Here is a 55,195-nt window from a genome sequence, read left to right on the forward strand (position 1 = left end):
ACGATCAACCGGCCGATACGAATTCGCCATACCCAATACTCGAACGCCCACCCGGTGACCCACACCACCGCCACACCCATTTCTCAACAGGCTCTGCAGATCGCCAGCCAGCGAGCAACCCGCCAGCGGAGCCACGAGCCACGAGCCACGAGCCACCGACCAAACCCGCCAGCCGGCCAGGGCGGTGGCGGCGGGCATCTTCATGGCGAACAACCCGCCAGTGGTCGAACAACCTGCCAGTGGTCGCCCACGCCAGCCCCGAATCGGCATCACGACCACCCGCCCAGGCGAAATCCACCACCCACCGGGGCGAAACCCCACCCCGAGGGCCCGCGGCGGACCGACGGACAGGAAGTAGTCGCCGCACACACCACCCCGGCAGGCACTCCACGCCTGGGATCTCCGCGACGACCCCAGTACTTCCAGTTGTTCCGTACACCCCACCCCGAAAACATCGCCCCGACCCGGCTCAGACCTCTCCGCGGGTTATCGCGTACCTCAGGTGTCTTCGAGGAGGCGGCGGCGCTGGGCGTGGATGCCGGCCTGGAAGCGGGTGCGGGCGCCGAGGGTCTCCATCAGTTCGGCGACGCGACGGCCGACGGTCCGGCTGCTGAGCGCGAGCTGCCGGGCGATGGCGTCGTCCTTGAACCCGGCCGCGAGCAGCGTCATCAGGCGGGCGTCCAGCGGATCCATCCTGGCCGGTACGACGGGAACCGCCTGGTCCCAGAGCAGGGAGAACATCTCGATCAGCGCGTCCAGCAACGCACACGGGTGGACGACGAGCGCGCTGTCGACGAGCTGATCCACGGACAGCGGGAGCAGCGCGACCTTGCGGTCGAACACGGCGAGCTTCATCGGCAGCTGCGGATGCACCCGCGACGTCTCGCCCGCATCAGCCGCGCTGTAGGCCTCGTCGACTCCGCCGGGGACGTCCAGCGAGTCGGGGGAGTAGATGCCCTGAACGGTGACGCCCTCACGGAGCAGCCCGCGCACCGTGGGGTCGGACTGCCCGGGCCTTGACGCGTACGGCGGGCGGTCCAGCACCAGGAGCTGTTCCTGCGTGCCGTTGAGGAGCTGCGCGAACCGGGCGGCGATCGCCTCCTGCCCGACGATCACCTCGACCAGGTTCTCGGGGCGGTGCTGCTCCTGCGCCCGCAGTTCCGACAACATCACCCGCGCCTCCGCGCGAACCCGGTCGAGCTCGGCCCGGCGTACGGCGACCAGCGCGTCGACGGCCACGTCCGGCCGGGTCGGCAGCAACCGGATCGGCTGGTCCGCCGTGGTGGTCAGCAGGCCGAGTTGCTCGAGTCGCTCGACGGTCCCGGCCAGGTCGTCGAGGTCGCGGTCGAGGCGTTTGGCCAGGTCGGTGAGACAGCAGCCGGGGGCTGCCAGCAGGACCCGGTACGCCTCCTCGTCCGAGGGCGTCACTCCGAGGGATTCGAGCATGCAGCCTCCTGACCTGTTCCCGACATGTCCGGCATCCGTCACGCTATCTCGTGGCTCGGACAGCCCTGGATTCGATACCACTGCACACTGACCCCGCCCAGAGTTCGTGCCCTCCTCAGTGCCACTGTCGTCTTCGTCCTGTCGGCTGCTCCTGCCCAGGCGGTCCCGATGCCTGACGGCAGAACGCCGGCAGCGCAGTACGGCACCGAGAGCAGCGTCACGCTGCTGACCGGCGACAAGGTGACGTTGGGTGCTCCGGACGCCAAGGGCGACCCTGCGGTCCGGATCAAGCCGCGGACGCCGGGCACTGGCGCGTTCTCGGTACGCCGGGACGCGGGCCGGGTGAGCGTGATCCCAAGGACGTCGAGCCGCTGGTCCCGTCGGTGCTGGACCCCGCGCTGTTCGACGTGACCAGCCTGGTCGAAATGGGGTACTGCGACGCGCACCGGGCGGATCTCCCGGTCATCGTGCGGCAAGACGCCCGGTCAGTGGATCCGGGCGCGGTCCGGATCGAGCGCGAGTTGCCCAGCCTCGAGGCGAGCGCGGGGGTGCTGCCGAAGGACCGCGCGGCCGCACTCGGTGAACGACTTTCGGGACGACAGGCGGTCACCGGTAGATTCTGGCTCGATCGGCGGCTGAGCGCGACCGCTTTATCCGGGGCCACGGAAGCACCGCGGGACGCCTATCTCGATCAGGTGAGGGCGCCGGCCGCGTGGGAGCGCGGGCTGGACGGGCGCGGGGTGAAGGTCGCGGTGCTCGCCGGGGTATCGCGCCGGAGGCCGACCTGATCTCGGGCAAGGTGCTGGCCGGCGACGGTTTCGGTCAGGCGCCCTGGTGATCGCGGGGATGGAGTGGGCGCCGCGCAGGATGCCGACCTGGTCAACCTCAGGCTCAGCTCGCCGCCCGCTGACGGCGACGACCTCGTCTCTGAGGCGCTCGACAGGCTTTCCGCGACGACCGGCACGCTGCTCGTCGCGGCTGCCGGTAACCGCGGCAACCTCGGTGCGAACCCCGTACACGACCGGCAGCCGGGCGTTGCCGCCTCGGAGCTCACCGTCGGCGCGGGCAAGCAGGCGATCTTCTCCAGCGAGGGCCCGACCCGGGGGCACCTATCGCCTCAAGCCCGATCTGTCGGCGCCAGGCGTCAACCTCCTTGGTGCGCGAGCAGGAGCCCGCGAGGACGATCGAACAACACGCCCGCGCATCAGCAACCACCTACAGCCAGTACGTCGCCAACGGGCACACCACAACGCCTGCCTGACCCCGGCCTCTCCGGTCTTGGGCTGGCTCATCACACCCGCGACTGCCGGCCGACCCACGGGGTTGTATCTGATGCGGAGCGCTGACACTTTGTGGCGACTTGGCGCGGGTGGGGCGGGTGCGAAAGACCGCTTCGATGTGTGCTGAGTACGCCGAGAGTGACCAGTTCCGTGGTGCCCGCATCCGGTCGAGTGAGCTGGCCGGGCTCGAGATCCGCGATTGCGAGGTCAGCGGTCTGAAGATCGTCGATTGCTACGGGAGCGACGTGTCCCTGGGCGGCGACTTCGAGCGTGTTGTCGTCAACGACGTCGACGTGACTGCCTACGTCGAGGCCGAGCTCGACCGGCAGTACCCCACGCGGGCACTCGCGCGTGACGCCGTGTCCCCTGGCGACTACCGGGCTGTTTGGGATGCCATCGAGAGGATGTGGCAGGCGACGCTCGACCGCGCCCGGCTGTTGCCCGAGGCAAAGTTGCACGAGCAGGTCGACGGTGAGTGGTCGTACGTCGAGACCCAACGGCACCTGCTGCACGGTGGCGATGCCTGGCTCGGCAATGCCGTGCTCGAGGAGGAAGCGCCGTATCACCCGTTGGGCTTTCCCACCGGCGGGATGCCGCCGGAGGTGTCGGCGAAGCTCGGCCTCACTCTCGACGCCACCCCGACGCTCGACGAGGTGCTGGCGCCGCGGCTCGCCCGCATGGCCACGATGCGGCGTGTCGTCGACGGGCTCACCGAGGCAGAGCTCGATCGGGTCTGTGGTCGCAAGCCGGCGGACTCGTATCCCGACCAGGAGTACGTCGTGCGCCGCTGTCTCAAGGTGGTGTTCAAGGAAGAGGCCGAGCATCACCGTTATGCGGTGCGCGACCTCGCCGAGCTCGAGGCCGGTGCCTGAACCGGGTGAGGACGAGCGGTGTCCCAGGCTGTCTGGGCCTTGACAGCGCCCGGCGCGGCCGTAGCGTCGACTACTAGGTCAGCCAACAGGCTGGACCAAGGAGGGGGCATCATGAAACGAGCGGCAGGAATTGCGGCAGTTTTGGTGGTTGGAGGGGCGCTGGTGGGGGCGGCGCCGGCGGTGGCCGGCAGCCCGGCGCAGCATGCGGTCGAGGATGTGACCGGCGATCAGATCGTGTGTGAGTCGGCGACGTACACGATCACATCGGGCACGCTCAAGATCACGATCCACGAGGGCGCAAGTGCCTCGGGCAACTCGAACGTCACCGGAACGCTCACACCGCAAGCCGTTGTCGCCACCGACACGGCAGGCAACGTCTACAGCGTCCGCGGCGCGTTCTGGTTCGGAGGAGCATTCAACGCGCAACAAGACACGATGGTGTTCACCGACACCGGCAAGCTGCAGATTGTGAGCCGGGGCTCCGGGACCGTGGACAGCGTGAACGTGACGTCCCACGTCACGATCGTCAACGGCAACACCATCACGGAGTTCGAGGCCGACTTCGGCACCTGCGAGGAACCCGAGTAGTCCCGCCGAAACTGGTCCAGCGGTCAGCCAGCTCGAGGCCGACGGCCACGGTCACAATCCACTTCATCTGGTGATCCGGGTCCCCGTTTCGGGCACACGTGCCACGCCATACCGACCAGCATGCGATTGGCTCGGTATGGCGTGGCGATCCGGTGCTGATCGTTGCCTACAGCACCCAGTGGCCGCGTCCTGGCGCGGTAGCGCCTGCTCGGACCGGTACCTGAGCGCGCCACGACGGCGGGCGGAGGTCTGATTCCGCCCGCCGTCGTCACTAGTTGATCAGTTCCCGCGCGGCGCGATCCTACGGCCGCGGTCGCGGTCGTCGATCATCAGTTGACCGCACGGCTCGATGGTCTGGCCTCGGCCTCAATCGGCTCGACACCCTGGCCATGTAGACGTCGTCCCGCGAGATGTGTCACGGGCCTGTCAGGTGGACCGGAGGCAGATCGTCGCCGGTCAGCGTCAGGTCAAACGCGGCGGACAAGATGACGACATTCTGGTTGCCGGTACACGTGAGCGTGGAGATCGGCGCGATCGTCAACGAGCCGGTTGTCTGCCCGTTGCGCACGGGGAAGGTCCCGGTCGCGTTGACGTTGATCGTCTCGGTCTTGGGTACCCCGTTCACGGGGTTGCCGCTCTTGGTGAAGCATTGCGACGTTGTGTCGACGGTGCCGGTGAGGTTGAAGTCGACAGTCGTCACGGTGTTCCCGAGTCCGGCTGCCTTCCACTCGACGACAAGACTGTTGCCCTCCACGGTGGCCGTCGGGCCCTTGACGTAGTGCGGGCTGTCCGCCATCGCCGTCGACGCCCCCACCGCCGCCATGGTCAAAGCGGCGAAGAGTGTAGCCACCAGTGTGATCAGCTTCTTGCGCATGATTGCCCCTCAAAACTTCGAGATTCCTACTCGTGTTGCTGCACGAGATGTCAGCCAACAGCCCCGCTGATGACCGAATCCCCTCCCCCAGGAACATGAGTCGCTCGGGCGGTGCTCTACCCCGACCGCGCCCAAACCGAAGCACTCGCATCCACAGCGCTCAAGGGACGCGCCATCGCTTCTGTCGAACTGGGTCAGTGCTAGAGCCGATCGGGGTGCAGGCCGTGGGGGTCCGCGCGGCTGAGGGTGACCGAACCGTTGCGCCTCGGCAACGCGGCCGACTGCGATGCCCGCGGCTGCAGGTAACGGTGCGCGTTCCGGGGCTACTCCGGGTGCACGGTAGCCAGCCCGGACAGTCCGGTCACCGCAGCGTGCCCCCACGTTCACCGCCCCCACAGCGCCTAACCCGCTCAACGCCGCTCCTTACTCTACGCCTGGGTGCCCACCCTGAACACGAAGAGCCGAGGCGCGGAGTTGCTGACCGCGTTGTCGTCTGGCGGGGCATGAGCTGACGCGCCCGGTCCACAGTCGGTTGATGGCATGGGCGTGTTCTCCGCTCCGCTGCGCCCGCGCCACCACGTGTCGTGTTCGCGACATGTCCGGACTACGTCACCCTGGACCGTGGCCGGATTCCGTTGAATTGGGTACGACTGGACCACCGGGCGCGCGCGGACCGGACAGGGGACGCCCGGTCAAGCCTCGACGCGCGCGCCCGCCCCAGCTCTCTTCCCGGGTCCGTGCCGCAGGTAGAGCCGCCAGATCTGTCGCTGCAGGAGCAGGGTGATCACACCGGCGATCGTCATCCCGACCACGTTGATCCCGAGTTGCGCGGCCGATCCGGTGATCTGCTCCGGCGCCCAGAGCGCGATCGACAGGGCGAGATCGCCGGCGGCCGGGACCGTGGTGACCGAGATGAACACACCGACCAGCGCGTTCGAGCGACCGGCCGTCTGCGACAGGACACCGGCGCAGCCCGCCAGTACCGCGACGACGGCCGACCAGCGGTCGGGCCGCCAGATGAAGCCGGTCAACGGACGGGCAGCAGTCACGTCCCCCGTGTCGATCCAGCCGACCGCCCGGGCGAGCAGGGCGGCGAGAACCGTCAGGGCGATCGCCAGCAGAAAACCCTTGAACAGCAAGGCGATCGCCCGCACGCTCAGGTGGCCGGTCTTCAGCGCGATGCCGACCGCGAGCGCGGCGACCACGCCGAACTCCGGACCGACCACCATCGCGCCGACCACCAGGATGGCGGAATCGGTGATGACGGCAACGGCCGCGATCATCGTTGCGAGGGTGAGAAAGGCGTAGTACGACCACGAGCCGGCCGTCTCGCTGTACGCCTGGTCGACCACCGCGTCCCAGATCACCGCGTCGTCCGGTGCGCCCGGAGCGGCCTTCTCGGTGGCCCTGGCGTTGCGGGACGGAGCCGCGCCGACCTCGGTCACCGCGACGGAGCCCTCGTCGTACAGTCCTTGCTTCTTCAACCAGGACAGGATGTCCGAGGTCGCCTCGCGGGTGACGTCGCACTCGATCACGTCGCCCACCGGGCGGTGCGCGGCGCCCGGCAGCATCACGACGCTGGTCACCCGATCGTCGGCGACGAGCGTGTCCAGGACGCGGGTGGTGCGATCCGGTGGGACGATGAGACGTAGATGCATCACCCGGACATGCTGTCAGCCTTCTTCGGCAGGGGCACGCCGCAGGCCCGGGCCGGTGCTCCACGACTGTCATCGACTTGCTGGTTCGACGATCCAGGGAGGCAGGATGAGCGACATCGCGGCCAGGACCACCGAAGACCGTCCTGAGCTGAAACGGGTGATGGGCCCGGGACTGCTGCTGCTCTTCGTGGTCGGCGACATCCTCGGCACCGGCGTCTACGCGCTGACCGGCAAGGTGGCAGGCGAGGTCGGTGGCGCCGTCTGGCTGCCGTTCCTGTGCGCCTTCATCGTGGCGATGCTGACGGCAACGAGTTACCTCGAGCTGGTGACGAAGTACCCGAAGGCCGGTGGCGCCGCGGTCTACACGCACAAGGCGTTCGGCATCCACTTCCTCACCTTCCTGCTCACCTTCGCGGTGATGTGCTCGGGCCTGACGTCGGCCTCCAGCGCCTCCAAGGCGTTCGCGGCGAACTTCTTCTCGGCGGTGAAGCTCGACCCCGACCGCGGCTCGGTGCTGATGATCACCGCACTGGCGTTCATGGCGTTGATTGCCCTGGTCAACCTTCGGGGCGTCGGCGAGAGCGTCAAGGCGAACGTCGTACTGACCCTGGTCGAGCTGTCCGGTCTGCTGATCGTGATCGCGATCGGGGCCTGGGCGCTGTCCAACGGCGACGGCGACACCGCGCGGCTGACCGAGTTCAACACCCCGGACGGCGAGTCGCCGTTCGGCGCCGTCACCGCGGCGACCGCGCTCGCGTTCTTCGCGATGGTCGGCTTCGAGGACTCCGTCAACATGGCCGAGGAGACGAAGGACCCGGTCAAGATCTTCCCGAAGATCATGCTGACCGGCCTCACCATCACCGGCGTCATCTACGTGCTGGTCGCGATCTCGGCCGTCGCGCTCGTCTCGCCGGAGGAGCTCAACAAGGGCGCCACCCCGCTGCTGAAGGTGGTCGAGGCCGGCGCGCCGGACTTCCCGCTGCAGATCTTCGCCTGGATCACGATGTTCGCGGTGGCGAACTCGGCGCTGATCAACATGCTGATGGCCAGCCGTCTGCTGTACGGCATGTCGCACGAGAAGGTGCTGCCGGGTCCGCTCGGCCGCGTGCTGCACAAGCGCCGTACTCCGTGGGTCGCGATCGTGTTCACCACGCTGCTGGCGTTCTTCCTGATCGGGTACGCCGACCTCACCGCCCTGGGTGGTACGACGGCCCTCCTGCTGCTGTGCGTGTTCGCGATCGTCAACGTCGCGGTGCTCGTGCTGCGCCGCGACAAGGTGGAGCACAAGCACTTCCACGCGCCGACCGCGTTGCCGATCCTGGGCTGCATCCTCTGCGTCTACCTGGCCAGCCCGCTGTCCGGCCGGGCCTCGGCCGACTACGAGATCGCCGGCTGGCTGATGGTGATCGGTGTCGGTCTCTGGGCGATCACCTGGCTGCTGAACAAGTACGTCTTCAAGCGCAAGTCCGACTTCGACCCGAGCCACCTCGACCAGAGCGGCCCGGTCAACTGATCTTCGTGGGACGGGTCGTCGCCGTCCGGCGGAGCGGGAGCTGGGCGGCGAGGACGACGGTGCCGAGGGCAACCAGTCCGAGGGCTACGGCGATCCAGCCGAGCGCGCGGTAGCCGGCGCCCGCGTCGATGGCGAGACCGCCGAGCCAGGGACCGATGGTGATGCCGACGTTGAACGACGAGAAGTTGACCGCGGTCGCCAGCGTCGGCGCCTCCTCGGCCAGGCTGAACACCCGGGCGTTCAGCGCCGGGTTGGTGGCGAACCCGAAGCCGCCGAGCAGGAAGATCGCGCCGATGGCGACCACCGGCTCCGACGCCCAGATCGCCAGCACGGCCGAGAGCGCGACCACCCCGGTGATCCCGGCCGACAACGTCCGGAACGGGGTGGCGTCGGCATTCCGCCCGCCGATGGTGATCCCGATCAGCGAGCCCACGCCGTACAGGGCGAGGACGGCGGGGACCGCGCCGGACGGGAGACCGGTCGTCACGGTGAGCAGGGGAGCGAGGTAGCTGAAGATGACCAGGATCGCGGCGGTGACCAGGGCGGTGGTGCAGTACGACAACCACAGCCGGGGTTTCCACATCGCGCGGAGCTCGGAGACCATCCGGGGCGCGGTGCCGGGATCAGGACGACCGGGCGGGATCGTGGCGAGCACTCCCGCCATCGCCAGGACCGACATCAACGCGACTGCCCAGAACGCCGCCTGCCAGCCGAGGTGCTGACCGATCACCGTGCCCGCAGGAAGGCCGACGATGGTCGCGATGGTCAGGCCGCCGGCGACCACGCTCATCGCCCGGGCGCGGCTGTTCACCGGCACCAGCCCGACCGCCGTGACTGCGGCCACCGCCCAGAACCCCGCGTACACGAAGGCGCCGACGACGCGGGTGGCGAGCAGTACCGCGTAGTCCTGCGTAAGCGCGCCTGCGACGTGGGTGAGCGCGAAGATCGCCAGGAACACGAGCAGCGAGGTACGGCGGGGCCAGCGCAGGGTGACCACGGCCAGGATCGGAGCGCCGAGCAGCATGCCCACCGCGAAGGCGGAGATCAGCAGTCCGGCGGCGGGGATCGACACGTCCAGGTCCGTCGCGAGCTCGGGCAGCAGGCCCGCGAGCATCAGTTCGGACGTGCCCTGGGCGAAGATGGCGAGCCCGAGGACGTAGACCGCAATCGGCAACGCGAATCCCCCCTCCGGAATTGCGGTGTGTGGGCCGGGCGGTGTTCGCGACCGGCCTCCCAGTCTGTCGGACGCAGGCCCGACACGCACGGCCACAGTGGGATCACTCACCGCTGCTGCAGCTATTGACATCGGACCGGCCGCTTGACACACCGCCGGGAAACGCCGATCGGCCGGGGTCGTTTGGCCGGATCGGGCATGGTTGAGGCATGAGTTCCTCGACTCCCGCGCGGCGCGGCAGCAGCGTCGTGGATGGCGCGAAGATCAGCAGCGGAGTGAAGCTGCTGATCCTGCTCGTCGGGCTGATGTGGGTGAGCGAAGTCGTCGACACCGCGCTGAACGGCGAACTCGATCAGTACGGGATCATCGCCCGGCAGCCGGACGGCCTGTTCGGCATCGTCACCGCGCCGTTCCTGCACATGGGCTTCGGGCACCTCATCTCGAACACGCTGCCGCTGGTCACGCTGGGCCTGCTGATCGCGGTCAGCGGGGCGAAGCGGCTGGCCGCCGTGACGGCCATCATCGTCACCCTCGGAGGCTTCGGCACCTGGCTGATCTCGCCGCCGAACACGATCACGATCGGCGCCAGCGGGCTGGTCTTCGGGTACGCCGCCTATCTGATCGCGCGCGGCATCTTCAACCGCCGGATCAGCCAGGTGCTGATCGGCGTGGTCGTCGTGCTGGTCTGGGGGAGCGCCCTGCTCAGCGGCCTGCTCCCGCAGGACGGCATCTCCTGGCAGGGCCACCTCTTCGGCGGCATCGCCGGCATCTTCGCCGCCTGGGTTCTCGCCGACGACCGCCCGAAACACACCGCCGCACGACACGTCTGAGCCCCCGCTCGAGCTGCACCCGCCTCGTGCCCGCAGGGAATTGTGTATCGGGTTTGACTGGCTTGACTTGGTGTTGTTCGCTTGCGCGGTGCCGACTCTGCGGATCGAACAGCCGAGTGACGACGCCAGCCTCGAACAGTGGCGCCACGTCCACAACACGATCATCCCGACGGACCCGCTGTCCCTCGACGAGGTCCGCGAACGCGTCCGGCGCAACCGGCTCGCCGTCGCCTACGCCGGCGACGAGCTGGTCGGCTGCTCGACCGTGCGCCCGCCGAACGACGAGACGACCGCGGCGACGGTGATCGTCCGCATTCTCCCGGCCCACCGCCGCCAGGGCCTCGGCGAGCAGTTCTACGAGCACGAGCTGGCCGAGGCGAGGAAGCTCGACGCCGACGGGATCGAGACCATCATCCTCGCGTCCAACACCGACGGACTCCGGTTCGCCGAGTCGCACGGCTTCGTCGAGTTCGAGCGCTACGTCCTGCCGGGAGACACCATCCCGTTCATCACGCTGCGTCTCACCTGACCCAGGTCAGCCAAGCGTCGAAGGATCTGTGTTCGCCCCACAGATGACCGCGACGACCCGCTCGCCGTCCGCCGGCTGGTAGGCGCCGCTCAGCAACGCCGCGTAGCTCACCGCCGCGCCATGTTCGACCGCCAGGTGATACTCGTGCCACAACTCGTTGCGCGCAGCAACGATGGCGTCCTCGTCGACGAGCACAGACTGCACGGAGTGGGCCTTGACTGCCCCGAACGCGAGCTCTCCCAACCTGCGAGCCCCCAGCGAGTCAGCCGCCAGACCACCCACCTGTACGTCGACCCGTTCGCCGGCCGCCAGCGTCCGGGCGAGGGTGGGAGCCAGTTCGGGCTCGACCGCCACCACCTGGGCGCGGTCGCCGATCGCGGTGGCGATCCCGGCGATCAGCCCCCTCCTCCCACCGCGACGAGCACCGTGTCGAAGTCGTCGTCCAGGTCCTCGAGCAGTTCCAGCCCGATCGTTCCCTGCCCGGCCACGACCTCCGGCTGGTCGAAGGCGTGCACCAGCAAGGCACCGGACTCCTCGCACGCCACCACCGCGGCCTCGTACGCCTCGGCGTACTCGTTGCCGACCTGCACCACGTCCGCGTCGAGCGTCCGCAGCCGGGTCACCTTCGGGGCGGGCGCGTTCACCGGTACGAAGATCCGCGCCGGTACGCCGAGTTCGCGCGCGGCATAGGCGGCCGCGAGCCCGGCGTTGCCACCCGACGCGGCGACGACGCCCGGGCCCGTGAGCAGGCCCTGCTCCTTGGCCGAGAGCAGCCGGTTGAACGCGCCGCGCGGCTTGAACGACCCGACGTGCTGAAGGAGTTCCAGCTTGAGCGTCAGCGTCGGCGAAACCTGCAGCACCGGCGTACGCCGTACCCGACCGGCGATCCGCGCGGCGGCGCGCTGCACATCCTCACGAGTCACAGTCATGGCTCAACCCTGCCACGCCCCTTACAGCCGCCATCCACCGGTGGCTCAGGACGAGTGGCGGTTCAGACCACGGGCGGCTCGCGTCGTGGGCTGTTGCGGGGCTGCTGGATGGGTAAGACTGCCGGTGGTTTCATCGCGAGACGGAGGCATGCAGATGGGTGCGTACGACGAGACCTACCGCCGCAGCCTGGCGGATCCCGAGGGCTTCTGGCTGGAGGCGGCCGGCGCGATCTCCTGGACGCGACCACCGACCCGTGCGCTGGACGACTCGGCCGCGCCGCTCTACCGGTGGTTCCCGGACGGCGAGCTCAATACGTCGTACAACGCGCTCGACCGGCACGTCGAGGCCGGCAACGGCGACCGTACCGCGCTGATCTACGACTCGCCGGTCACCGGGACGACTCGCAGCTACACCTACCGCGCACTGCGGGACCAGGTCGCGCTCTTCGCGGGCGCGCTCAAGGAGCTGGGAGTCGGCAAGGGTGATCGGGTGATCGTGTACCTGCCGATGGTGCCCGAGGCCGTCATCACGATGCTCGCCTGCGCCCGGCTCGGGGCGATCCACTCGGTCGTGTTCGGCGGGTTCGCGCCGAAGGAACTGGCGGCCCGGATCGACGACGCGACGCCGAAGGTGATCGTGGCGGCGTCCTGTGGGATCGAGCCGACGCGGGTGGTCGAGTACAAGCCGATCATCGACGCCGCCCTCGAGCTCGCCACCCATCAGCCGGAGCGCACCGTGCTGCTGCAGCGCGAGATCGCGCCCGGGAAACTCGGAGAGCGCGATCTCGACTGGGAAACCGCGATCTCCGGGGTGACGCCGGTCGAGCCGGAGCCCGTCGCCGCCACCGATCCGCTATACATCCTCTACACCTCCGGCACGACCGGGAAGCCGAAGGGAGTCGTCCGCGACAACGGTGGTCACGCGGTCGCGCTGGCTTGGACGATGGGCGCGGTCTATGGCATCGGCCCGGGTGCCGTCTGGTGGACCGCCTCCGACGTCGGCTGGGTCGTCGGTCACTCCTACATCGTGTACGCGCCCCTGCTCGTCGGTGCGACCACGGTCCTCTACGAAGGAAAGCCGGTCGGTACTCCGGACGCCGGCGCGTTCTGGCGGGTGATCTCGCAGCACGGCGTGAAAGCGCTCTTCACCGCTCCGACCGCATTCCGCGCGATCAAGAAGGTCGATCCCGACGGCGGCGAAATCGCGAAGTACGACCTCGGCCGGTTCCAGACGCTCTTCCTGGCCGGGGAACGGCTCGACCCGGAGACCTACCACTGGGCGCACGACAAGCTCGGCGTTCCGGTCGTCGACCACTGGTGGCAGACGGAGACCGGCTGGCCGATCGTCGCCAACCCGCGCGGGCTCGAGCCGCTGCCGGTGAAGCCCGGGTCGGCGACGGTGCCGCTGCCGGGTTGGGACGTGCAGATCCTCGACGCCGGGGGCGTTCAGCAGGCCGCGGGGGAGGAGGGGGCGATCGCGATCAGGCTGCCGCTCCCGCCGGGTGCGCTGCCGACGCTGTGGGGCGACGATGCGCGCTACATCGACAACTACCTGAGCCGGTACGACGGGTACTACCTGACGGGTGACTCCGGCTACATCGATGCCGACGGCTATGTCTTCGTGATGGGGCGGACCGACGACGTCATCAACGTCGCCGGTCACCGCCTGTCCACCGGGAGCATGGAAGCCGTGCTCGCCGCCCATCCCGCGGTCGCGGAGTGCGCCGTGATCGGGGTCCACGACGCACTCAAGGGACAGTTGCCGCGCGGACTCGTCGTACTCAAGGCCGGTGTCACCATCGACCCGGAGACCTTGCGGGACGAACTGGTCGCCGCCGTACGCCGAGACATCGGCCCGGTCGCCGCCTTCCGTGAGGTCTCGGTCGTCGAGGCCCTGCCGAAGACCAGGTCGGGCAAGATCCTCCGCAAGACCATGCGCGGTATCGCCGACGGCCGCGACGAGCCCGTTCCCTCCACCATCGAGGACGCGACCGTGCTCGAGGCCCTACGCCCGATCCTCCGGCACTCCGGCGACTAGGACCGCGTAGGTCATCGACATGAGGGCGGAACCTGTTCGATCAGACGAACGGCTGGAACGGCGTACCGGCAGCGGGTGATCACGTCTTCGTCGTCACCCACGAGGCGCCGACGAACTGGGAGTATGCGGACACCGCACCGTTCACGTTCGTCACCGACGGGGTCGAAGCCGCGATCAAGCAGGCGGCGCCATGGAACCCGGCGACAACGTGACGCTCGGCAACCCGTCCCGCGTGGCCCAAGGCAACCGTGTCACGCACCTGCTTTCTACGACGTCGAACACTGATCATGGACACCACGAACCTGCAGGACGCCAGACCATCAGGGAGATGACCGTGCGCACCTTGCTCGTCGGACTCCGCGTCACCGACCTGGATCGCTCTCGCAGGTTCTACCAGGCACTCGGCTACACCGTCGTCGGAACCGTTCCCGACACCCCGTTCGGCTCTCTGACCATGCTCCAGTTGCCGGACGACCCGTTCGTCACCGTCGAGCTCGCGCACGATCCTGCCCGGCCGGTCACCGAGACCGGCGGCCTCAACCACCTCGCCATCCAGACGGACGACCTGCACGCCACCATCGCCACCCTGGCCGCCCACGGCATCCAGACCGATCCGGCGCGGCCGACCGCCGGTCCCGATGACCCGCTGGTCACCATGGTGCGCGACCCCGACGGCTACCTGATCGAGCTCGTCCAGTGGCCGGAAGGACACGCCGACGGAATGACCGCCGAGGACTTCAGGAGCGGGTGACCGTTGGCTGCCGATCCCGGTGCCCAGGGGGACGCCGGGGCCCGGACCCTCACGGTCGGGCGGGCGGTGACCTAGGCTCGGGAGCATGCGAGTCGTGATTGCTGGTGGACATGGACAGATCGCCCTGCGGCTGACGAAGATCCTGGCCGCTGACGGGCATGAGGTGGTCGGGCTGGTGCGGAACCCCGAGCACGAGGCCGACATTGCCGCGGCGGGTGGCGAGGCCGCAGTACTGGATCTCGAGAAGGCCGACCTCGACCCGGTCGTCGCGGTGCTGTCCGGTGCCGACGTCGCGATCTTCTCCGCGGGTGCGGGCCCGGGCAGCGGGGTCGAGCGCAAGGAGACGGTCGACAAGGGCGCCGCGGTGCTGCTGGCGGATGCGGCCGAGCGGGCCGGAGTACGGCGGCACCTGCAGGTCAGCTCGATGGGCGCGGACAACTTCGGTGAGCTTGACCCGAACGACCAGTTCACGATCTACCTGCGGGCGAAGAAGGCGGCCGAGGACGATCTGCGGTCCCGGGACCTGGACTGGACGGTCGTGCGGCCGGGTGGGCTCACCAACGACCCGGGCACCGGCAAGGTGCTGCTCGACGACAAGACCGGGTACGGCCGGATCAGCCGTGACGACGTGGCGCTCGTGCTGGCCGGACTCTGCTCCAATCCCGCCTCGATCGGCCGCACGCTGGAACTGATCGCCGGCGACACCCCGGTCGACGAGGCCCTGAACAACCTCGCAAGCTGATCTACTGAAGCTGACCCTTTACGTTGCCGACGGCAACAGATTGAGATGGACATGGGCGACGACTCTCTCCGCCAGGTGCAGTTCGAGCGCACGGCCAACAACAAGTACGAGGTGCGCAACGTGCGCGGCGGCAGCATCTCGGTGGGATCCGGCAGTGACACCGACTTCACCCCGGTGGAGCTGTTCCTGGCCTCGATCGGCGTCTGCTCGGCGATCGACGTGGACACGGTGACCAGCCGCCGGGCCGAGCCGACCGAGTTCCGCGCGGTGGTCCGCGGCGACAAGCTCCGCGACCCTGAGCAGGGCAACCGGATGGAGGACCTCGTGGTCGAGTTCACCATCCGCTTCCCCGAGGGCGAGGACGGCGACAAGGCGCGTGAGGCGCTGCCGCGGGCGCTGAAGATGTCGCACGACCGGCTCTGCACGGTCAGCCGCACGGTGGAGATCGGTACGCCGGTCACCGCCCGGCTGGTCGACGAGACGGAGTGAGCATGCAGTTCCTGCTGCTGATCTGTGCCGACGTCTCACTCGTCCCCGACGACGCGTTCGCGAGGGGCTGCGAGGGCTGGACCGAGGAGATGCTCGAGCGCGGAGTCCTCAAGGACGGCGGCACCGGGCTGCACGCACACGCGAGTGCCCGGACCGTCCGGGTCCGGCCGACGGAGGAAGGCGATGAGGTGTCGATCACCGACGGCCCGTTCGCCGAGACCAAGGAACTGATCGGCGGCACCTGCATCCTCGAGTGCGCCACCCTGGACGAAGCCGTTGCCCACGCCGCCCGCCACCCCTCAGCCCGCTACGGCGCGATCGAAGTCCGCCCCATCTGGGACCCCACCACCCCGCCGCCCTGGAGCTGACCCAGCCCCACCACCACCGGCCTGAAGATCAGCGGCGCCATCGTCGACGAGGTGGTGCTTTTCATCGCACCTAAGCGGATGGGGTGAGGAACTCTCGGACTCCTCGGAGGTGGGTCTTGAGGAGGTGCTGGGTTTTCGTGCTGTCTAGGCGGATGTCCGAGGGGTTCGATCCGGCGGGGAGCTTCGTCGGGGCGAGTCCTTCGTGTACTGCGATCAACTGGCCGAGTTCGTGGCGGCTGACCGCGTCTGCTCCACCGACATGCGCGATGCCGGTGTGACCCGACTCGAGTAGTTCGAGCAATGCGTTGGCGAGGTCGGTGACGTGGATTGGGCACCGGATGTTGTCGGTGTAGAGCGCCCCCGGCCCACCCTCGACGAGCGCCCGCACCAGTCGCTCGATCCGCCCGCCACCCACGATGAGCGAAGTACGGGCGATCACCGCGCTCGGATCGACCGCCCGGACCGCGGTCTCGGCCGCCGCCTTCGCAGCGCCGTACGGCGTGATCGGATCCGGGACCGCCTCCTCGTCGTACGGGCTGTCCTTCCCGGAGAACAACGCGTCACTCGACACATGCACCAGCCGGATCCCACGCGCCGCGATCGCCACGTTCGCAGCCCCGTCGGCCGTCGTCACCCAGTCGGACTGCAGATACGCGGTATGGATGATCGCGTCCGGCCGAACCTCCCGGACAGCAGCCTCCACCTCATCCCGCCGCCGCACATCAACCCGCACTCCACCCTCCACCGGCACACTGTTGTAACAAGCAACAACCTCATGCCGCGCAACCCGCCGGATCTCCCGCCCCAACTCCCCGGACCCACCCGTCACCAGAATCCTCATCTGCTGCTCACCTCCTGGAATCGGGCCCGAAGCTCCGGAGCCGATTCGCCGAGCACGTACGAGGCGAGGACCAACTCCAGGAGGACGCCGTCGTACTCGTCGTCGGCCTTCTTGTAGCGGCAGGCCTCGGCTGACCAACTGCGCTCAGGCAATGCCGGCAACGGGTGCGGGGCAACGATCGGGAGAAGCGGGTGGGTGAACGAGGACCGGGTGACACGCTGGCGGGCATGCATGAGGTGATCCTAGGGCGGGTGGTGTCAGGGGCGGAGGATGTGGCGGGTCAGGTGCCAGCTGGGGGTTCGGGTGGAGCGGCGGACTTCGGGGGCGGTGCGGATCTTGCGTGGGGACGTCCAGGACTGGGACGGCTTGTGAAGGGTCCAGCCGGCGCCGATGGTGATCGCCGCGTGCTGGACCAGGCGGTTGTCGTCACGCCAGACGAGGACAGTGCCCGGTACGTCGTCCCGCCCGCCGCGGGTGGTGTTGTCGGCCAGCCACTGGTCGAAGGGCTCCCGCTGCATCCAGGTGTCAGCCGCTCCTCCGACACCCGCGGCCGCCATCACCGTGCCGAAGCAGTTCGGCCCGCTGCCGTCGGGAAACGTGCCGGCCAGTTCGCGAGCGCGCGGTAGGAGCGGTGCCGCCGACGCCCAAACAGACTCCGGTACGTCGCGGTGGTGGCTCGGGCCGAGGGCTTCGCTCACGATGCGAGGCAATACATCGGCGGCCGTGTCCCGCAGCAGCGACTTCCACCAGACGAAGCGATGCCCGTCGGCCTGCAGGCGGATCTCCGGCCCGAATACATCGCGCCACGCCCTGACGGTCGGCACACTCCCACGCTCATGGACCACCTGCGCTCTCACCAGGCCGGCCCGGGTCTTGCGCGGCAGCTCCATGAAGGTCGACTCGTCCAGCCAGACGGACCTCAGCCGCCCGTCGACGCCGTACGAGTGATAGGTGTCCCGCTGCTGACGGTCAGGCTCGGTGTCATCCTGCGCCAGACCCCACAGAGCGATCTGCTTGGCGGTCAGGTAGAACGGCTGCCGATCCGGCGCGAGCCACTCGATCCACTGGTGAAGGAGTGCGCGGGAGACCTCGATCCCGAGGACCTCCATCAGAGCTCCGGCGGTGGCGCCTGCGGTCCGCGGTACGGCTGGGTCTCGCTGTAGACGAGGTTCGTCGTGGTACTGCCGAACTCGGTCAGCTCGTTCACCAAGTGCTCCAGATGCGCCATCGACCCGGCCGCGACCTTCAACGTGTAGCAGTCGTCGCCCGTGGTCCGCAGGCACTCGAGGATCTCGAACCGCTCTTCCAGCAGTTTGTGCAGAGGGCCGTGCTTGTTCCCCGGATACTTCAGCCGTACGACGGCCAGCACGGGGAATCCCACCTTCGTCAGGTCCACGTCCGCGCGATAGCCGCTGATCACGCCGATCGACTCCAGCCGCTTCACCCGCTCGGTGGTCGCCGAGGGGCTGAGGTTCACCCGGCGGCCGAGCTCGGTCAGCGAGATCCGCCCGTCCTGTTGGACCTCGACCAGGATGGCCCAGTCGGTCGGATCGAGAGTCTCGGTCATTCGGCCAAGATACCGGGGAATCCACGGCCGAACACCCGCTTTTCGGCGAGGAGTCTCTTCAACCAGGACGTTCCGGCTGGATAGCCTGATTGGCGTGGAAATCGGTGTGAACGTCCCCAACTTCGGCCCCGGAACCAACCCCGGCCGGCTCCGCGACTGGGCCCGCACGGTGGAAGGACTCGGCTACGACCTGCTGATGGTGTCCGACCACGTCGCGGTGACACCTGACGTGGCGGAGCAGTACCCGGCGCCCTTCTACGAGCCCTTCACCACGTTGAGCTGGCTCGCCGGAGTCACCGGCACCATTCGCCTCGGGACCACCGTGCTCATCGCGCCGTACCGGCACCCGCTGCTGGTGGCCCGGATGGCCGCCAACCTCAATCAGCTCAGCGGCGGCCGGCTCGTGCTGGGGATGGGCGTCGGTTGGGCGCGGCAGGAGTTCGAGGCGCTCGGCATCGATTTCACCCGCCGGGGGAAGCTCACCGACGAGCTTCTCCGCGACATCCGGAAGGCGTGGGAGAACGACGAGGACTACCGCAGCGGCGACATCCCGATCTGGGTCGGAGGACGCGGCGACGCCGGACTCCGTCGTACGGTCCGGTATGGCGACGCGTGGCATCCGTTGCGCGAGCGGGTCGACTGGATGCGCGGGGCACTCGATCGGCTGAAGGCCCTCGCGGACGAGGAAGGCCGGCCGGTACCGGGATTCGCGCCACGGATCCTGCTGCGCCTGACGGACGAGCCGGTCGCTGACGACATACGAGTCGCTGGTGAAGGCTCGATCGATCAGGTGATGGGAGATCTCGACGAACTCCGCCTGCTCGGTGCCGAGGCCGTCGTACTGGATCCGTTCGTCGGCGACCCGGCGGAGACCGAAGGTCCCGAACACGCATGGCAGGCGCTCGCGACCGTCGCGGCCGCCTGGAAAGACCTGCACTGAACCAAGACGGGAACATCAATGATGGGAGCAGCAGTGACAGCACGGGACGACCTCCTGCGCCGGGCGATCGAGCTCGCGGCAACGGCTCGAAAGTCCGGCAACCCGCCCTTCGGCTCGCTACTCGCCGGGCCTGACGGCACGGTGATCGCCGAGGACCACAACACCTCGATCACGGACAATGACATCAGCGCCCATCCCGAGCTCAAACTCGCCAAGTGGGCCGCGGCCAACCTGGACCCGGAGACGGCAGCCGGCACGACCATGTACACCAGTTGCCAGCCGTGCGGCATGTGCGCCGGCGCGATCGAACGCTCCGGCCTGGGCCACGTCGTCTACGCCCTGTCCGGCGACCAACTGAACGCCCTCAAACCCGGCGGCCCGTTCCCCGCGGTCCCACAGGAAGGCCCGAACCTGTACGACGAGGCCCGCGTCCCGGTGGACGGCTACTACAACTGACCTCTCTCACCCGGTGGACCCCAGGGCGGGTGAACTCGCCCGGGGACCCGTGGGCTGGCAAGGTATGCCGCGAGCCGGGTGAGAGGAGGACCGCTGGTGCCAGACGTGTTCGCCGGGCGGTTCGAGCTGATCGACCCGATCGGTTCCGGCGGGACCGGTATCGTCTGGCGCGCGTGGGACCGCCGCCTGGAACGCCTCTGCGCCGCGAAGGTACTGCGCCAGCGCCACGCCGGCGCTCTCCTTCGTTTCGTCCGCGAGCAAGGGCTGCGACTCGAACACCCGAACGTGCTGAGCCCGTACGGCTGGGCGGCGGACGACGACCAGGCGCTCCTCGCGATGGACCTCGTCGGCGGCGGCTCGGTGAGCAGCCTAGTGGCCGACTTCGGCGCCCTTCCCGAGCGCTACGCGGCCGAACTGCTCGCCCAGCTCCTCCGCGCCCTCGAACAGGTCCACGCGGCGGGCCTCGTCCACCGTGACGTGAAGCCCGCGAACCTGCTGCTCGAGACCACCGGCACCGGCATCCCCGTACTCCGCCTCAGCGACTTCGGCATCGCGCTGTCCCTCGGAGAGCCACGCCTCACCCAGCACGGCGCCGTGGTGGGCACCCGTGGCTACGTAGCTCCCGAGGCCTTCTCAGGCGAACCACCGTCAACCAAGCAAGACCTCTACGCCGCCGGAGTCACCGCCTGGCAACTCCTCACCGGCGAGGAACCCCCAGCCGCCGGCCCACTACCTTCGCGCCCGAACACGACCGGCACCGTCTGGGCTCTCGTCGAGTCCCTGATCCACTCCGAACCCGCCCGGCGCTCGGACTCAGCCAAAGCCGCCCTCGAATCCCTGGCGCCCGTCCTCTCCACCGCGCTTCAAATCCCAGCCCACACCGCAGACGGCGAACTGATCGAAGTCTTCAACCAACTCCCACCCCTCCCCACGCCCTACACCAACCTGCCCACATCCCCGGCGACACCACCCGCGGCGCCGAATGAGGTGCCGCTCGAGGCTCCCTCAGCCCTGGCGCGCGGAGGTGAGCAGGCGGCGCGAGCGGCGGGTTCCTTGGTTCGGCCGGGCGCGGGGCGACCGGCCGAGAGCTGGCCTACTGCAGCTTCGTCGGCCGAGCTGCCGACTGCTCCTGTCGCGCACGGGGCTCCCGGGGATCCAGCCGGTCAGCAACCGGCCGGGACGAAGCGGCCTGAGCAGGAGCACACTGCAGGAGCACCGGCGGATCGTCTGACGCCCCTGCGTGCGGCCGCGGGCGTGTCGCCGGCGGCAGGGAGGCCGGTGCGGCGGCGTCTGGTGCTGGGTGGTGTCGGGCTCGTGGGGTTGGTTGCGGCTGGGGTTGTTGGGGTGTTGTTGCTTGATGGAGGTGAAGAAGGCGGGGGATCGCAGCCGACGGTGTCGCCAAGCGTGTCGCCTAGTGGGACGCCGTCCTCGGTGCCGACCGGGCCTGTCACGCGCGCTCCGAATGCGCAGCTCGAGGTGGGGGATCCGTGCGGTTGGCAAGAAGCCGGGGCGGTGGAATCGACTGCTGACGGCACCCGGGTCGAGTGCCGTCAGCAAGGTTCGTCCTACCTGTGGATCAAGGCCTAGGACCAGCCCTGACCCGGCCCGTTCTGCCCCGGGCCATTCGCCGCAGGTCCGTTGTAACCAGGTCCGTTGTAGCCGGACCCGTTCTGGCCGGGACCGCCGTACCCGGGTCCGTTAGCCGGCTGCAGGGCTGACGACTTGCGGCTGCGGATGATCAGGGCCGCGGCGACGATCGCGAGAGCGAGCACCAGGACCGCCCCGCCGACGATCCACGGCAGCGACGAGGAGGACTCGTCCGCAACCGGCTGGACCTTGTCGTCGCCACCTTGGCCGCCGGCCTCGTTCGTGGTCGAACCCGACGGCGTCGGTTCCGACGAGGCACTGGGCGTCGGTATGGAAGGCGTCTCGCCCGTCGACGCGCCGTACTCCGGTCCGGCCACCTTGTCGCCCGCGACTGCCACGTCGATCGTCACCGGTACTCCGCCTGCCGGGGCGTCGCCGCTGGCGACACCGAGCTTGGCGATGATGTAGTACCAGCCGTCGACGCTGGCCTTGCGGAAGTCGGAGTTGTTCGCGTTCCGGTTCAGGTAGACCGCCCGCGGCGTCGCGATCGGCTTCCCGCTGGAAGGCAGGATCTGCGTCGTCCCCGTGTAGGCGGTGGTGTCGAACTTGATCTCCGCCCGCACCGGGCTGAACAGTCCGGTCCGGATGTTCGTGGTCGCGCCGTCCGGCCGCCCGGCGAAGGTGACTCGGTACGCAAGACCCTGACCCCAGTCCAGCTTCACCCGGTAGAACAGTTCCTCGCCGTAGTAGATCGTCTCGCCGTACCGGCCGGAGCCGTCGAGCGTGGTCGCCTCGTTGAAGGAACCGCCACCGCGAACGGGTCGTACCGCACCCGCAGGCGGCTGCGCGAACGTCACCAGACTCGTCTGAGTCTGCTCACCCGTGCTGCCGGTCACCGGCGGCTCGACCCGCAACTGCAGCTCTACCGGCACTCGGTCCGCCCCGCCGCCACGCGCATCACGAGTCACCCGGAAGGTGTACTTGCCGGGAACGCTGCAGCCCTTCGGCTTCGATGAGCCGGCCACTGTCCCGTTCCAGCTCAGCACCGTGGTCAGCGAACCACCGTCTTTCGCGCGGGTGTTGAGCTCGCGCTGCGACTCGTAGCAGTCCGCGCCGTCGGGACCGGTGATCTTGAGGTCGACCACCTCGATATCGCGCGGGTTGCCCCGCGGGAAGACCGCCGTGGCTGCGAAGTACGCCGTGTCGCCCGTCTTCAGCTCGGCCGAGTAGAACCGCTCCTCCTCGGCGTTGAGGGTGTCGAGGTACTGCCCGGGCGTCATCGTCGGCGCCGTGAACGGGTCCGCAGTACCGGTGATCGGCTTGCCGGTCGGCTCGTAGTGCCGCAGCGCGCGCTCCGTCACCCGGCCCAGTACTCCGAGCAAGGAGTCCGCGTCGGAGGCGTCGTGATAGGTGCCGCCGGTGTTCTGTGCGATGCAGGCGAGCTGGGCGCGAGCCTTCGCGTCGACGCGGAATCCGATCGCGTGGACGTGGAGGTCGACGCCTTGCTTGTGCAGCTCCTTCGCCACCTCGCACGGTTGCGGGGGAGCGCAGGTGTCCTCGCCGTCGGAGACGAGGACGATCGACCGCTGCCCCTCCTTCGGCAGCTGCGCGGCCGCGACCCGGAGCGAATGGCCGATCGGGGTGTAGCCGCTGGCCTTCGCCGCGCTCACCGCTCTGGTCAGCACTGGCTTGTTGACGGTTGCCACCGGCTGGACGACGCGGACGTCCTTGCAGCCGGCCGCCTTCTCCGAGCCGCTCGAACCGGTCCCGGCGCCGTAGATGGTCAGGCCGACCTGCGCCTGGTCCGGCAGCCCGGCGACCATCGAGGTGACGGCCCGCTTGGCCGCGTCCATCCGGGTGCCGCTGCCGCCGGCATCCCGCGCGGTCATCGAGCCGGACGAGTCCAGCACCACCATCACCGGCGAGAGGTCACCTTCCGCGCTGGCGGCGGGAGCGTTCGCGAATGAGAACGCGGCAGTCAGGGCAGATACCGCGGCCAGGGCGGCGAGGCGTCGTATCATGGCGTCTCCAGGAGCTTGAGGCTTCATTGCGACCAACCTAGCGTTTGCATGTGCAATTTGCAAACGGTAATCATGGAGGCGTTGTGACCGACGCGCACGCGCGGAACCTCGAACTGCAACTGCAGTGGTACGGCGAGCCGCTGGGAGACCGCTTCCGGCGCCTCCTGGCCAGGCTGGGCCTGTCGCAGGCGCAGCTCGCGGGGGTGCTCGGCCTGTCCGCTCCGATGCTGTCCCAACTGATGTCGGGGCAGCGGGCCAAGATCAGCAACCCGACGGTGCTGTCGAGGCTGCTCCAACTGGAAGCGATGGTGGGGGAGTCCGGCTGGGACGCCCTGCCGGCCGCCGAGCAGGAGCGCCGCCTCGAGGGCATCCGCGCCGCGCAGCGATCCACGCTCACGGTGGACCAGGGGAGTCCGGCCGAGCCGCCGGCTGCGGGGGATCCGGTCGTCGCCATCCAGTCGTTGCTCCGGGATGTTGCCTCGGCCTCCGACCTGCAAGGGGCCGCCGAGTTGCTGGAGGCGCAGTACCCCGATCTCGCCGAGGCTCTGAGGGTGCTCGGCGCGGGCCGCACCCAGGAGGCCCGCGCCTACTACGCCCGAGTCACCGCCAACCGCTGAGCACCCTCCGGACCGGCTCATCTCGTGTCGGCCCGGAGATTGTGTCAGACCGGGAGTGGCTCAGTTCGGACCGAGGCAGAGCGTGTACCCCGAGGAGCCACGCGACTTCGTGTAGGCCACCGTGTAGCCGGGGAACTGCTCGCACTCGTCGGAGTTCGCAGTACTGCTGAGCTTGCCGAGGACTTTGAACTCCGCGTCGGTGGAACCGCAGTCGACCACCTTCACGTTGGGTTTGGCCACCGTGCCCTTGTTCTGGACGCAGTCGCCGGCGTCCGCCGACGACGGGTTGCCCAGGTTGCCGATCACGATCACGGCGATCAGCGCGATCGGGAGCAGCAGACCGAGGATCACCGGGCGCTTGAACAGCGGTTTGCCCGGATCCATCGGCCGGCCGGGCGCGCCCGGAGCCGGTTCCGGCAGGTGCTTGAACTTCGAGTAGGTGCCGAGGTTCACCAGCATCGTGATCGGGTTGACGATCATCGAGCCGAAGCCCCACCAGCCCTGCCACATGCTCCTCGCGGTCATGTCGCGGATCGTGGCGACACCACACGTGCGGCAGAACGGCCCTTCCAGCTTGAGGAAGCGCATCAGGATGATCAGGCCCTGATGACCGCGGACGGTCGCCTGCACGGCAGGCATCCCACCACAGAACCGGCACTGAAGCGTGCCCTGGGCAACAGGCATGAACTGCCCCTGCGGGAACTGATCCTGGGCTGCCTGGTCCTGGGAGAACTGCCCTTGCTGCTGGTACTGACCCGGCGCGAACTGCTGCCCAGGCTGCTGGAACTGCTGCTGCCCGTATTGCTGGTCGCCGTACTGGTGCTGGTCACCGTAGTGGGGCTGCTGCTCGTGTGGCGGCCCGTACTGCGGGAACTGGCCGGGCTGGACCGGCGGGGGAGCGTATCCCTCGGCCGGGGGCTGCGCCGGGTACGGGTTCTGGGGCGGTTGAGGGGGCGTAGTGGTCACGAAGACTTCCTGTTACTCGATCTGGGACACAACCGAACACCGCACCCTACTCACGCCTGAAGGCCATCCCCGGCGACATTTCTCCCCGATCCCGCGGATCTCTCACCACCCGGACCCTCCGGGCACCACCCGTGATCACCCGACCTCCAACCGTCACCCCGCCCCCAATCGTCAGCCGGCCGAACCGAATCTCCCGTGCCCGCGTCTCACTCCCGACCAGGCGACCAGAGGAGAGCAGATGACGCCGGACGACCGGGAAACCGTCGTGACGATCGGGCGATTACTTCCAGAGGATCGCGAAACCTGGCAGACGCTCGTCGCCGGCTACAACGAATTCTACGGACGGACCATGCCGGAGGAATTCTTCGATCATTCCTGGGCAGAATTCAGCGCCGGCCAGTGCATTCATGCGCTGGGTGCGAAGCTCGACGGCAAGCTCGTCGGGATCGCGCACTTCCTGACTCACGCCAGCACGACGTCGGCTGATTCCTGTTATCTACAAGACCTTTTCACCGCTCCGGAGGCTCGCGGCCGAGGCGTGGCCCGCGCGTTGATCGAGGCGGTGGCGGCCTGGGCACGCTCGCAGAATTGTGGCCGGGTGTATTGGTCGACGCACGAGACGAATGCGACCGCGCGCCGACTCTACGACCAGGTCGCGGAGAACCGCGGGTTCATTCTCTACACGATCGCACTGCCGTAGCGCTCGGCCAGTTCGCGGCCCAGGCGCGCGAGCTCGGCTCGGACCGACGGGGGCCCGAGCACCTCGATCATGCCGCCCCAGCCGGCCAGGTGCCGGGCGATGTCGAGGGCGTTCGGGGCTGTCACCCGCAGTTCGACGCGACCGTCCTCGGCCGAGCCGACCACCTCGCAATGGCGGCCGAGCCGGTCCTGCATCACCCAGACGAACCGTTCCTCCATCAGGACGGTTGCTGCCAGCAAGGAGCGGTTCTGCTCCATCTCGTCGACCACCCGGGCCCAGGCCGCAGAGAGGTCGAAGTCCTTCGGTCGCTCGGCGGGAAGGTCGGTCAGCGTCGCCTCGGTGACGCGCTCGACCCGGAAGGTGCGCTGACCTTTCTCGGTACCCGCGATCAGATACCAGATGTCGTCCTTGTCAACGAGTCCCAGCGGATCGATCAGCCGCTCGCTGACCTGCCGCCCGCGCCCGGCGTACATCAGCCTGACCTTGAGCCGTCGCACCACGGCGTCCTGCAGGACCCGCACCATCTCAGGTCGTTCCTTGACGTGCTCACCCCACCGCGCAGGATCGATCACCACAGCCTCAGCCGCAGCCTCGGCATCCGCCCGGAATGTGTCCGGCAACGCCCGTACGAGCTTCCGCAGCGCAGCCTTCGCCTCCGGCGCCACCGACGCGGCAGGCCCGACCAGCAGGAACAACGCCTGCGCTTCGGTCGCATTCAGCCCGCTCAAATCGGTCCGCGCGCCGCCGAGCAGAGACCACCCACCGTTCCGCCCCGGCTGTGGATAGACCGGGATGCCGGCGGTCGACAACGCCTCGAGATCCCGCCGCGCGGTCGCCACCGAGATCTCCAACTCGGCCGCCAGTTCGGAAGCCGTCACCCTGCCCCGGGCCTGCATCAGCAGCAGAGTGGCAACCAGCCGGTCAGCGCGCATACCGACATCCTCCCAAACAAACTGCTCACCAGCTGAACACTTATGCTGCTGATTCACCCTGGGGGAGAGATGACCGAACTCTGCGCGAGGTGGAGATCGGTCCGCTGGATGATCCGCTGGACGAGGCAACTCGGTACGCCGCCGCCGAGGCGCTGCGGGCGTGGATCGTCGACCAAGATCTGGAGCAGAGTTTCGTCGGTGGGGGACCGGCTTCGAGGTGGTCCGACGGACGACTGGCGCGCTGAAAGAAATCGTGAGAGCGCATCCAGCTCAGAGAGTTGTCGTCGTCGGGCACGTGGCGAGTCTGTCGGTGGCGTTGAGTTCTCTGTGCGGCCTTGGTTCGACGATCTGGGGCCGGCCGTTGCCGCATGCCGAGCCGTTCCGTGTCACCAGCGATGCTGACGGAAGTTGGTTGTGTGAGGATTGGCCGTTGTGAGTTCAGGTCAGCTCAGTAGACGTCAGCGCGAGCTTCTGGATGACTGGCTTCCGGGGGCCGAGGTTGTGAAGGACCACAGCTGGGGACTCGTGGGGACGATTGTTCTCGAGTTGCTGTACGACGGGGCTCGGCATGTCGTCAAGGCGGGCGATGAGCGCGACAGCCACTTGGCGCGGGAGATGCGCGCGCACCGCGAGTGGCTCGGGCCGTGGACGATGCGCGGGCGTGCGCCACAACTTGTGCACGCCGACGAGGACGCCAAGCTGATCGTGACGCGGTTTCTGCCGGGGGAGTTGGTCGAGGGGACCGAGCACGAGTGGCGTCCCGACACTTATCGGCAGGCAGGGGAGTTGCTGCGATTGCTGCATGAGCAGCTCGCTGTCGAGGATGAGGATTTCGAAGCGCGGGGACAGGCGAAGGCTCTCTGGTGGCTCGATCAGCCACACCGAATCGCACCGGACATCGCGGAACGGCTGCGTGAACAGGTGGAGTCGTGGCCGACGCCGACCATCACGCTCGTGCCGACCCACGGCGACTGGCAGCCGCGGAACTGGCTCGTGTACCACGACGTGGTGAGTGTGATCGACTTCGGGCGAGCCGATCTGCGGCCGGCGCTGACGGACTTCGCCCGGCTCAGCGCGCAACAGTTCCGGACGAACCCGGAACTCGAGCAGGCCTTCCTGGACGGATACGGCACAGACCCGCGTGAGCCCGAGGCCTGGCGTCGCAACCGGATCCGCGAAGCGATCGGAACCGCCGTCTGGGCCTACCGGGTCCGCGAAGAACAGTTCGAACAACAAGGCCACCGCATGATCGCCGAAGCCCTGACGAACTGAGTCAGTAGATCTGGAGTAGAGCTATCGGGGAGTCAACACACAGAACTCGTTGCCGTCGGGATCAGCCATCGCGACCCAGCTGACGTCGCCCTGGCCGATGTCGATTCGACTCGCTCCGAGCGAGACGAGACGCTCGACCTCCGCCTGCTGATCACCGTCGGCAGGGGGAGCGAGGTCGAAATGCAGCCGGTTCTTCCCGGTCTTCGCTCTCACCGGGGGACCACCCCAGGTGATCTTCGGACCGCCGTGCGGCGATTGGATCGCGGTCTCCTGGTCCTGGTCCCAGACCAACGGCCAGTCCAGCGCTTTGCTCCAGAAGTACCCGACCTCCTGCGATCCGTCGCTGGAAAGCGCTCCGATGAATCCGCAATCGGCCAGGAAGTTGTTGCCCGGCTCGATAACGCAGAACTCGTTGCCCTCGGGGTCGGCGAGCACAACATGACCCTCTTCCGGGAGCTGGCCGATGTCGATATGCCGGCCACCGAGTTCGAGCGCCCGGGCCACCGTCTGCTGCTGGTCATCCAGGGAAGTGCTCGTCAGGTCGAAGTGAATCTGGTTCGGGCCGGACTTCTCCTCCCGGGTCGGAAGAAAGCGGATCCGGAACCCGGTGTCGTCGCTCGGCAGGAGCGCGATGCCGTCGTGGGGGTCCTCGGCCGTCTCCCAGCCCAGAACGCCGGCCCAGAAGCCCGCGAGCCGGAGCGGGTCGTTCGCATCGAAGCAGAGCGCGATCAGGTTAGTAGTCATCCCGGTCCCATCTCCGATCTGCTGACTCACAGCCGCAGACAGGGTGCCCTCTCCCTGCCATGAGGTGAGCAACGCTAAGGGCTCGGTGACTACCACGCAACGCGATATCTGCGACTACCCCAGCTGGTCGCGGCGGCGGGTCAGGTAGGCGGTCTCGGCCGTGTTGCCCGCCAGCTCGATGGCTTTGTCGTACGCCGCGTGCGACTCCTGGCTGCGGCCCAGCCGGCGCAGCAGGTCGGCGCGGGTCGCATGGTAGGCGTGATAGCCGGCCAACTTGTCCTCAAGACGGTCGACGGCCGCCAGCGCCACCTCTGGGCCGTCGAGCTCGGCGACCGCGATGGCCCGGTTGAGGGCGACGATCGGCGAGGGGTCGAGGCGGGCGAGCTGGTTGTAGAGAGCGACGACCTGCGACCAGTCGGTGTCGCGTACATCGCGGACGGAGGTGTGCACGGCGTTGATCGCCGCGAGGATCTGGTAGCGACCCGGAGGCACGCGAGAGGCCAGGCGCTCGCGCACCAGCCGATGCCCCTCGGCGACCAGCGCCGCGTCCCAGGCACCACGGTCCTGCTCGTCGAGGGTGACCAGTTCGCCGCTCGCCGAAACCCGGGCGGTGCGACGGGCCTCGGTGAGCAGCATCAGCGCCAGCAGCCCGGCCACCTCGCCGTCCTTCGGCATCAGGGCACGGATCAGGCGAGTGAGCCGGATCGCCTCGGCGGTCAGGTCGTGACGGACGGGATCGGTGTCGGGGCCGGTCGCCAGGTAGCCCTCGTTGAACACGAGAAAAAGAACGGCGAGTACGCCGGAGACGCGGGCCGGAAGATCCTCCGCGGACGGCACCCGATAAGGGATGCGAGCCGCCTTGATCTTGGCCTTCGCGCGGGTGATCCGCTGCCCCATGGCGGTCTCCTGCACCAGGAAGGCACGGGCGATCTCGGGCACGGTCAGACCGCCGACCATGCGCAGCGTCAGCGCCATCCGGGTCTCCATCGCGAGCGCCGGGTGACAACAGGTGAAGATCAGCCGGAGCCGCTCGTCGTCGATGGCCCCGAGAGGCTCGGGCGGGTCGTCGTCGTACACCATCTGAGCCTCCTTCTGCTTGCCGTCGCGCTTGCTCTCGCGCCGGATCCGGTCGATGGCCTTGCGGTTGGCGGTGGTGGTCAGCCAGGCGCCGGGGTTCGGCGGTACGCCGTCGGCCGGCCAGCGCTCGACGGCGGTCGCGAACGCCTCCGCCGCGGCCTCCTCGGCGATGTCGAGGTCACCGAAACGCCTGGTCAGGGCGGCGACCACCCGCGCCCACTCCTCGTGGTGGGCCCGCGTGATCGCCTCCCTGACGTCGACAACACTCACAGAAATGGCCGCACCTCGACCTTCCGGTTGCAGGCCTTCGACCCCTCGGCAGCGAGTTTGAGCGCCACGTCGAGGTCGGGGGCCTCCATGACCCAGAAGCCGGCGAGGTACTCCTTCGACTCCACGAAGGGCCCGTCGGTGAACACCGCCTCCCCACCCCGGTTGTCGATGACGGTGGCCGTGCTGGGGTCCGAGAGACCGCCGGCGAAGACCCAGTTGCCGTCGGCCACGAGCCGGTCGTTGAACGCGTTGATGGCAACCATCTCGTCCGGGGTGCCGGAATTGGTCTTGTCGTCGATCACAGAAACCAGGTACTGCATCTAGGATCATCTCCTGTGGTTCGGGGTGTCCCTCATGGGCAGCCGCTCACCCCTGCAACGAACAACTCTGCCCCGATCCGACACCGTCTCCGGGGTTTCTTTCAAGAACTTTCCGGTACGCCGGTCGTGAGCGATCCGACACCGACAGTATCCCGTCCGGTGGTTCGCAGGCCGGGTCTCCGGGGACGTGAGAACGCCGTCCCTGATCTCGAGCGACGGATCAGGGACGGCGTTCGGTGCAGTGAGGTAGTTCTCGTTTCCACTGTGGGTGGGTCTTGGCCATGCGGCTGGAACCGGTCGATCGTCTAGAGCCTCACCTACGTCACGTGCTTCAGTCGGTTGCATACTGCGGACGCCCGGCCGGGCGGTAGACCTGGAGCGTTATGCCCTTCGGGAAGGCTCGCGATTCGACCAGGTCGAGCGCTGTGTCCGGTCCGTCGTCGGGGAACAGCCGGGTGCCCTGGCCGACGACCACCGGGCAGACGAGCAGGGTGAGCTCGTCGACCAGCTGGTTCTCGAGAAGCCAGCGGACCAGGTGGGCGCTGCCGTGCACCTGCAGCTCGCCTCCCGGCTTGGCTTTCAGCTCGCCGATGGCCGCTGCCACGTCACCGGACAGGACGGTCGTGTCCGCCCATTGCGGGTCGGTGAGCGTGTTCGATGCGACGTACTTGGGCCGCGTGTTCAAGGCACCCACGATGGGGTTCTCAAGATCTTCCCTCACACCCCAGTAGCCGGCGAAGAGTTCGTAGGTGCGCCGACCGAACAGGAACGCGTCGGCGCGCTGGTAGACCTCGTTGACGAACGTCATGGCCTCGTTGTCGAACAGTGGCCTGGCCCATCCGCTGCGCTCGAATCCGGCGTCGAGGACCGGATGCCGCCCGCCGTTTCCCTGCATCACGCCGTCGACAGAGACTTGCGTCGTGGTCGTCAGTTTCATGATCGTGGTTCCTTCTGGTTGGGGGCACCCCTCGTGGGCGGCCTGTCACCCCTGCCACGAACACCTCAGCCCCGATCCGACACCGGCTCCCCGGACTTCTTTCGAGGACTTTGTACGGCCGGGGGAGTGACTCGCTGCTGCCTGTGAGGAGCCCAGCCAATATCACCTACGCGACGTCGGGCCGTGTCATCAGGGGCGACTGCAGATGTAACGCCAGACTGGGGCCGGTCAGGGGCACGGTGCTCCACGTCGCCGCCGCTGTCCCCGCGTCGGCGTCGACCACCAGCCGAACCCGGTGCGGGGTGGTGATGACGTAAAGCTCGGCGACGAACGTGTTGCCCTGCCAGGCGCCAGTCGCGACGACAGGGCGGCCGAGCGGCGAACTTTCCCGCCATTCGCCGTGGCCGACCTCGACGTTGAGGGACGACCCGAATCGCAGGAGCCAGCCACCGTCCACGGGATCGACGATCACCGTGGTCTCGTCTGGCAGCGCCGAATCCTCGGCAAAGGCGTCGAGCCTCGCCTTGACGGAACGCTCTGGGGCGGCCGAACCCGGCACCGGCGCGAATGACAGCCGCCGCAGCCGATCGGCGAGGATGTCGTCGTCCTCGGCGTTTCCGGCGTCATCCAGGCCGGGCAACAGGCAGTCCCAGAAGACGCTGGGCAGTGCGTGCCCCTGATCGACGGCGGCGGTCACGACGACCACGAGATCGTGGGACGGGACGACCACGCATTGCTGGCCGAAGGCGCCGTTACCGAGGTAACCGTGACGCGACATCCAGAATTGATAGCCGTACCCGCAAAGAAAGTCGGGGCTAGCCGAGTCGTCCTCGAGCTGCAGGGTATCGACATGGCGTCTGGTCGCGAGCTCCACCCACTCGCGCGGGATGAGCTGGCGGTCGTCCCAGACGCCTCCGCGCAGCAGCAACTCGCCGAAAGCTGCGACGGCCTCGGTCGTGAGGTGCAGCCCGTGGAATCCGAAGGCGGCACCGCTCGCCACCCGGTCCCATTCGGCGTGGTCGACGCCCATCGGCTTGAACAGGCGCTCGTCGAGCAGCTCCGGCAGGCCGCGGCCGGTGACCCGTTCCACCATCCGGGCCAGGATGAAAGTGGTCGCATTGTCGTACGTGTGCCGGGTTCCCTCAGGTTCGGTGAAAGGTACGCGCAGGAAGCCCTTCACCAGGTCATCCGGTTCCAGCTGCCAGGCCTCGTCGAGGCTGTCCGTGCTGTGCCCGGCCGTCATGGACAGCAGGTGGTGCACGGTGATGCGGCGTCCCTGCTCGGAGATGTCAGCCGGAACGTGGTCGGGCAACACGTCCACCACCCGGTCGTCCAGCGAGAGCAGCCCGTCGGCGATCGCGAGCCCCACGGCGACCGAGGTGAACGATTTCGTCAGCGAGTAGAGAAGGTGCGGGCGTTCGGCCGAGTACGGCGCCCACCAGCCTTCGGCGACCACGTGACCGTGGCGTACGACCATGATGGAGTGACACTCGACGGATTGCGCTTCGAGCCGGTCCAGCAGCTCGGCAACCGCGCGGGACGACATCCCCGAGGCGGCCGGTGTCGACCGCGGCAGTAGGGGGCGCTCAGAAGACATGCAGGCAACGTAACAAGACTGCACAATCGAATTACGAGAGACATCGCTGAGGATCGGTTGAATGCTGCTGTCCGACAACAGGCCTTCGACATTCCAGTGATCGAGTGTGGAGAACACCCTGGTTGACGTGCGGGAGATACCGCAGTTGGCGCCGCGCCACACGGAGCACATGTGAGCTGTGCGAGGTGCGACCTGCTAGTCCGGCGGTCGCTTCAGGAGCTGTCGGGACGACTCGAAGCCCAGCCGTTCGTACACCGGCACTGCCTTGCGACCAGAGTGGACCGTCACGCGAAGGGACCCGAGGTGTGTCGCATGCTCCGAAGCAGCCTGCACGAGCGCCGAGCCGATTCCCTGGCCTCGCTGCTTCGGCATGACGAAGACGCTCTGGATGTCTGCGGATAGCCGACTTGTCGCTCCAGGTCTCGGGACCCGCGGGACGAGCGCGACCCAGGCCATGCCGACGATCTCCGGTCGGAAAAGTCGAGCGACGAACGCTAGGTGCGAGTCCTGGTGGCCGGCCCACCACTTCGCGAGCTCCGCTGCGAATGCGTCAACGGACCGCTGTGCTGGTTCCTCATGAAGGGTGTCCAGCCACAACAGCCGGGCCAAGTCTGCGACGTCGTCCGCATTCGCCTGACTGATCCTCACGAAGTGAGTGTGCCACCTGATTGACCGGAGGTAGCGAAGCCCAGATCGGACACCGGAGGAACAGGAGCTCCCGCGGCGGCCGACGCGTCAGGTATGACATCGACGACTGAAAGAACCGCAGCGTCGTCGAGCGGCGAGGTGCGTTCGTACGAGCGAGGCGAACGGCTCGGGAACATAGGGCTGGGCTCGTCTTGGCTGACCGATGCTGGATGCCAACCATTCGTCGATGTCCTGCTGAGTGCATGTGCTGCAGGCCCTCACGGACTTGCTCATGCGCGTGGAGCACCGCTGTGGCAGTTGGGCCATCGCTCGGGTACCTGGTAGATGTCAGTGCGCGGCTTATGGGGCGGCGCGTCGGTCATGCAAAATCGCGTGCATCGTTGCTGTCTGATGGGGTTGGATCCCTCATCGGAGGCGTGGCGATGTGCGGCTCGGGGCTGCGGTTGCGATCGTCGTGAGGTAGGTGTGGGCAGTGACTCCGCTGACGCTCTTCGCGAAGCCTGTCGTGGGCAGCGTAGCTGGTGTGCCGATGGAGAAGTTCGATGCTGAGAAGGGCGTCCATTGGCCCATCAGGACGGTTCCCGCGTGCTGGACGCCGGTCAGCCAGCTCTCTGGGTCCGCGACGGCGAGTTGGACGTGTTCCGAGGCGTAGGCGTTCGCAATCTCCAGTGCCTGTTCGTCGCTCGCGGCCAGTATCAGGCCGCCGTTGTCGCAGATCGAGCTTTTGGCGTAGCCACGGCGCGGTTCGGGGAGGCCGCGCCACTGCGACTCGAGTTCTTTGGCGACTTGCTCAAGCAGGCTGCGGTCGGTCGAGACCAGGACGGCGGAGGAGTCCGTGCCGTGCTCGGCCTCGTTGAGGAAGTCGGCGGCCAGGGTGACGGGGTCGGCGGTGCTGTCCGCGACGATCAGGGAGTCTGTTGGGCCCAGGCCGGGCGCGACCTGGACGCCCGTGGACTGCACGAGTTGCTGGGCGATCGTCACTGCGGGGCTTCCGGGACCGACGATCTTGCCGACCGCGGTGACGGTCTGGGTGCCGACCGCGAGGGCTGCCACTCCGGATGGCCCGTTGAGGCAGTAGACCTCGTCGAGGCCGAGTTCCTCGGCGACGACGAGGGTGGCGGCGTCGACCCGGGTGCCGCCCGGGGTCGGGTTGGGCGGGACGACGACCGCGATCCGGGACACGCCGGCGACGACGGCAGGTGTACCGATCTGGATGAGGACCGAGGGGTAGGAGCCCTTTCCTGAGGGCACGAAGAGCCCCACTGACTCGATCGGTCGCGCGACTTCGCCGACACTCGTGCCGTCGGGCCCGGGCATCGACCAGGATGCCCGCTGCACGATCGCCTCGTTGAATGCGCGCGAGCGCGCGATACTCACCCGAATGGCCTCGATCAGCTCGTCGCTCAGCTCTGCGCGCGCCTGCGCGAACTCGTCCTCGCCGACCCGAAGCGTGTCGGGGGCCGCCTCGACACCGTCGAACCTGCGAAGCGCAGTGATGAGGGCAGCGTCGCCGTCATGGCGCACGTGTTCAACGAGTTCGGCGATGGAGCGGTTGAGGTCGGTCACGCGAGTCAGACGTTGCTGAGTGCCGTTGCGAGTCAGCACTCGCTCGCGGTCGGCCGCGTCGGCGTTGGCCCAGTCCAGGACATTGAGGTTGATCGACGACATGGTCGGTATCCTCTCATCGGCTGCGGCCGCTCAGACCGGGAGTCGTGAACGCAGAGTCGACGTCGCCTTAGAAGCCACCCATCAGTCAGAGGGAGCCCAGGTCGGCAGCTCTGACGGCGGCGTAGGCGAGGTAGTTCGTACCGGCGCGGGTGGCGTCTTGCGTGGCGGTTTTCGGGCTGATGCCGAGGGTGCGGGCGAGCAGGTCAGACGGCAGATCTCGCCGCGATCGCTTGTTTGCACCGAGCCGGGCCGAGGGCTCGATATCAGCACGCAGACCGTCTGTACGGGTGGACCACGAGCCGCGCTGGGGAGTGGCCACCGGGGAGCGACGAGTTACTGCATCAGATGCAGCTCATCGGCGTTTAGTTGACATAATGTCGCTTATCGGCCATTTGCACAGGAGGTGACGAGAGGGGCTGGGAGGCGTCAAACCAGCGGCGGGAACGTCCTGGCGATCGGTACGGTCGCCAGCCAGGACTCGAGTTCCGGGCTGAGTTGTCCGTGCACCTGCAGGAGCGTCATCTTGGCGAACTCGCCGACGCGGCTGAGCAGTTCCTCGCTGTGAGCGTTGTGAGCGAATGCCGCCGCAGAATCCGCGTATTCCTCGATGACGACGAACCGCACCGGATCGGCCTCGACGTACCAGTCGTATCTGAGCGTCCCCGGCTCGTCGTCCGTCGCGGCCGCCAGCGCCTTCGCCAGCGTGACGAACCCGTCCCGCGCGCCAGGAAGCGTTGTGAGCTCGGCCCGCACAAAGATCGTCATGGAAACCTCTCAGTCCGCCGCTGTGGATGCTTCTCCTGGAACGTATCCCCCAGAGGGTCCGGTGCGGACTTCGCCACCGAGAGCGGCCGGCAGACCGTCATGCATAATCACCATTATGCAGCAGTTCTGACTCTTCGACCGACCCAATAGTTGCCTTATGCAAATAAAGCGACCGGGGGAGTCAGACCACTGCCGAACTGTCGGTGGCGACCGGTAGAAGTTCCCCATGAAGGTTCTCGCAGCACAGTCGGCGTTCTTCGCTGCCCGGCGTCCCCGCAAGGACTCCCCCCACACCACCGACGCCTACCGCCGCGACCTGGCCGGCATCACCGCGCTGCTGTCCGACGACCCCGAGACCCTCGACGTCGACGACCTGACCGCACCCGTACTGCGGGCCGCGTTCGGCGCCTTCGCCGACAACCACGCGAAGAGTTCCGTACTGCGGGCCTGGTCGACGTGGAACCAGTTCCTCACCTTCTGCGTGTCCGACGGACTGCTCGCGGGGAATCCGATGGGAGCGGTCGCCCGGCCGAAGACCCCTCCCCTCTCCCCCAAGCCTCTTCGTGGCGAGGACACGCCGGAGAAGCTCCTGCGCTCAGCGGCCGACGGCACGAGGCAGTCACGAGACCCTTGGCCCGAGCGCGATGTCCTGGTGATCGCGCTCGGCCTGGTCGCCGGACTCCGCTCGGCCGAGATGCGCACGCTGACGGCCGATTCGCTGGCCGGGCGCCCCGGCGAGATGCGCCTCCACATCCACGGCAAAGGCAGCCGCGACCGCTCGATCCCCGTCGAGCCGATCATGGAGAAGATCATCGAGACGTACGTCGAATCCTGCGCGCGCCGCTTTCCCAGCAAGAGGTTCGGCCGGTCCACCAAGCTGCTATTGGACCGATCCGGTGAGCCGATCGGCCGAGGCGGCCTCGAGTACCTCGTGAAGTCGTGTTACCGCTGGGCCGGGCTGCACGACCGCGTCCCGGTCGGCGCGAACCTGCACGCCCTCCGCCACACCTTCGCCACCAGACTCGCCGAGGACGGCGCCACCGCCTCGGAGATCATGCGGCTGCTCGGCCACGCGAGCCTCGCCACCAGTCAGAACTACATCGAAGCCACCGGCCGGGAGCAACGAGCCGCCGCCGCGAGCAACCGCACCTACCTTTCCCTCACCGAGGTGATCACCCCGGACGCGTAGCAACGCAGTACACGCGGGACGACTGATACGCAGTACAAGCGGGGTGCTTAATGAGGAGCCGTGGTGTGTGGTTGCGGACAGAATGTGGCGAGTCCAACGACAGGAGAAGCGATGTACCGCAGGCTGGTGCTCAAGTTGTCAGGCCAATCGATCGCCGGATCAGCCCAGTTCGGCTTCAACAGCGACAGCCTCACGCATCTCGCCCGGGAGGTGATCGCCGCGCGCGACACCGGCGTACAGGTGGCTGTGGTGGTCGGCGGCGGGAACGTGTTCCGTGGCAACCGGTCCGAGGACTGGGGAATCGACCGGGTCGAGGCGGACAACATCGGCATGCTCGGCACGGTGATCAACGCCGTCCTGCTGCGCGGCCGGCTGGCGGCGATGGGTGAGGAGGACGTTCGGCTGATGACCGCCATCCCGATCAACAACCTGGCCGAGCCCTACATCCGCCTGCGAGCCCTCCGGCACCTGGAGAAGGGATCGATCGTCCTGCTCGGGTGCGGGAACGGGCAGCCGTTCACGACGACCGACTACCCCGCCGTTCAGCGGGCGATCGAGCTCGGCGCCGACGCGTTGCTCGTCGCGAAGAACGGGACCGATGGGGTCTACGACGCGGATCCGAACAAGGTCGCCGGCGCACAACGTTTCGACCGGCTCACCTATCAGCAGGTCATCGACAAGGGCCTCGGTGTGATGGACCAGAGCGCGTTCATCCTCGCCCGCGACCACCGGCTCCCGCTGCACGTCTTCGACATCGACCGTCAGGGCGCCGCGGCCGCGATCAGCTCCGGCGAGCACATCGGCACGGTCATCAGCTGAGCCCCACGAGCGGCAGGTCCGCCTTGATCGCGTCCAGGTGCGGCACTACCGGACCATAGTCCGATTAATCAAACCTTCAATCCACTTCGACCGGGAGAAAACTGTTTGCTCGTGGTTCGTGCTCTCTGCTGTACTCGCGGACGGATCACCAGCAGGCCGAACCGGCCGTTCAGTTCTCGAGGAGCGCAGTCATGCGACCTGACTTCATGTCGACCCAGAAAGGCACATCCACCTGTTCAAGGGACATGAAGCTGCGTGAGAACACTGAACCTGGGGATCCTGGCGCATGTAGACGCCGGTAAAACCAGCCTGACCGAGCGGCTCCTGTTCGCCGCCGGGGTCATCGACGAGGTCGGCAGCGTCGATGACGGCAACACCCAGACCGACTCGCTGGCACTCGAGCGGCAACGCGGCATCACGATCAAGTCCGCGGTCGTCTCGTTCGCCGTCGACGACATCACGGTCAACCTGATCGACACTCCCGGTCACCCGGATTTCATCGCCGAGGTGGAGCGGGCGCTCAGCGTGCTCGACGGCGCGGTGCTGGTCATCTCCGCGGTGGAAGGCGTCCAGGCGCAGACGCGGGTGCTGATGCGCACCCTCCAGCGCCTCGGTATCCCGACGCTGATCTTCGTGAACAAGCTCGACCGGGCCGGAGCGCAGTACTGCTCGTTGCTGAAGAGCATCGCGGACCGGCTCTCCGCCGCGGTCATCCCGATGGGGTCGACCGACCGACTCGGCACGCCCGGCGCCGCGTTCACGCCGTACGGGCGGGATGACACGAGCTTCACCTTCGCCATGCTCGATCTGCTGGCCGAGCGGGACGACCAGATGCTGGCGACGTACGTGGAGAACGAGAAAGCGCTCTCGTACGACGTACTCCGGGCGCGGCTGGCGGAGCAGACCCAGCAGGCGCTGGTGCATCCGGTGTACTTCGGTTCCGCGATCACCGGTGCCGGGACGGACGCGCTGATCGCGGGGATCCGGGAACTGCTGCCGGCCGGGCAAGGCGACGTCGACGGTCCGGTGGATGGGTCCGTATTCAAGGTTGAGCGGGGGCCGGCGGGCGAGAAGATCGCTTTCGTCCGGATGTACTCGGGCGCGATCCGGACCCGGGATCGGCTGCGGTTCCACGGCGGCAAAGAAGCCAAGGTGACCTCGGTCAGCGTCTTCGGCAACGGCTCGGTGCTGACCCGCCCGGAGGTCGTCGCCGGTGAGATCGGCAAGCTCTGGGGACTTGGCGAGATCCGCATCGGCGACAAGCTCGGCGCGGCCGGCGAGTCAGCTGACGCAGGAGGCAGGGCCGGAGCGGGAGAGAGCGCGTACTTCGCTCCCCCGACGTTGGAGACGGTGATCGCGCCGACTCGGCCGTCGGACAAGGGGAATCTGCAGGTCGCGCTCTCCCAGTTGGCCGAGCAGGATCCGCTGATCAACCTGCGTCAGGACGACATCCGGCAGGAGACGTTCGTGTCGCTGTACGGCGAGGTGCAGAAGGAGGTCATCCAGACCACGCTCGCCGACGACTTCGGCATCGACGTCACCTTCCGCGAGACGACGACCATCTGCATCGAGCGGCTGGAGGGCGTCGGCGCGTCGGTCGAGTTCAACAAGAAGGACGGGAACCCGTTCCTGGCCACCGTCGGCCTGCGCGTCGAGCCAGCCCCGGTGAACTCGGGCGTGAGCTTCAGTCTGGAGGTAGAGCTCGGTTCTATGCCGTACGCATTCATCAAGGCGGTCGAGGAGACCGTGCACGAGACGCTCGAGCAAGGGATCCATGGCTGGCAGATCCCCGACGCGACCGTGGTGATGACGCACTCGGGCTACTCGGCGCGCCAGAGCCACGCGCACGCCGTCTTCGACAAGAGCATGTCGAGCACGGCCGGGGACTTCCGCAACCTCACCCCACTGGTCCTGATGACGGCTCTCCAGCAGGCCTGTACGACGGTGTACGAGCCGATGCACCGCTTCGAACTGGAGATCCCGACGGATACCGTCCGCGCCGTACTGGCGGCGCTGTCCCGATTGCGCGCGATCCCGCAGGTGCCGGCGTTGGGCACCGAAACCTCTGTCCTGGAAGGAGAAATCCCCGCCGCCGCGGTCTACGACCTGGAGCAGCAACTGCCCGCTCTGACCCGTGGCGAGGGTGTTCTCGAGTCGTCGTTCGAGCGCCACCAACCGGTCACCGGCCCGATCCCCGACCGGCCGCGCACAGACCACGACCCGCTGAACCGCCGCGACTACCTCCTCCACGTCCTCCGTCGCGTCTGATCAGCGCCGCTAGCGGACGGACTCCCGGATGGCTTGGATCAAGGCGATGGTGGCGGGCGGGTCTGGCGGCTCGCCATAGGTGACGGCGTAGATCTGTCGTCGGTAGTTGGGTATTTCGGTGGTGTGGACGTCGGGCAGGCGGTGGGCTTGGAGCGCAAGGCCGGGCAGGGTCGTGACGCCTACGCCGGCGGCGACGAGAGCTTGCACGACGACCATGTCGTCGCTGAGTGATCCGATGCGTGGGGTGAAGCCCGCTTGCCGGCACACGGTGGTCAGCTCTTCCTGGCACCGTTCGCAACCGCCGATCCAGGCGGAGTGGCGATGGTTCGCAAGGCTGTCGTCGGGTGTTTGGCTGATGAGGTAGATCGGGTCGTCGCCGATGTGGACCAGGCGAAATCCCTCTTCCTCCACCGGGGCGTCGGCGTACCGGAAGACGAGTGCGACGTCGATCTCGCCGTGACGGAGCATCTGTAGCGCTTCGACCGGGTGCCGGTCGACCAGGCTCAGCTCGAGTCCTGGGTGTGCTTTGGCCAGCGTGGCGGCGGCCTTGGGCGCGATCGTGCTCAGCGCCGACGCGTTGGCGGCCAGGCGGACCCGCCCGGCCTGCAAGCCGACCTGTGCTTCCAGCTCGTTGGTCGCGGCGTCGACCCGTCCGATGATCTCGGTGGCCCGGTTGGCCAGCAGTTGCCCTTCCGGGGTCAATCGGATCCCGCGACCGACCTTCTGAATGAGCTTGACGCCGGTTGCGGCTTCCAGGCGAGACAGGTGGTGACTCACCGACGGTTGTGAGTAGTGCAGCTGTTTCGCCGCTTCGGTCACGGACCCGTGTCGGGCCACTGCGGCCAGGACCTTGAGATGAACCAGGTTGAGCATAGATCAAAGATATCAATGTGATCTTCGCAGGATTGGCATTAGACGTCATCTATTGAGTCGATCCATGCTCTAGGTATCAACGTTCCCGCGGCCGCAGCGGCCGCCTACTGAGGAGGCGCGATGAGCAAGCTGAGGTGTCATATCTCGATCTCGCTGGACGGTTTCGTCGCCGGACCGAACCAGAGCGAGGAGAACCCGCTCGGCGAGGGCGGCGAGCGGCTGCACGACTGGGTGGTTCCGCTCGCCACCTGGCGCGAAGCCCACGGCCAGCAAGGGGGCGAGGTGAACGAGAGCGCACGGATAGTCGAGGAGGCGAAGGAGAACATCGGCGCTGCGGTGATGGGCCGGAACATGTTCGGCCCTGTCGGCGGTGGTGCTTGGGGCGACGAGCAGTGGACGGGCTGGTGGGGCGACAACCCGCCGTACCACTACCCCGTGTTCGTCGTCACCCATCACCCGCGTGAATCCGTGGAGATGGAGGGAGGGACCACGTACCACTTCGTCACCGACGGCATCGAGTCCGCGCTCGAACAGGCTAAGGAGGCCGCCGGCGGCAAAGACGTCATGCTCTGGGGCGGCGGCCACATCGCTCAGCAGTGCCTGGCAGCGGGACTGCTGGACGAGCTCGAGCTCCACGTAGTTCCGGTGTTGCTCGGCGACGGTGCTCGCCTCTTCCCCAGCCGCGGGGAAGCGGAGGTGCAACTCGAGCAGGTCCGTGCCGTCGAGGCACCCGGCGTCACGCACCTCAAGTACCGCGTCGTGAAATGAACCGGGTCGCCGCCGACCTGCCCGCACAGGTGCCCGACTCCGACGGCCACGCGTCACTGAACCGAGGCCTGCTCTTCGGTGCCTCCGCCTATGGGATCTGGGGGCTGCTGCCGCTGTACTGGCGGCTGCTCGACGGCGCCGGCGCGGTCGAGGTGCTCGCCCACCGGTTCGTGTGGGGGCTCGGGATCATCGCGCTGCTGCTTTGGGTACGTCCGCGCGCCGGCTGGTGGCGCGCGTTGAGGCAGCGGCCCGCCGCGCTGCGGTTTCTCGCCGCGGCCGCCGTGGTCATCGCGTTCAACTGGTACTTCTACATCTGGGGCGTCAACCACGAGCGGGTGGTGGAGACGTCGCTCGGGTACTTCATCAGCCCGCTGGTCACGGTCGTGGTCGGGGTGGTGCTGTTTCGCGAGCGACTGCGGCGGCCGCAGAGGTTCGCGCTCAGCCTGGCCGCGGTGGCGGTGGCGTGGCTGACGTTCGACTACGGCCGCGTGCCGTGGGTGGCGGTCGGGTTGGCGCTCAGCTTCGCGACGTACGGCGTGTTGAAGAAGAAGGCGGCGACGGGGGCGGTCGAAAGCCTCGCTGTCGAGGCGACGATCATCTTGCCGGTCGTGCTGGGCTATCTGGTGTGGCTGGAGCTCGTGGGCCGGGCAGCGTTCGGGCACGACGGTTGGTCGACGACGCTGCTCCTGATCGCCGCCGGCCCGGCCACGGCGGTTCCGCTCCTGTTCTTCGCCGGCGCGGCCACGCGGATCCCGCTGACGTATCTCGGGTTGTTGCAGTACCTCACGCCGTCGGTGCAGTTCATCCTCGGCGTGTTCGCGTTCGGCGAGCCGATGCCGCCCGAGCGCCTCGCCGGGTTCGCGCTCATCTGGGCCGCTTTGGCGATCTTCACCGGCGAGATCCTCCACCACCGGCGCAAGCTCCGCCGCGAAGCCCTCCGTCTCGCCGCGGAGTCCGCGCCGAGCGCAGAACGTCGCAGTTGGTCTTGAGGCGAAGACTCAAAGGTCCTTGTTGAGGGTGATCGAGTTCGGAGTGAAGCCGCAGGAGTGGTAGAGGTGCAGGGCCGGGTTGTTCGTGGCGTAGGCGGTGACGTGGAGTCTGGTGGCGCCGCGGCTCTTGGCCCATTCGGTGAAGGCGTCGACCATGCGGGTGCCGATGCCTTGGGTGCGGTGCGTATCGCGGACGTACATGCTGACCAGTTCGGCCCGCGCCACCGTCCACATGTCCGAGGGCGGTGAGAAGGTGCCGACCAGGTGGCCGACGACCGCTGGGTCAGAGGCAACGAGCACCAGCGCGTCCGGATCCTCCAGAAGATCCGCGACCCACTTCGCGCCGTGGACCTCGGGCCAGTCCGCGTTGCGGAGCGGGTCGCGGGTGCCACTGTCTTCAGCGAAGAGTGCGGCGCTCGATGCGACTACGCCCTCCAGGTCCTCGGCTCTCGCCTTCCTGATCTCCACGGCGTCCATAGGACGCACCGTAGCGAGTAGAAGCGCTCACGGGCAGGGTTTGCCGGCGATCACCACAGTTGCGTAGAGCTCCTCGGACGAGGTGATCCGCGCAGCAAGACCGTCGCCCTCGAAGATTGCCGCGGCGACCGGTGCCTGGCGTTCGCTGGTCTCCACCAAGACGTGTCCGCCCGGAGCCAGCCAACCGGGCGCGGCAGCGCTGACGCGACGCAGTACGTCCAGACCGTCCGAGCCGCCGTCCAAGGTGACCAACGGTTCGTGGAGGCGTGCTTCGGCGGGCAGCAGCCGTACTTCGTCAGTCGGCACGTAAGGAACGTTCGACAGGAGAAGGTCGACGCGACCCCGAAGACCCGAGGGCAACGGGTCGAAGAGGTCACCCTCGAAGACCTGGCCGCCGAGGGGTTCCACATTGCGCCGCGCACAACGAACCGCCGCCGGCTCGACGTCAGCGGAGTACAGCTCGACCTCCTGGGCAGAAGCGACCGCGACGCCGAGCGCCCCGGATCCGCAGCAGAGGTCGACCACGACACAACCGGGACGACTGAGCGCGATGGCCTCGTCCACCAAGTACGACGTACGCCGTCGTGGCACGAAGACGCCCGGGTCGACCGCGATATGGAGGCCATGGAACTCGGCCCACCCGACCACGTGCTCGATGGGCAGACCCGAGACGCGTTGCTCGACCATCGCGGCGAGCTCGGCGTCGTCACGCGCGGCGGCGATCAGGAGTTCGGCCTCGTCCTCGGCGAAGACACAGCCGGCGGCGCGGAGCGTGGTGACGATGCTGGAGGTGCTGAGTAGTGACACGGGAACCCTTCAACGAAACCTGTGGGCACTCCCGCGGTCGGCGTCGGTCAGCCGATGGGAGGTGGGAGCGCCCGACCTGTGCTGGCGGTAATCGGTCCCACCTCCTCGACTCGTACGACGACTGGTCCGGTCAGACTACCCGAACGCGTTCACTCCGGTGAGCTCGGCCGAGATGGTCCACAGCCGTGCTGCCGATGCCGGATCGACCGCGTACGGCCGGACTCCCGGGGCGTCGTCCGTGGACAGTTCGGCGACCTCGCAGTCGTCGAGGAACACGCCGCCTTCGCCTTCGAGCTGCGGCGAGGTCGCGGCCCAGACCTGGGTGGCCGCGCCCTGTTCGGGCGTCTTGAAGCCTGGGTTCAGCGGGTCGCCCTGCTCGTCGATCCAGCCGAACGCGACCATCTCCTCGCGCGGCAGGTGGCGCTGCAGCGGCGTCAGGATGCCGCCCGGATGCAACGTGAATGCCCGTACCCCAGCGTCCTTGCCCAAGGCATCCAACTGCACGGCGAACAGTGCGTTCGCGGTCTTGGCCTGGCCGTAGGCGGTCCACTTGTCATAGCCCTGGGCGAACTGCAGGTCGTCCCACCGGATGTCCGAGCGGCGATGTCCCGACGAGGAGACGGAGACGACCCGGGCGCCGCCGTCGACGATGGCCGGCCACAGCCGGTTCACCAGCGCGAAGTGGCCGAGGTGGTTCGTCGCGAACTGGGCTTCCCACCCCGGTCCGACGCGGGTCTCCGGGCAGGCCATCACGGCCGCGTTGTCGATCTGCAGGTCGATCGTCCGCCCGCTGGCGAGAAACCGCTCGGAGAACGAGCGAACGCTCTCCAGGTCCGCCAGATCGAGCTCGTCGACCTCCACGTCGTCGATCCCGGCGAGCGCTTCTTCGGCCGCCGCCGGCCGCCGCGCCGGTACGACGACGTGGGCGCCGGCCTTCGCCAGGGCGCGGGTGGTCTCCAGGCCGAGGCCGGAGTAGCCGCCGGTGACGAGTGCGAGCTTGCCGGACAGGTCGATCCCCCGGAGGACTTCGTCCGCGGTGCTGTCATGGCCGAAGCCCGAACCGATCTTGTGTTGTGGGGTGCTCATGCCTGCGACAGTACGAGTTAGAGCTGGCTCTAGGTCAAGCGCCGGCAGGAGGCCATCATGGCGAAGAAGTGACCAGGCGTGTCGAGGCGGGTCGGCCCGTTCCGACGTAACTGGTGTCAGACCTGACAGAGGAGACCGGATGAAGTACATGTTGTTGATCTACGGCAACGCCGACACCTGGAAGGCGCTCGACGCCGAGGGGATGGACGCGGTCTACGCGGCGCATCGGGCGGTGCTGGACGAGACGCGGGCGAGCGGGGAACTGCTGGGCGCCGACGGCCTGACCACGCAGAATGCGCGGGTAGTGCAGGTCAGCGACGGGGTGCCGGCCGTGACGGACGGGCCGTTCACCGAGTCCAAGGAGGTGCTTGCCGGCTACTACCTGTTCGAGTGCAGCCTGGAGCGCGCGACGGAACTAGCCGCGCGACTGCCCGAGGCCCGCTACTCCCCGATCGAGGTCCGCGCGCTGACGGACCCGATCCCGGAGTCATGAATGCGATGGAGATCCAGGAGCTTGCCGGTCTCAGCTCGGCGTTGACCTGAGACCGGCGAGCCACTGATTCAGCCGGTGCATTACCGCCGGTTGTTCAGCTCGGGAAGCTCGGCGCGAGGGTGACCCCACCTGAGGCGGGCTGATCGCCCATCCCCCGGCCACCCCGGACGAACACTGTCGCGCCCCGGTCCGGCGCCTGCACGCCGTCCCCCAGACGCAGTGTGGCGGTCAGACCGTTGCTCAGTCTCAGGACCGCCACGCGACGCGGCTGACCGGACGGGATCGACGAGCTCACCTCGTGGATGCCGGTACAGACCGCTGGTTGGATCGAAGCCCGCCCGAGCTGCGAGGTGCCGTGACTCCTCACACCACGGCACTGCTCGGCGAGCCTTCTCATCGATGACACAGATCCCCCTTTCCCTTTCGTTCCCCCCGAGGAACGGTTTGGTTTGCTGCCCAACTGCCGGTACGGCGCAACGAACTCGCTGCGCCGGAGCAGCTGGCAATCGCACCACCCCGTACTCCTCACTGATACGGAAGCGGTCACGGCAGCCTCGCTCAGGGTAACGACGTTTTCAAGGGGATCGCCCAGTAATCCCGCCTGCCGGAACTGTTGTCCGCGCCGCTACTGCCCACCGAACCCGGTGGTCGCGATGCCCTTGATGATCTGCCTTTGGAAAAAGAGAAAACGAGCGCCGTCCACTCGCGCGGCGTGCTCGAGTTCGATCGGGATCTGGTCGAAAACGTTTGAGAATCAGCACCATGGCTGGAGCAAACGCTTGCGGCAGAATGACTCCCAAATAGGCGTCGAAAGCTGAACCTGTGGGATTCGGTGCTCTAACGAGCGGTGCTGGCGCGGGAGACGATCCGGTGCGGTACGACGACCCGACGGGGCTTGGCGTCCTTGTCTGCCATCCGCTCAGCGAGCAGGTCCAGCGCGGCCTCGACGAACTGCCGCCGGTCGAAATCGATCGTGGTCAGCGGCGGCACGGTGAACCGGCTGTCCACGATGTTGTCGAACCCCGCGACCGCACACTGCTGCGGTACTGCGACCCCGGCTGACCACAGCGCCGACAGTGTGCCGAAGGCGATCGTGTCGGTGAAGCAGAACAGCGCGTCGGGAGGTTCGTGGGTCTCCAGGTGCCGGCCGACTACGACTGCGGCGCCCTCCGGACTCCACCGGTCCAGCGCGATCTCCAGATCCGGGTCGTGCGGGATACCCGCCGCCTCGAGCGCTTCGCGGTACCCGATCGTGCGCAACCGCGCGGCCGCGGTACCGGCGGCGTCGGTGGAGCCGCCGACGCGACCCGTGCCGCTCGCTCCGCTCGGGAGCTCCGGGGTGCCGACGACCGCGATCCGGCGGAAACCCTGGTCGAGCAGGTGCTGTGTCATCTCGCGCGCCGCGCCCACGTTGTCGATGGCGACCTGGCTGACGCGATCCTGGTCGACATCGCCGATCAGAACCACGGCCGGCAGCACCTCGGCGGTGGTGACTGCGCTGTCGTCGAGGTTCACCGGGTTGAGGATCAGGCCGTCGACGAGGTTGGCGCGTGCCTTCGAGAGCAGTTCGAACTCGCGGTCCGGCTGGGCGGCGGTCTGCTCGATCTGGACACCCCAGCCGCGCTGGTGGGCGAGCTCGACGACCAGGTGGGTGATCTCCGCCGAGTAGGGCCGCAGCAGGTCGGGCAGCGCGAGGCCGATCATCCCGGAGCGGCCGTTGCGCAGTCCGCGGGCGCTCAGGTTCGGGACGTAGTCCAGCTCCTGCAACGCGTGCTCGACCCGCTCCCGGGTCTCCGGACGGACGAAGACGACCCCGTTGATGACGTTCGACACCGTCTTCGGGGACACCCCGGCCAGCTTGGCGACGTCCTTGACGGTGGCACGCATGGGCCCATTCTCACCGACGCCGTCTCCACCCGACGCGTACTCACGTTGTCAACGCGTCGGCGCTGCCTTCTAACGGGTGGTGAGGGCGCCTCCGTTGACGTGCAGGACCTGGGCGGTGATGTGGCGGGCCGCCGGCGAGGCGAGGAAGTGGATCGCCGCGGCGATGTCGGCGGGCTCACCGTCCCGCTTGGTCATCGTTGCCTCCAGCAACCCCTGGCGCCGCTCCCCCGACAACCCGCCCCGGAAGAATTCGGTCTCGGCGGTGAATCCCGGCGCGACCACGTTCGAGGTGATCCCGCGGGCGCCTAACTCAGCGGCGACGTCCTGGTTCCAAGTGGCCAGCGCTGCTTTCGCCGCGCCGTAGGACCCCGCTCCCCTGGCTCCCGCGATGGAGCCCAGGTGCAAAACCGATCCATTCGCAGCGAGCCTCGGCGCAAGGGCGGTCGTCGTCAGCACCGCGGTGAGCACGTTGGCGTCGAAGTTGGCTCGCCAGTTGTCCTTGAGTTGCCTCAGATCGCCTTCCGCGTCAGGAGAAGCGAAGTCGGTGTTGCCCCCGGCGTTGTTGACCAGCACATCGACAGAGTCGGGCAGTTCGAGCAACAGCGCCTCCACCTGCGCGGGATCCGCGGCATCGCACACCACCGCTCGTGCCCCGATCTCCGCCGCGGCCTTCTCGAGTACTTCGAGTCGCCGGCCGGTGATCACGACGGTCTCCCCGTCGGCGCGGAACCGCTCGGCCACAGCCCGGCCGATCCCCGTCGCGCCACCGGTCACCACGATCGTTCTGGACACGCCGAACCTCCTCGTTTAGGTCTAAATGTTTAGCTCTAAACGTAGCATGGGTCTCGTGCCAGCGAAGAAGCCGACCAGGAAGCCAGCTAGGAAGCAGGCCGCGACGCCGACCGGGAAGCCGGCCGACGCGTATCCCCTGGATGAGCCCAGTCCTTATCCCGCCGCGGAGATCGCCAGCGCCTGGCAGCGGGAGCGCCCGGGCACGCCGACGGATTCGATCGGCATCGTCACTCCCCTATGGCGGCTGGCCAAGCTCTTCGCCGACGACAGGCGCCGCCTGCTCACCGAGCTCGGCGTCGACCCCGCCACCTTGGACCTGCTGAGTGTGCTGCGCCGCGCCGGTACGCCGTACGAGCTGAGCACGCGGGACCTCGCCGAGCGCACGCTGGTCACCGCCGGGGCGATCTCCCAGCGGGTGGCCCGGGCCGAGCAAGCCGGGCTGGTTGTTCGGCGTACGGAGACCGACGGCTCGCGAGCGGTGGTCGTCTCCCTCACCGAGGCGGGGCACGAACTGGTCGAGAGGACGGTCGACCAGGTGCTCACCCGCGAGTCCGACCTCGTCTCGTCACTGTCGCCCCGAGAGCGCGATGTGCTGGCCGGAAAGCTGCAGTCGCTGCTCGACGACGTTCGCGGACGCGTGCACCGCTAGCTTCAACCGCCGGTGGAACGTTAGGCGTGTCCATCGGGCTGGGCATCGGCGGCAAAGTCTCAACGTCGGTGTCAATGAGAAAATTGAATGCATGCCTGCCACGATTCCGCCGGAGAATTCCGGCCACGAAGCCGCCGACAGTCACGACGTCATCCAGGTCCGGGGAGCCCGCGAGAACAACCTGAAGGGCGTCTCCCTCGACATCCCGAAGCGGCGGTTGACCCTTTTCACCGGAGTCTCCGGCTCCGGCAAGTCGTCCCTCGTCTTCGACACCATCGCCGCGGAGTCGCAGCGGCTGATCAACGAGACCTACACCGCCTTCATCCAGAACTTCATGCCCAGCCTGGCCCGGCCGGACGTCGACTCGCTGCGCAACCTCAGCGCGGCGATCATCGTGGACCAGGAGCGGATCGGCGCGAACGCCCGCTCGACCGTGGGCACCGCCACCGACGCGCACACAATGCTGCGGATCCTCTTCAGCCGGACCGGTACGCCGTACGTCGGGCCGCCGTCGGCGTTCAGCTTCAACCGGGCCGAGGGGATGTGCCCGACCTGCGAGGGCCTCGGCAAGGCGACTGAGATCGACGTGGACGAACTCGTCGACCGGGACAGGTCGCTCAACCAGGACGCGATCAAGGCGCCCGGGTTCGGCGTCGACACGTGGTACTGGCAACTGATGGCGAAGTCCGGGCTGTTCGACCTGGACCTGCCGCTGAAGGACTATCCGCCGATCAGTGGGAGCAGTTCCTCAACCAGCCGGCCATGAAGGTGAAGGTCGGCAAGAGCAACCTCACCTTCGAAGGTCTTGTGACGAAGGTGAAGCGGCTCTACCTGGCCAAGGACCGCGAGTCGATACAGAGTCACATCCGGGCGTTCGCGGATCGGGCGGTGAAGCTGACCGTCTGCCCGGAGTGTGACGGCGCGCGGCTCAACCAGGCGGCGCTGGCCGCGCGGATCGACGGCTACGGCATCGCCGAGTGCTCGGGGATGCAGATCAGCGACCTGGCCGAGATCATCCGCGACCTGAAGGACGCCTCGGTCGGGCCGATGCTCGAAGGGCTGCGGGACACTCTCGAGTCGATGGTGGACATCGGGCTCGGCTACCTCAGCCTCGACCGGGAGTCGTCGACGCTGTCCGGCGGTGAGGCGCAGCGGGTCAAGCTGGTCCGGCACCTCGGCTCCTCGCTCACCGATGTCACCTACGTGTTCGACGAGCCCACGGTCGGGCTGCATCCGCACGACATCCAGCGGATGAACGACCTGCTGCTGCAACTGCGGGACAAGGGCAACACCGTGCTCGTCGTGGAACACAAGCCGGAGACGATCCGGATCGCCGACTACGTGGTCGACCTCGGCCCCGGTGCCGGGATGGCGGGTGGACGGCTCTGCTAGTTCCTGGGCTTACTCGACCAACTCGTCGACGACGGCAACACGGTGATCGTGATCGAGCACCACCAAGCCGTGATGGCCCACGCGGACTGGCTGATCGACCTAGGCCCAGGCGCCGGCCACGACGGCGGCCACATCGTCTTCACCGGCATCCCCGCCGACCTGGTGGAAAGCAGCGCCTCCCTAACCGCCGACCACCTCCGCCAGTACGTCGGCGGCCAGTGACTCGATCAGTTCGCGCCAAGCGGGCAGGTAGATCTCGGCGGGCCCCGTCTGGGTGACCACCAGGCGGGCTCCCCCGTTCCCGTCACGGAGTCGCCAGGCAACCACCCCGTGCTGCCAGGGATAGCTCAACTCAACCGGCGCTTCAGCCGTCAGCACCCGCCCGGCTTCAATGCCCTCAGCAACGAAGCCGGGCGGAGGCGTACTGAGGTCCGCCGGAGAGTCGCCTGCCAGCTTTGCCCAGACCTGTTCCTTGGGGGCGACCAGTTGGCGTTCGTAGTGGATTGAGCCGTCCGGGTGGAGGGTGCCTTGGTCCAGGGCGTGGTGCTTGATGAAGTGTTCGTGGAGTAGTGGGTAGGTCTCGCGTTGGATGGTGGCTCCGCCTAGGGCCTTGTCCAGGGCGTCTAGGCAGAGGATCCAGCCGCTGGTGAAGCTTGCCGAGCCTGGGCGGTCGTCGTAGGTGGCGGTGAGGGTGAGGAGGCAGCCCTCGTCGGTCGAGGCCAGTTCCCAGCGCTGGATCTCGGCGCCCCAGGTGTACTCGAGCAGGTGGGGTGGGTCGTAGGCACGGATCACCCCGGTGTTGTCGGGGTCCTCGACGAAGTCGTCTTCTCCTTGCTCGAAGGTGAACGAGATCTTGCCGTCCAGCCGCAGATCAAGCTCGACCGCGGCCGGGAACCACGCGGCCAGCTCGGACGGATCGGTCAGCGCCCGCCAGACCTTCTCCGGCGGATGTGTCAGCCGCCGCTCCATCCGCAGTACGGTCCGGCCGTTCTCGTTGGTCAGCGTCTCACTCATGGCTCCATATATACCTTCGCGGGCATATAAGAGGCAAGAACAAGGCCCAGCGGACCACGAGCAGTCCGCCGGGGATCGACGCCGTCACACAGTGTCAGCTACGGAATCGGGCCAGATCCTCGAGCTCGGCGCCCAGTCCTTCCGGCACAGCCGACTCGTCGAACAGCTCGACCTGCGGTCCGGCGTGCTTCCACGAGCCGATCACGACGCCGCCCTGGACGACCGCCGGGCGCAACATGCCGCCACCGGGATGGATGTGCTTGCGGTGTTCCTCGGCCAACGCGTAGCGCCGGTCCTTGTAGCCGAGCAGATACGCGTCGAACTCCCCCACCAGCCGGAGAAGGTCGCAGCCGGGCAGGTCCTCGACCGCCGCCAGGGACTCTCCTTCCACCACGAACTCGGTGGTGGCGGCCGCCTTCAGTGCGTTCCGGGCCGCCGGCATCGGCAGACCGGACCAGGTCGCGAAGTCCTGACCAGTGGCAGGCCCGTACGCCGTGAGGTAGCGCCGGGCCAGGTCGTCCGCGGAGCCCTCGAGTGTCAGTGGTGCTCCGAGCCAGTCCCGAACGGCGACCCAGCTCTCATCGGCATCATGCCCAGGGCCGTAACAGACCTTCCCGAGCAACCCGGCATGCCGGATGCACGCGTACACGGCTTGTCCCGTCGGCTCCTGGATGAGCCCGGCTTCGACGAGTACTGCGCCGAGGCGGGCCCGGCCGGTCGGGCCGTTGTCCAGCAGGTAGGTCTCGAGCACCTCAGCCGCTCGATCGGGAAGATCCCCGGCCAGGCCGAGTTCGCCGTACCGGCGGTGGGTGTCCTTGATCAGCTTGCGGCCGAGGAGTCCGAGCAACGGGCCGGCGTCCTCGGTGGCCACCAGTTGCAAGGTGCCGCGCATGAACCAGCCGCGCAGTACTGACCGATCTGTCTCCTGCGCGTGGGTGACGTCGGACCAGGTGGTCGCGGTGGATCGTGCTCGGACGGCGTATGCGGCTCCGCGCCAGCTCTGCGCTTGGAGCCCCGCCGTCCGGCGTACGACGTCGGCCACCCCTCCGGGGCCGGCCTCGGACACCGGACGATCTAGGCCGTTGGCCTGGACCCGCGCCGCCAGAAGCCAGCGGACTGACCTGTGCGGCACCCCTGCATAACATCACGTTCAGGGGCGCTGCGCAGGTGTAAAGGGGTAAGAACCTTCAGTTCAGGTGGTCGTCGACCAGATTTGCGAAGCCTTGCTGCCCAGTCGTGTTCGGGTGGTACGACTCGGTGACCGGGTTGGACAGCCCGTTGATCCACTCCGGGCTGCCGCAGACCGCGTGCCCGATGAAGGCCGAGGTCGGATTGACGAAGGTGAAGCCGGCGGCGCTCGCCGAGGCCGCCACCTTCGAGTTGAGCAGGTCGGCTGTCTGGTTCAGCCGGGTCATCTCGGCGGCGCTGAAGAAGGTGCCCGCGTTGCAGTCAGTGCCGTTGAACAGCCGCGGATAGCCGACCGCGATGATCTTTGCCGCCGAGGCACGGCTCTTGATGGTCGCGTAGAGCCCGTTCAGGCGGCTGGGTAGCGTGTTGTTGATCGTCGCCTGGGAGGTGTTGATGGCGCCGTCGCAGTTGGCGAGCCAGGCGGGCTTGGCGCACTCGGTGATCACCGAGGAGAACCCGGCGTCGTTGCCGCCGACCTGGACGGTCACGAACTCGATCCCGCTGTTGAGTGGGCCGAGCTGGTTGGCCGTGACGTCCGCGACCCGGGCGCCGGAGCACGCCACCGAGGTCAGGGTCGCGCCGATCCGGGCGGCGTCGAGGTACGGGTAGGACAGGGTCGAGCGCTTGCAGGAGCCGCTCGAGGTGATGTAGGTGCGGGTCCCGACGCCGGAGGCGTACGAGTCGCCGAGCGCGACGTAGTCGGGCGCCGCTGCATGGGCGATTGTCGGGCTGGTGAGGAGTGCGATCCCGAGGACCGCTGCGCTGATGATGCCGGCGATGGGTTTCATTGGGCGGTACCGCCTTTGCACTGGTGGAGGGAACCGAGGCGCAGGGTGACCTGAGAGTCACCTTCGCTGACCAGCCAGTAACAAGCAAGACCTTGGTTGGAAATTCACCGCCAATTGCCGAACGAGGTCTTCAGCGTTCGGGTCCCGGCACCGAGAGCGGGTCGAAGCCGTAGGGGAGTTCGAGGCGGTGCGCCGACATCAGGTCCGCGTCGCCGAGGAGATCCCGGGTAGAGCCGTCGGCGACGATCCGGCCGGCGTCCATCAGGAGACTCCGCTCGCACAGTTGCAGCGCGTACGGCAGGTCGTGCGTGATCATCAGCAAGGTCACGTCGAGCCCTGACAGGATGTCCGCCAACTCCCGCCGGCTCGCCGGATCGAGGTTGCTCGAAGGCTCGTCCAGCACCAGTACTTCGGGCCGCATCGCAAGCACCGTGGCCACTGCGACGCGGCGGCGCTGGCCGTACGACAGGTGGTGCGGGGCGACATCAGCGTGGTCCTGCATGCCGACCTGGACCAGTGCCTCGTGCACCCTCGCTTCGAGATCGGCGCCGCGCAGGCCGAGGTTCGCCGGTCCGAAGGCGACGTCATCCCGCACGGTCGGCATGAACAACTGGTCATCCGGGTCCTGGAACACCAACCCGACCTTCCGTCGTACTTCGGGAAGGTGCTCGCGATGCAGGTCCGACCCGCCGATCTGGATCCGGCCGCTCCCGCTCCCGCCGGCCACCGAGCCGAGGATGCCGTTGAGGTGCAGCACGAGCGTGGTCTTGCCGGCGCCGTTCGGGCCGAGTAGCGCGACGCGTTCGCCGCGCTGGATGGTGAAGTCGACGCCGAACAGGGCCTGCCGGCCGTCGGGATAGGCGAAGACGAGACGCTCGACGTGGATCGATGGACCGCTCACAAGCCGACCACCCTAGCCGTGACCGCGATGACGACCGCCGCCAGGGAGATCGCCAGCCCCTCGACCCACTGGACCCGGGCCGCTCCCGACTCCGACAGCAGCGGCATGCGTCCGGTGTAGCCGCGGGACTGCATCGCCAGGTGCACCCGCTCGCCGCGCTCGAAACTCCGCACGAACAACGCCCCGACTCCCCCGGCAACGGCCTTCAGATGACCCGCGCGGCCGCCTCTGTACCCGCGCGACTCGCGCGCGATCCGCATCCGGTGCAGGTCGTCCGACACCACACTCAGGTACCGGACCATGAACGACAGGATCGCCACCAGCGTCGACGGCAACCGCAGCCGCTCGAGCCCGGCGAGCAACGCGCGCGGACCCGTGGTGGCCGACAACACGATCGCCGCGACCACGCCGAGCGTTCCCTTGGCCAGCACGTTCCACGAGCCGAGCACCCCCGACTGGGACAGCGAGACACCGAGTACTTCGACCCGCGGGCCCGTCGCCACGAAAGGCAGCACCAGAGCGAACACCACGAACGGCGTCTCCACCGCCAGCCGCCTCATCACCACCAAGGGCGGCAGTTTGGCGAGCATGACGCACCCGACGAGGAGCGCGCCGTACAGGGCGAAGGCCCAGAAGACGCCCGCCGGAGTGGACACCACGGCGAGCACGAAGACGAACAGCGCGACGATCTTCACCTGCGCGGGCAACCGGTGGATCCGGCTGTCCGCGACGACCAGCAGACCGTCGCCGGCGGAACCGGTCACGAGCGCATCAGGCAGCCTTGTCGGCGCGCGCGGACGACCGCAGCG

At 67.9% G+C, this 55,195-nt stretch carries 61 protein-coding genes and 2 pseudogenes (1 of these 63 cut by a window edge); 29 read left to right on the plus strand and 34 right to left on the minus strand.

The annotated features are described in order from the left end of the window. On the minus strand, positions 1–204 hold a 204-nt coding region (locus EV644_RS45910; RefSeq protein WP_206751504.1), incomplete at its 3' end, for a hypothetical protein. Positions 205–498: 294 nt separating this feature from the next. After that, positions 499–1,446 carry a LuxR C-terminal-related transcriptional regulator gene (locus tag EV644_RS28325; protein ID WP_132192016.1) on the minus strand — a complete coding sequence of 316 codons (948 nt, stop codon included), beginning with the start codon at positions 1,444–1,446 and terminating at the stop codon, positions 499–501. Positions 1,447–1,614: 168 nt separating this feature from the next. On the opposite strand from EV644_RS28325, the gene EV644_RS28330 reads away from it, so the two are divergent. From EV644_RS28330 to EV644_RS28350, 4 genes are all read left to right on the plus strand, one after another. Continuing rightward, a complete protein-coding gene (locus EV644_RS28330; RefSeq protein ID WP_132192017.1) occupies positions 1,615–1,857 on the plus strand; it encodes a hypothetical protein in 243 nt (80 codons plus the stop codon). After that, the gene (locus tag EV644_RS28335) at positions 1,830–2,234 is read left to right on the plus strand and encodes a hypothetical protein (protein WP_132192018.1); all 405 of its coding nucleotides are present in this window, start codon (positions 1,830–1,832) and stop codon (positions 2,232–2,234) included. Before EV644_RS28330 ends, EV644_RS28335 begins: the two co-directional genes overlap by 28 nt. Before the next feature lie 590 nt (positions 2,235–2,824). Next, positions 2,825–3,598 carry a DinB family protein gene (locus EV644_RS28345; RefSeq protein ID WP_241998919.1) on the plus strand — a complete coding sequence of 258 codons (774 nt, stop codon included), beginning with the start codon at positions 2,825–2,827 and terminating at the stop codon, positions 3,596–3,598. 18 nt (positions 3,599–3,616) lie between these two features. After that, on the plus strand, positions 3,617–4,186 hold the full coding sequence (locus EV644_RS28350; RefSeq protein WP_132192020.1) for a hypothetical protein: 570 nt from the start codon (positions 3,617–3,619) through the stop codon (positions 4,184–4,186). A gap of 415 nt (positions 4,187–4,601) precedes the next feature. Here the strand turns inward: EV644_RS28350 and EV644_RS28355 are convergent, their stop codons facing one another. Both EV644_RS28355 and EV644_RS28360 read right to left on the minus strand, forming a co-directional pair. Next, complete coding sequence (locus EV644_RS28355) at positions 4,602–5,060, minus strand: hypothetical protein (protein WP_132192021.1); 459 nt, start codon at positions 5,058–5,060, stop codon at positions 4,602–4,604. A gap of 692 nt (positions 5,061–5,752) precedes the next feature. Next, positions 5,753–6,718 (minus strand): DUF389 domain-containing protein, encoded by a 966-nt coding sequence (locus tag EV644_RS28360; protein WP_132192197.1) that lies wholly within the window; start codon positions 6,716–6,718, stop codon positions 5,753–5,755. Positions 6,719–6,824: 106 nt separating this feature from the next. On the opposite strand from EV644_RS28360, the gene EV644_RS28365 reads away from it, so the two are divergent. Then, the gene (locus EV644_RS28365) at positions 6,825–8,231 is read left to right on the plus strand and encodes an APC family permease (protein ID WP_132192022.1); all 1,407 of its coding nucleotides are present in this window, start codon (positions 6,825–6,827) and stop codon (positions 8,229–8,231) included. Here EV644_RS28365 and EV644_RS28370 read toward each other — a convergent pair. Continuing rightward, positions 8,224–9,405, minus strand: coding sequence for a Cmx/CmrA family chloramphenicol efflux MFS transporter (locus EV644_RS28370; protein ID WP_132192023.1), 1,182 nt, complete (start codon positions 9,403–9,405; stop codon positions 8,224–8,226). The genes EV644_RS28365 and EV644_RS28370 overlap by 8 nt on opposite strands. Before the next feature lie 209 nt (positions 9,406–9,614). Here EV644_RS28370 and EV644_RS28375 point away from each other — a divergent pair, with 209 nt between their 5' ends. After that, positions 9,615–10,235: a rhomboid family intramembrane serine protease gene (locus tag EV644_RS28375; protein ID WP_132192024.1), complete on the plus strand. Its 621-nt coding sequence runs from the start codon at positions 9,615–9,617 to the stop codon at positions 10,233–10,235. Positions 10,236–10,323: 88 nt separating this feature from the next. Next, complete coding sequence (locus tag EV644_RS28380) at positions 10,324–10,764, plus strand: GNAT family N-acetyltransferase (protein ID WP_132192025.1); 441 nt, start codon at positions 10,324–10,326, stop codon at positions 10,762–10,764. Between the two features lie 6 nt (positions 10,765–10,770). Here EV644_RS28380 and EV644_RS47865 read toward each other — a convergent pair. After that, a pseudogene (locus tag EV644_RS47865) lies at positions 10,771–11,693 on the minus strand (serine/threonine dehydratase). Between the two features lie 154 nt (positions 11,694–11,847). On the opposite strand from EV644_RS47865, the gene EV644_RS28390 reads away from it, so the two are divergent. Continuing rightward, positions 11,848–13,731, plus strand: coding sequence for a propionyl-CoA synthetase (locus EV644_RS28390; RefSeq protein ID WP_132192027.1), 1,884 nt, complete (start codon positions 11,848–11,850; stop codon positions 13,729–13,731). A 79-nt stretch (positions 13,732–13,810) separates the two neighbouring features. On the opposite strand, the gene EV644_RS28395 is transcribed toward EV644_RS28390, so the two are convergent. Then, positions 13,811–13,990, minus strand: a complete 180-nt coding sequence (locus EV644_RS28395; RefSeq protein WP_132333406.1) for a hypothetical protein — start codon at positions 13,988–13,990, stop codon at positions 13,811–13,813. 69 nt (positions 13,991–14,059) lie between these two features. On the opposite strand from EV644_RS28395, the gene EV644_RS28400 reads away from it, so the two are divergent. The 4 genes from EV644_RS28400 to EV644_RS28415 all read left to right on the plus strand — a co-directional run bounded on the left by EV644_RS28400 (position 14,060) and on the right by EV644_RS28415 (position 16,081). Then, a complete protein-coding gene (locus EV644_RS28400; RefSeq protein ID WP_132192029.1) occupies positions 14,060–14,482 on the plus strand; it encodes a VOC family protein in 423 nt (140 codons plus the stop codon). 85 nt (positions 14,483–14,567) lie between these two features. Further along, positions 14,568–15,224, plus strand: a complete 657-nt coding sequence (locus EV644_RS28405; RefSeq protein ID WP_132192030.1) for an SDR family oxidoreductase — start codon at positions 14,568–14,570, stop codon at positions 15,222–15,224. A 51-nt stretch (positions 15,225–15,275) separates the two neighbouring features. After that, on the plus strand, positions 15,276–15,713 hold the full coding sequence (locus tag EV644_RS28410; RefSeq protein ID WP_132192031.1) for an OsmC family protein: 438 nt from the start codon (positions 15,276–15,278) through the stop codon (positions 15,711–15,713). A gap of 2 nt (positions 15,714–15,715) precedes the next feature. Continuing rightward, complete coding sequence (locus tag EV644_RS28415; protein WP_132192032.1) at positions 15,716–16,081, plus strand: YciI family protein; 366 nt, start codon at positions 15,716–15,718, stop codon at positions 16,079–16,081. A 70-nt stretch (positions 16,082–16,151) separates the two neighbouring features. Here EV644_RS28415 and EV644_RS28420 read toward each other — a convergent pair whose 3' ends face one another. The 4 genes from EV644_RS28420 to EV644_RS28435 are packed head-to-tail and all read right to left on the minus strand — an operon-like array spanning position 16,152 to position 18,489. Beyond that, the gene (locus tag EV644_RS28420) at positions 16,152–16,922 is read right to left on the minus strand and encodes an SDR family oxidoreductase (protein ID WP_132192033.1); all 771 of its coding nucleotides are present in this window, start codon (positions 16,920–16,922) and stop codon (positions 16,152–16,154) included. Further along, a complete protein-coding gene (locus EV644_RS28425; RefSeq protein ID WP_132192034.1) occupies positions 16,919–17,155 on the minus strand; it encodes a hypothetical protein in 237 nt (78 codons plus the stop codon). Before EV644_RS28425 ends, EV644_RS28420 begins: the two co-directional genes overlap by 4 nt. A 24-nt stretch (positions 17,156–17,179) precedes the next feature. Further along, positions 17,180–18,031 carry a hypothetical protein gene (locus tag EV644_RS28430; protein WP_132192035.1) on the minus strand — a complete coding sequence of 284 codons (852 nt, stop codon included), beginning with the start codon at positions 18,029–18,031 and terminating at the stop codon, positions 17,180–17,182. Then, positions 18,031–18,489 (minus strand): Lrp/AsnC family transcriptional regulator, encoded by a 459-nt coding sequence (locus tag EV644_RS28435; protein ID WP_132192036.1) that lies wholly within the window; start codon positions 18,487–18,489, stop codon positions 18,031–18,033. The genes EV644_RS28430 and EV644_RS28435 overlap by 1 nt, the downstream gene beginning before the upstream one ends. Before the next feature lie 94 nt (positions 18,490–18,583). On the opposite strand from EV644_RS28435, the gene EV644_RS28440 reads away from it, so the two are divergent. From EV644_RS28440 to EV644_RS28450, 3 genes are all read left to right on the plus strand, one after another. Further along, positions 18,584–19,429 (plus strand): LLM class flavin-dependent oxidoreductase, encoded by an 846-nt coding sequence (locus EV644_RS28440; RefSeq protein WP_132192037.1) that lies wholly within the window; start codon positions 18,584–18,586, stop codon positions 19,427–19,429. 33 nt (positions 19,430–19,462) lie between these two features. Further along, positions 19,463–19,885, plus strand: a complete 423-nt coding sequence (locus tag EV644_RS28445; protein ID WP_132192038.1) for a nucleoside deaminase — start codon at positions 19,463–19,465, stop codon at positions 19,883–19,885. Between the two features lie 96 nt (positions 19,886–19,981). Beyond that, positions 19,982–21,472: a serine/threonine-protein kinase gene (locus tag EV644_RS28450; protein WP_158292943.1), complete on the plus strand. Its 1,491-nt coding sequence runs from the start codon at positions 19,982–19,984 to the stop codon at positions 21,470–21,472. On the opposite strand, the gene EV644_RS28455 is transcribed toward EV644_RS28450, so the two are convergent. Continuing rightward, positions 21,469–23,493, minus strand: coding sequence for a vWA domain-containing protein (locus tag EV644_RS28455; protein ID WP_132192040.1), 2,025 nt, complete (start codon positions 23,491–23,493; stop codon positions 21,469–21,471). The two genes, EV644_RS28450 and EV644_RS28455, sit on opposite strands and share 4 nt — an antisense overlap. 83 nt (positions 23,494–23,576) lie before the next feature. Here EV644_RS28455 and EV644_RS28460 point away from each other — a divergent pair, with 83 nt between their 5' ends. Continuing rightward, a complete protein-coding gene (locus EV644_RS28460) occupies positions 23,577–24,110 on the plus strand; it encodes a helix-turn-helix domain-containing protein (protein WP_132192041.1) in 534 nt (177 codons plus the stop codon). 60 nt (positions 24,111–24,170) lie between these two features. Here the strand turns inward: EV644_RS28460 and EV644_RS28465 are convergent, their stop codons facing one another. After that, a complete protein-coding gene (locus tag EV644_RS28465) occupies positions 24,171–25,076 on the minus strand; it encodes an LppU/SCO3897 family protein (protein ID WP_132192042.1) in 906 nt (301 codons plus the stop codon). 238 nt (positions 25,077–25,314) lie between these two features. On the opposite strand from EV644_RS28465, the gene EV644_RS28470 reads away from it, so the two are divergent. Beyond that, on the plus strand, positions 25,315–25,776 hold the full coding sequence (locus tag EV644_RS28470) for a GNAT family N-acetyltransferase (RefSeq protein ID WP_132192043.1): 462 nt from the start codon (positions 25,315–25,317) through the stop codon (positions 25,774–25,776). Here EV644_RS28470 and EV644_RS28475 read toward each other — a convergent pair. Next, entirely contained in the window at positions 25,755–26,708 is a 954-nt protein-coding gene (locus EV644_RS28475; protein WP_132192044.1) for a helix-turn-helix transcriptional regulator, read from the minus strand. The two genes, EV644_RS28470 and EV644_RS28475, sit on opposite strands and share 22 nt — an antisense overlap. 89 nt (positions 26,709–26,797) lie before the next feature. On the opposite strand from EV644_RS28475, the gene EV644_RS44725 reads away from it, so the two are divergent. The 3 genes from EV644_RS44725 (at position 26,798) to EV644_RS28485 (ending at position 27,980) form a co-directional block, all read left to right on the plus strand. Further along, on the plus strand, positions 26,798–26,953 hold the full coding sequence (locus EV644_RS44725; protein ID WP_158292944.1) for a hypothetical protein: 156 nt from the start codon (positions 26,798–26,800) through the stop codon (positions 26,951–26,953). 8 nt (positions 26,954–26,961) lie between these two features. Then, entirely contained in the window at positions 26,962–27,144 is a 183-nt protein-coding gene (locus EV644_RS47870; RefSeq protein ID WP_369410545.1) for a histidine phosphatase family protein, read from the plus strand. A gap of 65 nt (positions 27,145–27,209) precedes the next feature. Then, a complete protein-coding gene (locus EV644_RS28485) occupies positions 27,210–27,980 on the plus strand; it encodes a phosphotransferase family protein (protein WP_242001032.1) in 771 nt (256 codons plus the stop codon). Between the two features lie 21 nt (positions 27,981–28,001). Here the strand turns inward: EV644_RS28485 and EV644_RS28490 are convergent, their stop codons facing one another. The 8 genes from EV644_RS28490 to EV644_RS28525 all read right to left on the minus strand — a co-directional run bounded on the left by EV644_RS28490 (position 28,002) and on the right by EV644_RS28525 (position 36,006). Next, positions 28,002–28,724 carry a VOC family protein gene (locus tag EV644_RS28490; RefSeq protein ID WP_132192046.1) on the minus strand — a complete coding sequence of 241 codons (723 nt, stop codon included), beginning with the start codon at positions 28,722–28,724 and terminating at the stop codon, positions 28,002–28,004. Between the two features lie 114 nt (positions 28,725–28,838). Next, positions 28,839–30,071 (minus strand): RNA polymerase sigma factor, encoded by a 1,233-nt coding sequence (locus EV644_RS28495; RefSeq protein ID WP_132192047.1) that lies wholly within the window; start codon positions 30,069–30,071, stop codon positions 28,839–28,841. After that, positions 30,068–30,391, minus strand: coding sequence for a YciI family protein (locus tag EV644_RS28500; protein WP_132192048.1), 324 nt, complete (start codon positions 30,389–30,391; stop codon positions 30,068–30,070). Before EV644_RS28500 ends, EV644_RS28495 begins: the two co-directional genes overlap by 4 nt. 331 nt (positions 30,392–30,722) lie before the next feature. Then, positions 30,723–31,328, minus strand: a complete 606-nt coding sequence (locus tag EV644_RS28505) for a dihydrofolate reductase family protein (RefSeq protein WP_132192049.1) — start codon at positions 31,326–31,328, stop codon at positions 30,723–30,725. A 166-nt stretch (positions 31,329–31,494) separates the two neighbouring features. Further along, positions 31,495–32,925 carry a serine hydrolase domain-containing protein gene (locus EV644_RS28510; RefSeq protein WP_199240034.1) on the minus strand — a complete coding sequence of 477 codons (1,431 nt, stop codon included), beginning with the start codon at positions 32,923–32,925 and terminating at the stop codon, positions 31,495–31,497. A gap of 195 nt (positions 32,926–33,120) precedes the next feature. Then, positions 33,121–33,573: a GNAT family N-acetyltransferase gene (locus EV644_RS47875; RefSeq protein ID WP_158292946.1), complete on the minus strand. Its 453-nt coding sequence runs from the start codon at positions 33,571–33,573 to the stop codon at positions 33,121–33,123. A gap of 405 nt (positions 33,574–33,978) precedes the next feature. Then, positions 33,979–35,241: a histidinol dehydrogenase gene (gene hisD, locus EV644_RS28520; RefSeq protein ID WP_132192050.1), complete on the minus strand. Its 1,263-nt coding sequence runs from the start codon at positions 35,239–35,241 to the stop codon at positions 33,979–33,981. A 426-nt stretch (positions 35,242–35,667) separates the two neighbouring features. Next, positions 35,668–36,006: a putative quinol monooxygenase gene (locus EV644_RS28525; RefSeq protein WP_132192051.1), complete on the minus strand. Its 339-nt coding sequence runs from the start codon at positions 36,004–36,006 to the stop codon at positions 35,668–35,670. A 226-nt stretch (positions 36,007–36,232) separates the two neighbouring features. Between EV644_RS28525 and EV644_RS28530 the strand changes: the two genes are divergently transcribed. From EV644_RS28530 to EV644_RS28540, 3 genes are all read left to right on the plus strand, one after another. Next, positions 36,233–37,195 carry a tyrosine-type recombinase/integrase gene (locus EV644_RS28530; RefSeq protein ID WP_132192052.1) on the plus strand — a complete coding sequence of 321 codons (963 nt, stop codon included), beginning with the start codon at positions 36,233–36,235 and terminating at the stop codon, positions 37,193–37,195. Positions 37,196–37,306: 111 nt separating this feature from the next. Further along, complete coding sequence (pyrH, locus tag EV644_RS28535) at positions 37,307–38,014, plus strand: UMP kinase (RefSeq protein ID WP_132192053.1); 708 nt, start codon at positions 37,307–37,309, stop codon at positions 38,012–38,014. Positions 38,015–38,269: 255 nt separating this feature from the next. Beyond that, positions 38,270–40,282 carry an elongation factor G gene (locus EV644_RS28540; RefSeq protein ID WP_132192054.1) on the plus strand — a complete coding sequence of 671 codons (2,013 nt, stop codon included), beginning with the start codon at positions 38,270–38,272 and terminating at the stop codon, positions 40,280–40,282. Between the two features lie 9 nt (positions 40,283–40,291). Here EV644_RS28540 and EV644_RS28545 read toward each other — a convergent pair whose 3' ends face one another. Further along, on the minus strand, positions 40,292–41,155 hold the full coding sequence (locus tag EV644_RS28545) for a LysR family transcriptional regulator (protein WP_132192055.1): 864 nt from the start codon (positions 41,153–41,155) through the stop codon (positions 40,292–40,294). A 120-nt stretch (positions 41,156–41,275) separates the two neighbouring features. On the opposite strand from EV644_RS28545, the gene EV644_RS28550 reads away from it, so the two are divergent. Together EV644_RS28550 and rarD are read left to right on the plus strand one after the other, a co-directional pair. Further along, a complete protein-coding gene (locus EV644_RS28550) occupies positions 41,276–41,923 on the plus strand; it encodes a dihydrofolate reductase family protein (RefSeq protein ID WP_132192056.1) in 648 nt (215 codons plus the stop codon). Then, the gene (gene rarD, locus EV644_RS28555; RefSeq protein WP_132192057.1) at positions 41,920–42,912 is read left to right on the plus strand and encodes an EamA family transporter RarD; all 993 of its coding nucleotides are present in this window, start codon (positions 41,920–41,922) and stop codon (positions 42,910–42,912) included. Before EV644_RS28550 ends, rarD begins: the two co-directional genes overlap by 4 nt. A 9-nt stretch (positions 42,913–42,921) precedes the next feature. Here the strand turns inward: rarD and EV644_RS28560 are convergent, their stop codons facing one another. From EV644_RS28560 to EV644_RS28570, 3 genes are all read right to left on the minus strand, one after another. Then, positions 42,922–43,389 (minus strand): GNAT family N-acetyltransferase, encoded by a 468-nt coding sequence (locus EV644_RS28560; protein ID WP_132192058.1) that lies wholly within the window; start codon positions 43,387–43,389, stop codon positions 42,922–42,924. A gap of 27 nt (positions 43,390–43,416) precedes the next feature. Then, on the minus strand, positions 43,417–44,196 hold the full coding sequence (locus EV644_RS28565; RefSeq protein WP_132192059.1) for a putative protein N(5)-glutamine methyltransferase: 780 nt from the start codon (positions 44,194–44,196) through the stop codon (positions 43,417–43,419). A 135-nt stretch (positions 44,197–44,331) separates the two neighbouring features. Next, positions 44,332–45,282, minus strand: coding sequence for an SDR family NAD(P)-dependent oxidoreductase (locus tag EV644_RS28570; protein WP_132192060.1), 951 nt, complete (start codon positions 45,280–45,282; stop codon positions 44,332–44,334). 139 nt (positions 45,283–45,421) lie between these two features. On the opposite strand from EV644_RS28570, the gene EV644_RS28575 reads away from it, so the two are divergent. After that, entirely contained in the window at positions 45,422–45,775 is a 354-nt protein-coding gene (locus EV644_RS28575) for a YciI family protein (protein WP_132192061.1), read from the plus strand. Between the two features lie 837 nt (positions 45,776–46,612). Here the strand turns inward: EV644_RS28575 and EV644_RS28580 are convergent. Continuing rightward, positions 46,613–47,662, minus strand: a complete 1,050-nt coding sequence (locus EV644_RS28580; protein WP_132192062.1) for a LacI family DNA-binding transcriptional regulator — start codon at positions 47,660–47,662, stop codon at positions 46,613–46,615. 69 nt (positions 47,663–47,731) lie between these two features. Further along, positions 47,732–48,454: an SDR family NAD(P)-dependent oxidoreductase gene (locus EV644_RS28585; RefSeq protein WP_132192063.1), complete on the minus strand. Its 723-nt coding sequence runs from the start codon at positions 48,452–48,454 to the stop codon at positions 47,732–47,734. Positions 48,455–48,509: 55 nt separating this feature from the next. On the opposite strand from EV644_RS28585, the gene EV644_RS28590 reads away from it, so the two are divergent. From EV644_RS28590 to EV644_RS48180, 3 genes and pseudogenes are all read left to right on the plus strand, one after another. Beyond that, the gene (locus EV644_RS28590) at positions 48,510–49,103 is read left to right on the plus strand and encodes a MarR family winged helix-turn-helix transcriptional regulator (protein WP_241998921.1); all 594 of its coding nucleotides are present in this window, start codon (positions 48,510–48,512) and stop codon (positions 49,101–49,103) included. A 91-nt stretch (positions 49,104–49,194) separates the two neighbouring features. Then, positions 49,195–50,492, plus strand: a pseudogene (locus EV644_RS28595) (excinuclease ABC subunit UvrA); the annotation flags it as partial. A 45-nt stretch (positions 50,493–50,537) separates the two neighbouring features. Further along, a complete protein-coding gene (locus EV644_RS48180; protein WP_370451481.1) occupies positions 50,538–50,717 on the plus strand; it encodes a hypothetical protein in 180 nt (59 codons plus the stop codon). Here EV644_RS48180 and EV644_RS28600 read toward each other — a convergent pair. The 6 genes from EV644_RS28600 to EV644_RS28625 form a co-directional block, all read right to left on the minus strand. After that, positions 50,676–51,509 (minus strand): SRPBCC family protein, encoded by an 834-nt coding sequence (locus EV644_RS28600; RefSeq protein ID WP_132192065.1) that lies wholly within the window; start codon positions 51,507–51,509, stop codon positions 50,676–50,678. The genes EV644_RS48180 and EV644_RS28600 overlap by 42 nt on opposite strands. Before the next feature lie 94 nt (positions 51,510–51,603). After that, positions 51,604–52,575, minus strand: coding sequence for a winged helix DNA-binding domain-containing protein (locus EV644_RS28605; protein WP_158292948.1), 972 nt, complete (start codon positions 52,573–52,575; stop codon positions 51,604–51,606). A 121-nt stretch (positions 52,576–52,696) separates the two neighbouring features. After that, the gene (locus EV644_RS28610; RefSeq protein ID WP_132192067.1) at positions 52,697–53,485 is read right to left on the minus strand and encodes an SGNH/GDSL hydrolase family protein; all 789 of its coding nucleotides are present in this window, start codon (positions 53,483–53,485) and stop codon (positions 52,697–52,699) included. A 130-nt stretch (positions 53,486–53,615) separates the two neighbouring features. Next, entirely contained in the window at positions 53,616–54,386 is a 771-nt protein-coding gene (locus EV644_RS28615; RefSeq protein WP_132192068.1) for an energy-coupling factor ABC transporter ATP-binding protein, read from the minus strand. Beyond that, complete coding sequence (cbiQ, locus tag EV644_RS28620; protein ID WP_132192069.1) at positions 54,383–55,150, minus strand: cobalt ECF transporter T component CbiQ; 768 nt, start codon at positions 55,148–55,150, stop codon at positions 54,383–54,385. The genes EV644_RS28615 and cbiQ overlap by 4 nt, the downstream gene beginning before the upstream one ends. Positions 55,151–55,157: 7 nt before the next feature. Continuing rightward, a protein-coding gene (locus EV644_RS28625) for an energy-coupling factor ABC transporter permease (protein WP_132192070.1) crosses the window boundary here: on the minus strand, positions 55,158–55,195 show its 3' end. The gene runs 994 nt beyond the window's last position; the window shows 38 of its 1,032 coding nt (coding positions 995–1,032); its start codon lies off the right edge, out of view; it ends in the stop codon at positions 55,158–55,160.

This window comes from Kribbella orskensis, assembly GCF_004342085.1.
GTDB classification, from domain to species: Bacteria; Actinomycetota; Actinomycetes; order Propionibacteriales; family Kribbellaceae; genus Kribbella; species Kribbella orskensis.

Coding starts and splice junctions, on each gene's coding strand:
- EV644_RS28325 (WP_132192016.1), bottom strand. CDS start 1,446: ATGCTCGAATCCCTCGGAGTGACGCCCTCGGACGAGGAGGCGTACCGG.
- EV644_RS28330 (WP_132192017.1), top strand. CDS start 1,615: ATGCCTGACGGCAGAACGCCGGCAGCGCAGTACGGCACCGAGAGCAGC.
- EV644_RS28355 (WP_132192021.1), bottom strand. CDS start 5,060: ATGCGCAAGAAGCTGATCACACTGGTGGCTACACTCTTCGCCGCTTTG.
- EV644_RS28360 (WP_132192197.1), bottom strand. CDS start 6,718: ATGCATCTACGTCTCATCGTCCCACCGGATCGCACCACCCGCGTCCTG.
- EV644_RS28365 (WP_132192022.1), top strand. CDS start 6,825: ATGAGCGACATCGCGGCCAGGACCACCGAAGACCGTCCTGAGCTGAAA.
- EV644_RS28375 (WP_132192024.1), top strand. CDS start 9,615: ATGAGTTCCTCGACTCCCGCGCGGCGCGGCAGCAGCGTCGTGGATGGC.
- EV644_RS28390 (WP_132192027.1), top strand. CDS start 11,848: ATGGGTGCGTACGACGAGACCTACCGCCGCAGCCTGGCGGATCCCGAG.
- EV644_RS28400 (WP_132192029.1), top strand. CDS start 14,060: ATGACCGTGCGCACCTTGCTCGTCGGACTCCGCGTCACCGACCTGGAT.
- EV644_RS28405 (WP_132192030.1), top strand. CDS start 14,568: ATGCGAGTCGTGATTGCTGGTGGACATGGACAGATCGCCCTGCGGCTG.
- EV644_RS28410 (WP_132192031.1), top strand. CDS start 15,276: ATGGGCGACGACTCTCTCCGCCAGGTGCAGTTCGAGCGCACGGCCAAC.
- EV644_RS28415 (WP_132192032.1), top strand. CDS start 15,716: ATGCAGTTCCTGCTGCTGATCTGTGCCGACGTCTCACTCGTCCCCGAC.
- EV644_RS28420 (WP_132192033.1), bottom strand. CDS start 16,922: ATGAGGATTCTGGTGACGGGTGGGTCCGGGGAGTTGGGGCGGGAGATC.
- EV644_RS28425 (WP_132192034.1), bottom strand. CDS start 17,155: ATGCATGCCCGCCAGCGTGTCACCCGGTCCTCGTTCACCCACCCGCTT.
- EV644_RS28430 (WP_132192035.1), bottom strand. CDS start 18,031: ATGGAGGTCCTCGGGATCGAGGTCTCCCGCGCACTCCTTCACCAGTGG.
- EV644_RS28435 (WP_132192036.1), bottom strand. CDS start 18,489: ATGACCGAGACTCTCGATCCGACCGACTGGGCCATCCTGGTCGAGGTC.
- EV644_RS28455 (WP_132192040.1), bottom strand. CDS start 23,493: ATGATACGACGCCTCGCCGCCCTGGCCGCGGTATCTGCCCTGACTGCC.
- EV644_RS28470 (WP_132192043.1), top strand. CDS start 25,315: ATGACGCCGGACGACCGGGAAACCGTCGTGACGATCGGGCGATTACTT.
- EV644_RS28475 (WP_132192044.1), bottom strand. CDS start 26,708: ATGCGCGCTGACCGGCTGGTTGCCACTCTGCTGCTGATGCAGGCCCGG.
- EV644_RS28490 (WP_132192046.1), bottom strand. CDS start 28,724: ATGACTACTAACCTGATCGCGCTCTGCTTCGATGCGAACGACCCGCTC.
- EV644_RS28500 (WP_132192048.1), bottom strand. CDS start 30,391: ATGCAGTACCTGGTTTCTGTGATCGACGACAAGACCAATTCCGGCACC.
- EV644_RS28505 (WP_132192049.1), bottom strand. CDS start 31,328: ATGAAACTGACGACCACGACGCAAGTCTCTGTCGACGGCGTGATGCAG.
- EV644_RS28510 (WP_199240034.1), bottom strand. CDS start 32,925: ATGTCTTCTGAGCGCCCCCTACTGCCGCGGTCGACACCGGCCGCCTCG.
- hisD (WP_132192050.1), bottom strand. CDS start 35,241: ATGTCGTCGATCAACCTCAATGTCCTGGACTGGGCCAACGCCGACGCG.
- EV644_RS28525 (WP_132192051.1), bottom strand. CDS start 36,006: ATGACGATCTTTGTGCGGGCCGAGCTCACAACGCTTCCTGGCGCGCGG.
- EV644_RS28530 (WP_132192052.1), top strand. CDS start 36,233: ATGAAGGTTCTCGCAGCACAGTCGGCGTTCTTCGCTGCCCGGCGTCCC.
- pyrH (WP_132192053.1), top strand. CDS start 37,307: ATGTACCGCAGGCTGGTGCTCAAGTTGTCAGGCCAATCGATCGCCGGA.
- EV644_RS28545 (WP_132192055.1), bottom strand. CDS start 41,155: ATGCTCAACCTGGTTCATCTCAAGGTCCTGGCCGCAGTGGCCCGACAC.
- EV644_RS28550 (WP_132192056.1), top strand. CDS start 41,276: ATGAGCAAGCTGAGGTGTCATATCTCGATCTCGCTGGACGGTTTCGTC.
- rarD (WP_132192057.1), top strand. CDS start 41,920: ATGAACCGGGTCGCCGCCGACCTGCCCGCACAGGTGCCCGACTCCGAC.
- EV644_RS28560 (WP_132192058.1), bottom strand. CDS start 43,389: ATGGACGCCGTGGAGATCAGGAAGGCGAGAGCCGAGGACCTGGAGGGC.
- EV644_RS28570 (WP_132192060.1), bottom strand. CDS start 45,282: ATGAGCACCCCACAACACAAGATCGGTTCGGGCTTCGGCCATGACAGC.
- EV644_RS28575 (WP_132192061.1), top strand. CDS start 45,422: ATGAAGTACATGTTGTTGATCTACGGCAACGCCGACACCTGGAAGGCG.
- EV644_RS28580 (WP_132192062.1), bottom strand. CDS start 47,662: ATGCGTGCCACCGTCAAGGACGTCGCCAAGCTGGCCGGGGTGTCCCCG.
- EV644_RS28600 (WP_132192065.1), bottom strand. CDS start 51,509: ATGAGTGAGACGCTGACCAACGAGAACGGCCGGACCGTACTGCGGATG.
- EV644_RS28610 (WP_132192067.1), bottom strand. CDS start 53,485: ATGAAACCCATCGCCGGCATCATCAGCGCAGCGGTCCTCGGGATCGCA.